This is a genomic window from Streptococcus equinus ATCC 9812 (genome assembly GCF_000187265.1).
Taxonomy (GTDB): Bacteria; Bacillota; Bacilli; order Lactobacillales; family Streptococcaceae; genus Streptococcus; species Streptococcus equinus.
Window position 1 is genome coordinate 1107532 of sequence record NZ_GL698429.1, and the last position, 57671, is coordinate 1165202.

Genomic DNA, 57671 nt, shown 5'->3' on the forward strand with positions numbered 1-57671 from the left:
CGCTTTTTAAATCGTTGTTTTTTACAAATAAAAACTCAACCATATCAGACTGAGTTAAATTATTTCCATGGTCTTACGTCTCTTATTGCGGGTAATTCTACTGCCATAGCGAAATATCAAAAAAGAGCACTCCTTCTAGCTTACTTACCGTAAGCTGGTTTCATGTGGATTGTTTTGACAAAATACTTCTTGTAGGTTACTTTAACTGTCATAAGCTTTACCTCTCATTTATTTAGTAAAGTCATTATAAAAAGGCAAGCTTAAGCTTGCCTTGCAAAAAACTTTCAATAACCTTAATCGAAATTTCCTTTATCTTTGAGATTTTGGCTAATGACTTGCCACAGTGGATTGCTTTTCCAATCTTTTTCTGAAACAATCTGACTTGCAACGCGCCTTGCCTCTTCAAGAATATTATAATCTTCAACGATATCAGCCACTTGGAATTCTGGAATTCCTGATTGGCGTGTTCCGAAGATTTCACCTGAACCACGCATTTTAAGGTCAGCTTCTGCCAAGACAAAACCATCTGTGGTTTCTGTCATGATTTTCATGCGTTCCTTACCTGTCTGAGTCTTAGGATTTGCGACTAAAATAGCATACGATTGTTTTTGCCCACGTCCGACACGTCCGCGCAGCTGATGTAGCTGACTAAGCCCAAAACGATCAGCATCCATGATAATCATGATAGTTGCATTTGGCACATTGACACCAACTTCAATAACTGTCGTTGATACCAGAACCTGACTTTTTTGCGCCTTAAAATCTTGCATGATGGCTTCTTTCTCGTCATTTTTCATGCGACCATGCATCAAAGAAACTTCAGCTGTTCGATCAAAATAAGCAGAAAGTTCTTCATGCAAAGCAATAGCATTCTTCAAGTCAAGCGATTCTGATTCTTCAATCAAGGGTGAAATCACATAAGCCTGAGCTCCTTTTTGGAGCTCTTTTTTCACCCAATCAAGTACAACCTCCAATTGCTCATGTTTCACCCAACGTGTAATAATTGGTTTCCGACCTGCTGGCAATTCGTCAATGATTGAAACATCCATCTCACCAAAGGCAGTAATGGCGAGCGTACGAGGGATAGGTGTCGCAGTCATCATGAGCACATCAGGATTTTCCCCTTTTTCACGGAAAATACGACGCTGATTAACTCCAAAGCGATGCTGCTCATCCGTAATGACAAGTCCCAGACGATGGTAGCTCACCGCATCTTGAATAAGCGCATGCGTTCCTACAATCATGTCCACAGAACCATCAGCAATCGCCGTAAGAGCTGCCTTTTTAGCCGCCGATTTCATTCCCGATGTCAAAATGGCAATGGATAAATCAGGAAAGAGTTGCGTCAGACTCTCAAAATGTTGCTCTGCTAAAATTTCTGTTGGCACCATCAAAGCAGACTGAAAACCAGCCGTATACGCAGCATACATGGCAAGACTAGCAACAACAGTTTTACCCGAACCAACATCCCCTTGCAAAAGACGATTCATGTGCCCACCAGAGCGCATATCAGACAAAATGTCACTTAGACTTCGTTTCTGACCACCCGTTAGAACAAATGGCAGAGCTGCAATCTTTTCAGCCATTTTCTTCTCGTCAAAAGCAATCGCAAGGCCATTTGCTTCAGATTTGTTATCAGCCTTCAAGGCTTGCAGATTCATTTGGAAATAAAAGAGTTCTTCAAACTTGATACGTCGAAGAGCTTGCTTGTATTCAGCTAAATCTTTTGGAAAATGCATAGCAGCTGTTGCTTTCGCTCGACTCAGCAAACGGTATTTCTCCAAAAGCACCTGCGGTAAATTCTCAGGCAACCAGTTTTGAGCACCAATTTCAAAAGCTGACTTAATAGCCTTAACTAGCGCTACCTGTGAGATGCCTTGTGCTACTCGGTAAACAGGTTGCATATCGTCTTCCACCTGCGCTAAAATCTTCATTCCTGTCACTGCAGATTTTAGGGCATCCCATTTTCCAAAAATCGCCACATCACTGCCAAGCTCTACCTTGTCAGAAAGATAAGGTTGGTTGAAAAATGATACCGTAATAACAGCCTCGCCTTGTCGAATTTTAAAGGACAGACGGTTACGCTTATAACCATAATATTGTACATTAGCTGGTGTGACGACTGTACCAGTGATGACAGCCTTTTCACCATCAACTAAATCTAAAGCACTTTTACTCTTAAAATCTTCATATCGAAAAGGATAGTAAAGCAGCAAATCTTCAATCGTATAAATATCTAACTTATGAAACTTCTCTGCTGACTTCGGTCCTATTCCTTTTAATTCCACAATTGATGATTGTAAATTCATAAAACCTCACTTTTCTATTATTATAACAAAAATAGATTCTAAATCGCTGTAAGACTTCTCACAACGATTGTAGAATCTGCTTTTATCTTTTATTTTGAATAGAAACGTGGAATTCGGTCACTCAATAGACATAGAACTTCATAGTTGATTGTGCCACGTTTTTTAGCCAAATCAGTCGCTGAAATGACTTTGTCACCTTCTTGACCAATCAAAGTTACTTTTGTACCGATTGGGAATTTTTCAGGCAAGCGAATCGTAATTTGGTCCATTGACACGCGCCCAACGATTTCACAAACTTGACCATTCACAAGAACTGAGAAACCTTGCAAATCACGTGTCCAACCATCGGCGTAACCGATTGGCACTGTCGCAATGTATTCTTCTTTTTGAGCTGTGTAAGTAGCACCGTAGCCAACCGTTGCGCCAGCTGGAATTGTCTTCACGTGAACAAGTGATGATTCCAAGCTAAGAGCTGGTTTAATCGGATAAGGAAGCTCAATATCAGTTCCACTTGGATTCAATCCATACATGACAATACCAAGACGAACAATGTTAAAAATAGTTTCACTGTGCCAAATACTTGTTGCTGAGTTACTAGCATGAACAAGTGCTGGTTTATCACTCAAATTGTCAACAATATTTGTGAAGAATTCAAGTTGTTCATTAAATTTAGTATCATCAGCTTCATCAGCAGTCGCAAAATGAGTGAAGATTCCTTCGACACTAGCGCCAGCTTTTTTCAAATTAGCAATCAAGTTTTCAGCTTCATCAAGACTACGCACACCGATACGTCCCATACCAGAGTCAACTTTCAAGTGAACCTTAACACCTTTAAGACTAATATCTTGCTCAATCGCTAAATCGAGCCATTCTTGGCTGGCAACTGTAAGCGTAATATCATAATCACGCGCTAAAGCAACTTCATTAGGCATAATAACACCTAAAATCAAGATAGTTTCTTCAATGCCTGCTTCACGAAGTTCAAGAGCTTCATCAACGTTAGAAACACAGAAACCATCCACTAAGTGATGCACAGCTTGTGCGACTTTTTTGGCACCATGTCCGTAAGCATTAGCTTTTACAACTGCAAAAGCTTTTTTCCCTTCTGGAATATTAGCCTTAACCGCCTCAATATTTTGACAAATAGCCCCCAAATCAATTAAGGCTCTTGTTGGTCGGTGTAAACTTGAAATCATTTTTTCTCCTCCAAAGCTAGTAAAAATTTATCGACTCATCCAACTTTTCATTTTTCAAACATTCAACAAACAATTATTTCTCTAAAATAACACTTGCTTGTACAAGGTTACCAGTGTGAGAAAGCGACACAAAGCAATTTCCCTCAAAAGGTGACTTGGTAATCACTGGCGCCCCAAGATCGTTACTGAGAATCTCAATATCCTTAAAACCAACTGCACCAATACCAGTACCCAGTGCTTTTGAAAATGCTTCTTTTGCTGCCCAGCGGCCTGCTAAAAATTCCATCTGACGCTTCTCAGCTTTAAATGCTGAAAAAATCTGAAATTCTTTGTCAGTCAAAATCCGCCTAGCAAATCTTTCATTTTTTTCATAAGCTCGCTTGATTGCAGCTATTTCCTGCAAATCAATGCCATGACCAATAATCATACGTCTCCTTTGTGAAAAATGATTTAAACCAATTCAAAATCCTTATTAGCTTAACTCTTAACGATTTCCAAAACTAAGGAGCTGAGAAAATTCCCCAGCCCCATATGTTATTCAATTATTAGAATAGCAATTCTTCATAAGAATCATGACTTAAGGTTACATGGATTTCACGAATCAATTTTTCAGTTTTATCCCATCCTAGACATGGGTCTGTGATCGATTTTCCAAATACCTCTGGTGTATCTTGGCGACCATCTTCCAAGTAAGATTCAATCATGAATCCACGTACATACTTGTTAATTTTATCACTCCAGTCGCGATTAATCAATGTTTGACGTACAATACGGATTTGTTCAAGATATTTTTTACCAGAATTGTCATGATTTGTATCCACAACGATGAATGGATTTTTAAGTCCCATTTCTTCGTAGCGGTCAATTGCTTTCAACAAGTCATCATAATAGTAATTTGGCACATTCTCACCGTATTCATTATTTGAACCACGAAGAATGGCGTGTGCCAATGGATTACCATCTGTTTCAACCTCTGCACTACGGTAAATAAAGTTTTGTTTATTTTGTGCAGCGTAGATACCGTTAAACATAACGTTTAAATTACCAGATGTTGGATTTTTCATACCTGCTGGCGCATCAATTCCTGAAGCAACAAAACGATGTTCTTGGTCTTCTACAGAACGAGCACCAACCGCATGATATGATACCAAATCATCTACCAATGGCAGATTATCAGGATAAAGCATCTCATCTGCTGTTGTCAAACCAGTCTCTGTAATGACACGGTAATGCAAATGACGAACAGCAGCGATACCATTAATCAAGTCAGGCAATTTTGATGTGTCTGGCTGATGCATCAATCCTTTATAGCCATCACCATTTGTACGAGGTTTTGCTGTATAGACACGCATCACGATAAAAATCTTGTCTTTTACTTCTTCTTGAAGTTTTGCTAGACGATGAGCGTACTCTAACACAGCATCTTCATTATCAGATGAGCAAGGACCGATAACCAAAAGAATACGGTCATCCTCACCCTTGATGATTTTCGCTAATTCAACATCACGTGCTTTTTTCTTAGCAAGAAAATCACCTTCTAATTTTGAAAGTTCTTTAACTTGTGCAATATCGATTCTTGCACTTTTTTGATGTATTCCCATAATTATTTACCTAGAGTTTCGTAGATTTCGTGTACAAGTTTCTCAGTATTATCCCAACCAAGACATGGGTCTGTGATTGATTTACCAAATACCTCAGGTTTATCTTGACGACCATCTTCTAAGTAAGATTCAATCATAAAGCCACGAACGTATTTGTTAATTTTTTCATTCCAATCACGGTTAATCAATGTTTGGCGGACAATACGTACTTGCTCTAAATATTGTTTTCCTGAATTATCATGGTTCGTATCGATAACGATGAATGGATTTTCAAGACCCATTTTTTCGTACTGATCGATCGTATCAATAACATTATCATAATAATAATTTGGAATATTTTTCCCATATTCATTAAGCGCACCACGTAAAATAACGTGCGTCAATGGGTTACCAGATGTTTCTACTTCTTCACCATTAAACAAGAATGATTGTTTATTTTGTGCGGCATAAATACCGTTAAACATGACATTCAAGTTTCCAGAAGTAGGGTTCTTCATACCAGTTGGAACACTGATACCTGAAGCAACAAAGCGGTGCTGTTGGTCCTCAACCGAACGCGCACCGACAGCGATGTAAGATACCAAATCATCTACCAAAGGTAAGTTCTCTGGATAAAGCATTTCATCAGCCGTTGTCAAACCAGTCTCTGAAATGACACGATAGTGAAGGTGACGAACAGCCTTGATACCGTTAATCAAGCTTGGTGCCTCAGATGTATTTGGTTGGTGCACCAAACCTTTATAACCATCACCATTCGTACGAGGTTTTGCTGTATAGACACGCATCACCATAAAGACACGATCTTTAACTTCTTCTTGAAGTTTTGCAAGACGATGAGCGTACTCTAACACAGCATCTTCATTATCAGATGAACAAGGACCAATGACTAAAAGGACTCGGTTGTCTTCACCCTTAATGATAGCTTCTAATTCGCGATCACGTGCCTCTTTTTTAGCTAAAACATCACCAGTTAATTTTGATTCCTCTTTGAGAGCATCGAAATTAATCTTCTTACTTGTTGCTGTAAATGACATATATTTCCTCTCCTGAATTAGTTAAGATTTCATCTATTATACCATTTTCAAGAGCTTTTTCAATAAATTGTCAGAATTTTCTGTTGGTTTTTTAAAAATGTCTGCGACCGTGGCAATTTTTGAATTTTTTACCAGATCCACAAGGGCACAATTCGTTACGTTTGACGTTAGAATAATCAATGTCGGATTGTACTTGTACATCTTGAGCAGCGATATTCTTTTCAGCCATTGTCGTAGCACGTTCAGTAGTACGTTCACGTTCTTGTTGGTGAATTTGTGCTTTCATCATTGTACGAGTCACATCAAATTCAATCGCACCAATCATAGCTTGGAACATACGGAAACCTTCTGATTGGTATTCAACAACTGGATTGTTTTGTGCATAACCACGCAAACCAACTGATTGACGTAGTTGATCAAGAGCATCAATGTGATCTGTCCACTTGTTATCCACAACCATCAAAATCAATACTTTTTGGAATTCTTTAACAGCATCTTCATTTTGAAGCTTAGCGATTTGAGCATCGTAAACTTTCAATGCACGATTGTAAAGATCTTCTTTGATTTCTTCGAAATCTAATCCTTCAAGGTCAGATAGTTTGATAGAATCTTCAGCAACCAAGTTTGATTTAGCAAAGTTCAAGATAGCTTTGATACCTTCTTCGCGGTCCGCGCGGCTGTGGGCATCAACAGCACGATTAATCGTACGTTTAATCATTGCTTTGATTTCAGGAGCCAAATCACGGTCTGCAGTGATAACATCATGACGTTCAGCATAGATGATTTCGCGTTGTTCACGCATAACATCATCATATTGAAGGACTTGTTTACGAGTATCGTAGTTGTTACCTTCAACGCGTTTTTGAGCTGATTCTACTTGACGTGTCAACATTTTAGATTTGATGACTGCTTCTTCTTCATCAAGATTCATGCGATCAAGGAATACTTTAATACGATCTGAACCAAAACGACGCATCAAATCATCTTCAAGTGAAAGATAAAATTGTGATTCACCTGGGTCACCTTGACGACCAGCACGACCACGAAGCTGATTATCAATACGACGACTTTCGTGACGTTCTGTACCGATGACACAAAGTCCACCAAGTTCACGTACACCTTCACCAAGTTTGATATCTGTACCACGACCAGCCATGTTAGTTGCAATGGTAACAGCACCACGTTGACCAGCGTTCATGATAATTTGCGCTTCTTTAAAGTGGTTTTTCGCATTCAAAACTTCGTGCGGAATACCAGCTTCAACCAATTTCTTAGAAATAAGGTCTGATGTTTCAACGGCAACAGTACCAACCAAAACCGGTTGACCTTTAGCATGACGACGTTTAACATCTTCAACAACCGCTCTAAATTTAGAAGCAAGTGTTGGGTACAACAAATCTGGGTGGTCAATACGTGCTACAGGTTTGTTAGTTGGAATCGGAATGATGCGCATGTTGTAAACTTCGCGGAATTCCTCTTCTTCAGTTTTGGCTGTACCAGTCATACCTGCCAATTTTTTGTACATGCGGAACATGTTTTGGTAAGTAATCGACGCACTTGTCTTAGATTCTTCTTGGATACGTACACCTTCTTTAGCTTCGATAGCTTGGTGCAAACCATCAGAGAAACGACGACCTTCCATTGTACGACCAGTAAATTGGTCAACAATCAAGATTTCACCGTTTTCACTAACCACATAATCAATATCCAAAATCATAATGTAGTTAGCACGAAGAGCATTATCGATATAGTGTGTTAAGGCAACATTTTCCAAATCATAAAGATTTTCCAAGTGGAAATATTCTTCAGCTTTATCGATACCACTATCAGTTAGACCGATTGTTTTTGTTGGTACATCAATGACATAATCAACACTTTCAAGTGTTTTAACGAATTTATCTGCACGAATGTAAAGTTGACTTGTTTCTGAAGTAACTTGACCAGAGACAATCAAAGGTGTTCTTGCTTCATCAATCAAGACAGAGTCAACTTCATCGACCAAGGCAAAGTTCAATGGACGTTGAACCATATCTTCTTGGCGAACAACCATGTTATCACGAAGGTAGTCAAAACCGATTTCTGAGTTTGTTGAATAAGTGATATCACAGTTATAAGCTTCACGTTTTTCGTATGGTGATTTAGCAGAAAGGTTGATACCTACTGAAAGCCCCAACCAACTGTAAACTTCACCCATTTCAGTCGCGTCACGTGTTGCAAGGTATTCATTAACAGTGATAACGTGAACACCTTCACCTGCAAGTGCGTTAAGGTAAACTGGCATAGTCGCTGTCAATGTTTTACCTTCACCAGTACGCATTTCTGGCACGTCACCATTGTGCATAACGATACCACCCATGATTTGAACACGGTATGGATAAAGCCCAAGAACACGTTTTGCAGCTTCACGAACAACCGCAAAAGCTTCTGGCAATAACTGATCTAGCGTTTCACCATTTTGATAACGTTGTTTGAATTCTGGTGTTTTTGCTTTTAATTCTTCATCAGACAAAGCAGCCATCGCATCAGCGTATGACTCAACTTTCTTTGCAATTTTTTCTAATTTTATTAGTTCGCCTTTATCGTTTTCGATAACAGTTCGTAGAATATTTGCCATCCCAATTCCTTTCGATAAACTTATCATCACATTTTATCATAAAAAGCGCTCCTATACAAGAATACGCTATCATGACAACTAAGCCATAAACTAGATAACACGGTATGATTTTTTAGTATTTATTAATAACATTCTAAGTATTTTCTGAGCATTCACCTGTTTCGATTATACTCTTTTTTCACCTTAACAACAAGAAAGCACTGTATTTCAAAGGAATTATCAGTGTAAAAAAAGATTGAAGAGCAGCCCTGCAGGACTTTTCCTCAATCTCACTTACATCTTGTTAATCAAAATAAATTAACGTTCTGAAACTTTCTTAGCTAAGGCAAAGTTTCCAAGTGTTGCAGAACCATTTTCAGCAACTCCTGGTGTTACGATATATTCAGTAACATCTGGAACTGGTACATAATCATTTAACAAAGCTTTAAATTTATCGCGAACACGTTTTAACATGTGTTCTTGTGCCATAACACCACCACCAAATACGATGACTTCTGGACGGTAAAGAAGTGTTGCTTGAATAGCTGCTTGGGCGATGTAGTAAGCTTGAACATCCCACACGTCTGAGTTAAGTTCAATCAATTCACCACGAATACCTGTACGTGCTTCAAGTGACGGACCAGCTGCCATACCTTCAAGACATCCTTTGTGGAATGGGCAAACGCCGCTAAAGTTATTAGCAACATCATGTGGGTGTGGAGCAACATAGACGTGACCTGCTTCTGTGTGACCAAGACCACCGATGAATTGACCATTTTGAATAGCGCCAGCACCGATACCAGTACCGATTGTGTAATAAACAAGGCTCTTAACACCTTTACGGACAATTGTTTCACCGTAAGCTGAGCTATTAACGTCAGTTGTGAAATAGAATGGGACTTTGAAGTGTTTTGAAATCAAGCCAACCAAATCAACATTAGCCCAATGTGGTTTTGGAGTTGATGTGATATAACCATAAGTTTCTGAATTTTGGTCGATATCAATCGGACCAAAAGAACCAATGGCAATACCAGCCAAATCTTTTTCAAAACGTTTGAAGAAAGCTACTGTTTTATCAATTGTTTCGTAAGGTGTTGTTGTTGGAAACTGAACTTTTTCAACAACTTGGAAATTTTCGTCACCAACAGCACAAACAAATTTTGTTCCACCTGCTTCGACACTACCGTATAATTTAGTCATGTTATCTCCCTTTTAAATGCTATTTTATACACAATATTATACAAAATTCCAAAAGATATATCAAGCATAAAAACGCTTAAATTGCTTTATTTACAAGGTTTTGACTCCATTTAAAAAGAGGTGCCAAAACACCTCTTAAAATATACATATATACTTATTTAAGTTCAAGTAACGCAGCACCTTCAGAAACTTTTCCTTGAGCAACTGGAGTTACTTCAGAGTAATTTGCAGTATTTGTAACAATAATCATTGTTGTATCATCAAGACCTGATTGTGCGATAGCTGAGCTATCAAATGTCCCAAGAACGTCACCTTTTTTAACTTTTTGGTTAGCAGCAACTTTTTGTTCGAAACCTTTACCTGCCATTGATACAGTATCAATACCGATGTGGATAAGGATTTCTGCACCGTTGTCAGATTTCAAACCATAAGCATGACCAGTTTCAAATGCAAGTTGAACAGTACCATCAACTGGTGAGTAAATTGTGTTACCTTCAGGCTTTACAGCGATACCTTTACCCATAGCTCCTGATGAAAAGACTGGGTCATTTACTGATGAAAGTTCTACAACTTGACCTGCAAGTGGGCTAACAACAGTTTCTTCAGAAACACCTGCTTGTGAAAGAGCTGATACTTCTTTAGCAACTTCTTTGCCATCTTTAACAGCGTGTTCGTCTGATTCGACTTGAGCTTTAACAGCATCTGCTGCTTCAGCCGCAAAGACACCTGCTGCTTTTGTTTTTCCGTAGCAGTATGTAAGTGCAAATGCAACAGCGAAGCTAATTAATTCACATACAACGTAGAATGGGATTGAAGAAGCGTTGATTGAAAGGAATCCAAGGAAACCTGCTGAACCAAGTGAAACAGAAACTACTTTAACCAAACCTGCAACTGCTGCTGCAACTCCTGAACCAATCAAAGCACAGAAGAATGGGAAACGGTATTTCAAGTTAACACCGAACAAAGCTGGTTCTGTAATACCAAGAAGTGCTGATACACCTGCTGAAGATGTAAGACTCTTAGTTTTAGAGCTTTTAGTCAAGAACCAAATTGCAAATGTTGCTGCACCTTGTGCAACGTTAGCCATTGAAGCAACTACGAAGATGAAGTCACCATAACCAACACCTTTTGTCCATGCTGACAACAATTGTGTTTCAATAGCTGGGAATGATTGGTGAAGACCAGTCATAACGATTAGTGAATAAGTACCACCAAAGATACCCATTCCGATAAAGCCTGTTGTGTTATACAACCAAACAATAATATCAGTAATAGCGTTAGAAACGACCATCATTGCTGGACCAATGACTGTAAATGTCAAGAATCCTGTAATCATTACTGACAACAATGGTGTGAATGTAAAGTCAACTGATGATGGAAGTTTTTTGTGGAAGAATTTTTCCAATACAGATAGCAACCAAACAGCAGCCAATACTGGGATAACTTGGTAAGCGTAGTTTGTTTGTGCAACATGGTAACCAAAGATATTCCAGAATTCAGAAGCACCACCAAGATCTGGTGTTGTCATAATCATACCAATAGCAGCACCCAAGAATTGGTTAGCTCCGAAACGTTTAGCAGCTGAGATACCTACTAAAATTGGCAAGAACATGAATGGTGCAGCTGACATCAATTGAATCATTGCAGAAATACCATCAATAGCTGGGTACATTTCTTCAATTGATTTAGGGCCGAATAATCCTTCAGCTGTCAAGAAGTTACGTAATGCCATCAAAAGACCACCTGCAACAAGCGCAGGAATAATTGGTACGAAGATATCTGATAGCAATTTAATCAACGCCATGATTGGGTTGAATTTTTTACCACTACTTGCAATTTGTTTCAAGTCATCAGTGGAAACTTCTGAAAGTCCAGTTTCTTTGATTAATTCATCATAAACAAAGTTAACATCACCTGCACCGATGATTACTTGATATTGACCATCAATTTTAAAAGTACCTTTTACATCTGGATTGTTATCCAAAGCTGCTTGGTCAACTTTTGTATCATCCTTAAGTACGAGACGAAGACGTGTCGCACAGTGTGCTGCTGCAACAAGATTGTCTTTTCCGACTGCCTTAACGACGTCAGATGCTACCTTACCATAATCCATTACAGTAACTCCTTTATAAAAAAATTTGTGAACCATTTTTGTAAGCGTTTCACTTAACTACATTTACATTTTATCATAAAAACGTTTTATGTCAAGCGTTTATCATATTTTTTTCTTTTTGGACGAAAACGATTGATTTTTAGGGCGAAAACGTTTACTATATTACTATAGATAGTATTTACAAAGGAGAAAAAATATGGATTTACCAAAAGAAGTGCGTTACCGTCCTTATGAGAATTGGAGCACCGAAGAATTGGCAAAAATTAACAACAATGTCAAAAAATCTCCTTGGCATGTTAGTTACCACATCGAACCAAAATCAGGGCTTTTAAATGACCCTAACGGTTTTTCATTCTTTAATGGAAAATACACATTGTTCTACCAAAACTGGCCATTTGCTGCTGCTCATGGACTGAAACAATGGGTTCACACTGAATCTGAAGACTTAGTTCACTTCCATGAAACAAACGTAGAACTTCGTCCAGATACTAAAAACGATAGCCACGGTGCTTATTCTGGTTCAGCATACGAAATCGACGGCAAACTCTTCCTATTCTATACAGGAAATGTCCGCGATGAAAATTGGGTACGTGACCCACTTCAAATCGGCGCATGGATGGACAAAGACCGTAATATTACTAAGATTGAGAACGTTCTTATACACCAACCCAAAGACGTTACAGAACACTTCCGTGACCCACAAATCTTCAACTACAAAGGTCAATTCTACGCAATCGTAGGCGCTCAAAACCTTGACGAATCAGGCTTCGTGAAACTTTACAAAGCTGTTAACAACAACGTCGAAAATTGGGAAGAAGTTGGAAATCTTGACTTTGATAACAGTGGTTCAGAGTACATGATTGAGTGTCCAAACCTTGTTTTTGTTGATGATAAACCAGTTCTTATCTACTGCCCACAAGGACTTGATAAAGCTGAACTTGATTATTGCAACATTTACCCAAATACCTACAAAGTATGTCAATCGTTTGACACAGAAAATGCAAAACTAGTCGGAGCTTCTGACATTCAAAATCTTGATTACGGTTTTGAAGCCTATGCGACTCAAGCATTCAACGCTCCTGACGGACGTGCGCTTGCTGTTAGCTGGATTGGACTTCCTGACATCGACTATCCAACTGACCAATACGATTACCAAGGTGCCCTTAGTCTTGTTAAAGAACTTTCTATTAAAGATGGTAAACTTTATCAATACCCAGTTGAAGCAATCACTTCTCTTCGTGATTCTTCTGAAACTTTCACTGACAAAGCACAAACAAACAATACTTATGAGTTAGAGTTAACTTTCCCTATAAATCAAAAATCAGAACTTCTGCTTTTTGCTGACGACAAAGGAAATGGACTCAGCTTGACTGTAGATACTAAAGACGGTAAAATTATCCTTGACCGCAGTAAAGCCGGTGTTCAATACGCTACAAAATTTGGTACTACTCGAGAATGTACAATCGATACAAAAGAGACAACAGCCAATATTTTTGTAGATAATTCGATCATTGAAATCTTTATCAATAAAGGAGAAAAAGTATTTACTAGCCGTATCTTCCCAGAAGCTGGTCAAAATGGAATTACACTTAAATCTGGAGACGTCACTGGTACATACTTTGATTTAAAATACTAATATGGTAGCAAAATTAACTGACGTTGCTGAACTTGCTGGGGTAAGCCCAACAACCGTTTCACGCGTTATCAACAACAAAGGTTATTTGTCAGAGAAGACAAAACAAAAAGTCCAAGAGGCCATGAGAACTTTGGGATATAAACCAAACAACCTCGCCCGTGGACTCCAAGGAAAATCAGCCCAACTTATCGGCTTAATCTTCCCTAATATTAGCAATATCTTTTATTCTGAGTTAATTGAATATCTTGAAATCGAGTTATTCAAACATGGTTATAAAACGATTATCTGCAACAGCGAAAATGACCCAGCCAAAGAACGTGAATACATTGAAATGCTTGAAGCTAACCAAGTTGACGGCATCATTTCATCTAGTCACAACCTTGGTATCGATGATTACGAGCGCGTCAGTGCACCAATTATTGCTTTCGATAGGAACCTAGCTCCAAACGTCCCTATCGTTGCTTCAGACAACTTTGAAGGTGGAAAACTGGCTGCTCGCACGCTTCAAAAAAATGGTTGCGAAAACATCATCATGATTACAGGGCACGATAATACTGACTCACCAACCGAATTACGTGCACTTGGATTTTCATTCCAAATTCCTCACGGAGAAATCTTTAAAGTTCCTAACAACTTATCCACAATTCGACGTGAAATGGAAATTAAATCAATCCTCGCAAGCAATCGTCCAGACGGGATATTTGTTTCAGATGATTTAACAGCCATTTTGACAATGAAAATCGCTAAACAGCTAGATATGAACATCCCTGATGATTTGAAAATCATTGGTTATGATGGCACATCATTCATTGAAAGTTACTTCCCATATCTGACTACTATCCGTCAACCAATCGATGAAATCGCAAGTCTACTTGTCGATATTCTCCTAAAACGCATCAAAGGTGAAAAAACAAATAAAGACTACATTTTACCTATCTCATTGATTCCTGGGGGAAGCATTTAAAAAGAACAGGCTAAGCCTGTTCTTTTATATTACACTTTTTACTTATCCACACAACAAAAAAGAGATGTATATAGCATCTCTTTTTTATTATTCAATAACAAACTGACTCAATAAACCATTAACGAATTTTGCTGATGTTTCGTCTGAATATTTCTTAGCGATTTCAATGATTTCATTGACCGCAACACGACCTGGTGTTTCTTCGAAATATCTTACTTCGTAAAGACCTAAACGAAGTAAAGATTTATCAGTCAACGTTAAACGTTCTAGTGACCATCCTGCTTTTAAGTGAGCTTCAATTTGTTGGTCAAGTTCTGCTTGCATGTCGCAAACACCCTTAACAAGATTAAGAAGAAAGACTGGAACTTGAACATCTTCATCTTCTTCGATTGTCTTATCGTAAGTATATGCAAATTCAGCAGCCGCTAAGTATTCTCTATCAAATTCTAGGCTAAAGAGCGCTTGGAATGCACGCTCACGTAGGTCACGTCTTGAATTTGTAAAATTATTAGTCATCCAAGAAATCCTCGTCAAACAATGCTTTCAAATCAGGTTTTGGCGTTTTCTCAGGAACGATTCCTTCAACGTGGATATTTACAGATGAAATAGTCACTTCTGCCATATCGTAAACCGCAGCTTTAACAGCTTGTTGAATTGCGATTGAAACAGCAGGAACGTTGACACCGTATTGAAGATAAACATAGATATCAGCGTTAACTGTTCCGTCTTCTTCAGTGTGAAGATATACACCTTTACCTAAAACTGTTTTGCTGAAGCTGTCTGCCATGGCTTTGTTACGAAGTGAATGAACACCATCGACTTTCGCTGCAGCGATACCTGTGATAACTTCTAGCACTCGTGGTGAAATAACAATATCACCGATATTTTCAGTTGTCATAAGCATTCCCTTTCTAATTAATTTTAAGGATTAAAAGTAAAGAGAGCGGTGCCCTCTCTACCCCCTCTAATGGCAAGCTTAGGCACGTGATACGTAAGTACCTTCTTGCGTATTGATTACCAATTTTTGACCGATTTCGATGAAGTCTGGTACGTTAACAACAAGACCTGTTTCAAGAGTTGCAGGTTTACCAGAACCAGTAACTGTAGCACCTTTGATTGATGGTTGAGTGTCAGTAACTGTCAATTCAACTGTTGTTGGAACAGTAACACCGATAACTTCAGTTCCGTAGAATTGGATTTTAACTTCTGAGTTTTCAAGGATATAAAGCAATTCTTGTTCTACGTTAGCAACTGGGATTTCGTATTGTTCGTAGCTTTCAGTGTCCATGAAGTATGCTGTGTCATCCATTTTGTAAAGGTATTGTGCAGCACGTGTTTCAATGATAGCTTGTTCGAATTTTTCTTCTGGACGGTAAGTTGTATCAAAAGTTGAACCAGAACGTACGTCACGGAGTTTCATACGCATAACTGTGTTACCTTTACCTGGTTTGTGGTGGCTTGCTTCGAGAACTTTGATGAGTTTTCCATCATCTGTTACGAAAGTCATACCTGCTCTAAGCTTACTTGCTTCAATCATTTATTCATTACCTCTTATAAATTATTTATCACTTCATTCTACCATAAAATACGCTATGGCTCAAATCTTTTTGGGTTTCAAAAGAATAACCCTCTCCTACTATTTTAGACTTCATTCTTAAAAAAATCCAATTTTGATACAATAAAACTCTAGAAATTTATTAAAAAGGGAGATTTACTGAATATGAAAGTGAAACTTGGTTTCAGCTGGACAACGCTATTCTTTTATTGCTTTGTGCCACTTTTTTCGTAAAGATTGGAAATGGCTTGACATTATGCTTGGAGCAATGATTTTAGGGGAATGCTCTCACTAAGTCTTAATGTTGATACTGGCATCGGCCTTGGCTTAAACATTGCTTTTGCTATTTTATACAACAACTTTTACATCAATGATTTGTTAAAAAAAGGTTGGACGCCAGCTTCCGAAATTGACGAAAAAATTCTAAAAGATAAATTGAACTAAAAAGACTAAAAGAGCACTTCTTTTGAGTGCTCTTTTTATTAGTCATCAAAATCATCCATGCCAAGTCTCACTTCTGGGACATCGTGTTGAACGCATTCGACACCTTTTTGTTTCATCAATTCGATAGCAAATGGATGCATGCGATAAGCTGTTTTGTAAGTAATCTTCTTAATCCCTGCCTGAAGAAGCGCTTTGGTACAGTTGATACACGGAAAATGTGTCACGTAAATCTCTGTGCCTTTGGTTGAAATGCCTTCCTTAGCACACTGGATAAGGGCATTCATTTCTGCGTGAACGGTACGGATACAATGACCATCTTCCATTTTATGTCCTGCTTCGCTACAGTTATCAGTTTCAGAAACACCACCATTGTAACCAGTGGCGATGATACGATTATCTTTAACCAAAACAGCTCCGACAAAGGCACGATTACAAGTTGAGCGTTTTGAAATCAACTCCGCATTTGCCATAAAATAATCTTCCCAAGAAAGTCTATCAGTCATTGATTTTCTCCTTTTCTACACGATTTTTAAGATAAATTATAATCAGCCCAAGCAGAGCAATTGCCATGCTGAAATACGAAGCAATTTTGTATATGCCACCTGTTGCTTCAATAAAAAATGTTAACCCAACAAGTCCAAGCGCAACATAATGAACAATGCCATTAATGCCAAACTGACGTGATTGACTTAAGGCTGACAAGAAAAGAGCAAGAATGAATTCCAAAATGAAATAATTCTTACTGCTTCCCTGCATTAAATCAATAACAAGCGTAAAAGAGAGCATCGCAGATAAAATCATCGCAAGGATAACTTGTAATTTATCTTTAATAGTCAGTGATTTCATAACATTTCTCCTACAAAACAATCAATTCTTTGGGTGTTACGGTTAAGACTTCACAACCATTTTCAGTGACGACAAGGTCGTCTTCAATACGAACACCGTATTTGTTATCAAGGTAAATTCCTGGTTCATCCGTAATAGTCATGCCAACTTCAACCAACTCATCTGAATTGCCAAAGAATGGAATTTCATGAATATCAAGCCCAATACCATGACCAATTCCGTGTGTGAAGTGCTCACCATAACCAGCTTTTTCAATCACATCACGCGCCAACTTATCGTAATCACGGCGAGTCATTCCTGCCTTAACCGAATCAATAACCGCTTGATTAGCACGCAAAACCACATCATAAATCTCATGCTCCTCATCAGTCGTATCACCAATGTGAATCGTACGCGTCATATCGCTGACGTAGTGATTGTAATAACATCCAAAATCAAGCGTCAAGGTTTCACCAGATTGGATGACTTTCTCACTGGCTACGCCGTGAGGCATGGCAGAGCGGTAACCTGATGCTGCAATAGTCTCAAAAGATACCCCAGATGCACCGTATTCACGCATACGAAAATCAAGAAAATTTGCCACTTGCAATTCTGTTGTCTGACCTGGTTTGATGAAATCAAGCATGTCAGCAAAAGCACGGTCGGAAATCGAGCAAGCCTTACGAATCGTTGCAATCTCAGAAGCATCTTTAATCATGCGCAATTCTTCCATGAAGTTCGTCATAGGTGCCAAGTCATACCCTGCAAATACACCTTGCAGCATTTGATAATAAGCAAAAGATACTTGGCTGTCAAAACCGATTTTACCCAAATTGTCAGATGCAATCACCTTAGCAATCTCAGAAAGAGCTTCTCTACTTTCGATGATATCAAATCCTTGAACCGTTTGCTTAGCAATCAAGGTATAACGAGCATCTGTCACAAACAAACGGCGTGTTTTCGAAATAAAGACAGTCGCTGATGTTCCCCAAAATCCTGTCAAATAATAAACATTATTTTGACCAGTCACCAAAAACGCATCTAATCCTTTTTCATCTAACTTTGCATCAAATCTTTTAAGTCTTGCAAGCATGTCCCTCTCCCTCTCGCTTTTTTAAGATAATTATACCAGAAAATCCTTGATATAATCGCTTTTTTCACGTATTTTCACAAAATATTTAACTGGTAAAATAATTTCATCGCAAAAAAGAACCATCAGGTTCTTTTAAGTTATTGAAGTTACTTTTTTGATAAATAAAATGCTCAAAATGACAAGACTTAAGCCGTAAACAAAATAAAGTGTTTGGTAAGTTTAAAAACCTAAAACTTGAATCACCAATAAAATAGCAATGCTCATGATATTAACTAGAACTGTTAAGCTGACCACCCATTTTTCAGCATGGCCACTTTGTAAAACATTTTTGAACTTTCGTAAAGTGGTGTAGCTGCTATGACTAGCATAGTAAATGCCGTAAGTGCAATGATATTTGTATTGATTTGACTTGATAAGAATTCAGCAAAGATATTAGCACAAAGCGTCACTATCACAGCAAATCCGAAACTCATTAGATAACTATTTCGATAAATCACGCGCATAAATGACTTATTTTCATGCTTTTGACTAGCCTGCAGCAAAAAGACAGAAACCGCACCAGCATACATATAAGCAGGTAAACGAACTATTGAAAATAGCTGACTAATCACTACATAGATAGAGAGAATTTCTAACCCCTGTCTTCCCATCAAAGCATCAAATGCCATGATAAAAAGAACACTCTCAAAAATTTCCTAAATGGTTAAAGGAATCCCAAAAAGAATTAACTCTTTTTTACAAGTTGACTGAGATTTCAAAGCCTCAAAAATCACATCATGAACTAAATAAAAATAATCCAAAACCACTAAAAACAAAGAAGTTATAGCAGAAATCGCTGCGCCCTTCACTCCAAAAATTAGAACCAGATAGTAATTCATCACCACATCAAACAGCGAGCTAACAAGCCCAATCCAAAAAATCGGCTTGGTTTTCTTTCCAACTTTTAAAACATTTGTCAACAAAAATGTTAACAAGGTCAGAAGAATATACGGTGACATAATAACGAGATAAAGTGTTGATAAGTCAAGCAATTCTCCTGAAAATCCATAAAATAAACGTAAAAAAGATTTTCCAAAAGCTACACAGAGGACTAAAAAACCAGCACCTATCACCACATCAAGTAAGAAAGAGGACTTAAACAAATCTTTAAAACACTTCTTGTCATTTTCCGCAAAAACTTGCGCCCCTTTGATATTAAAGGATAAGCTAAAAGCGCCTAAAATCCCACCAAAGGCAAATAAGAAATTTTGAATCACAGATATTCCAGAAAGTGCCACACTTGAGTCATTAACCGCAAAATGCAGTGACAATTGATTAATCAAAAGCTGTGCAATATTGGTCGCAATCAACGGAAAAACATACCGATTAACTTCTTTTGAATAAGACATAAATCCTCCAATAAATCTCGATAGCAGCAAAACAGCGTCGTTCCCCATAAATTGGCTCCATTATGACACAAAAACCAGGCAAGATAACTTACCTGGGCTTTTTTACTTCAATTTATCTTTCAAATATTGTCCTGTGAAGGATTCTTTGACTTTGGCGACTTCTTCTGGTGTGCCTGTAGCAACGATTTGTCCGCCCCCGACACCGCCTTCTGGTCCAAGGTCAATAATATAGTCAGCTGTCTTAATCACATCAAGATTGTGTTCAATAACAAGCACGGTATTTCCATCATCCACGAAGCGTTGAAGGACTTTAAGTAGACGAGCAATATCATCTGTATGAAGACCTGTCGTTGGTTCATCAAGGATATAAAGGCTCTTACCAGTTGAGCGTTTGTGAAGTTCACTAGCCAATTTCATACGCTGTGCTTCACCACCAGAAAGGGTTGTTGCAGGTTGTCCAAGTGTGACATAACCAAGTCCAACATCTTTGATAGTTTGCAATTTGCGTGCGATTTTAGGGATTGGTGCAAAGAATTCAACCGCATCGTTGACTGTCATATCAAGGATTTCAGCGATATTTTTGTCTTTGTAATGAACTTCAAGCGTTTCACTGTTATAACGTGTACCGTGGCAAACCTCGCAAGGTACGTAAACATCTGGCAAGAAGTGCATTTCAATCTTGATAATACCATCACCAGAACAAGCCTCACAACGTCCACCTTTGACGTTAAATGAGAAGCGCCCTTTCTTGTAACCACGAATTTTAGCTTCATTGGTCTTAGCAAAAAGGTCACGAATATCATCAAAGACACCTGTATAAGTTGCTGGATTTGAACGCGGTGTACGACCGATTGGACTTTGGTCAATGTCAATCAAGCGTTCGATGTTTTCCACACCTTCAAGTGCTTTGTGTTTACCAGGTTTGGCAGAATTTCGGTTTAATTTTTGAGCGACAGCTTTTTTCAAAATACTATTGACCAAGGTTGATTTTCCAGAACCTGAAACACCTGTGACTGCGATAAATTTACCAAGTGGGAAAGTCACGTCGATATTTTGCAAGTTATTTTCGCAAGCGCCAAGCACTCGAAGGAAACGTCCATTACCTTTACGACGTTCAAGCGGAACTGGAATTTCTTTAGCACCAGACAAATATTGTCCAGTGATTGATTTTTTGTTTTTAGCCACTTCTTCTGGTGTTCCAGAGGCAACGATTTGCCCACCAAATTCACCTGCACCTGGTCCAACATCAATCAACCAGTCAGCTTGACGCATGGTGTCTTCATCGTGTTCAACGACAATCAAGGTATTACCAAGATCACGCATTTTCTTCAAACTATCAATCAAACGGTCATTATCACGTTGGTGAAGTCCGATTGACGGTTCATCAAGAATATAAAGCACACCAGACAAGTTTGAACCAATTTGTGTTGCCAAACGAATACGTTGGCTCTCACCACCAGACAAAGTCCCCGCAGAACGTGATAAAGTCAAATAATTCAAGCCGACGTTATTTAAGAAAGTCAAGCGGTCTTTGATTTCTTTGACAATCGGTGTAGCAATTGTTTTTTCATTTTCAGAGAGTTCTAGGTGATTTAGAAGTTCCAAATGGTCAGCCACTGACAAATCAGAAACTTGTCCAATGTTCATGCCATTTTCACCGCCCACGCGCACACAAAGCGCTTGATTATTCAAACGATAACCGTGACATGTTGGACATGGCAACTCATTCATGTAACCGCGCATGACGTTACGAGTGAAGTCGCTGTTTGTCTCGTGGTAACGACGATTGATATTGTTGACAACACCTTCAAATGGTAGGTCAATGTTGCGTTCGCCACCAAAATCATTGACATAGTGGAAGTGGAATTCACGCTCACCTGAACCGTAAAGCACAAGATTTTGCTCTTCTTCGCTCAAGTCTTCAAAAGGTGTATCCATATCAACACCAAAAGCTTCCATAGCTTGCTCAAGCATAGCAGGATAATAGTTTGATGAGATTGGATTCCATGGTGCTAACGCACCTTCACGAAGAGTCTTACTACGATCAGGAATCACCAAATCCAAGTCAACTTCTAGTTTATTTCCTAAACCATCACAAGTTGGACATGAACCAAATGGCGCATTAAATGAAAATAAACGCGGTTCCAATTCGGGAACAGTAAAGCCACAGACTGGGCAAGAATAGTGTTCAGAGAAAAGCAATTCATTGCCATCCATAGTGTCGATAATGACATAACCATCAGCCAAACGAAGCGCAGCTTCCACAGAATCAAAGAGACGTGAACGAATGCCGTCTTTATTAATCAAGCGATCAACAACGATTTCGATATTGTGCATTTTACTCTTAGAAAGCTCTGGCACCTCTGAAATATCATAAATCTCACCATCCACGCGCACACGTACATAACCGTCTTTTTGAATGCGGTCAAAAATCGTTTTGTGTTGTCCTTTTTTACGACGAACCACAGGCGCCAAAATCTGCATACGGGTACGTTCTGGCAATTCCAAAACTTGGTCAACAATCTGTTCAACAGATGATGCCGTAATAGCACCGTGCCCATTAATACAGTAAGGCGTCCCCACACGAGCGTACAAAAGGCGCAGATAATCATTGATTTCTGTCGTTGTTCCTACAGTAGAGCGCGGGTTTTTACTAGTTGTTTTTTGGTCAATGGAAATCGCTGGGCTAAGCCCCTCAATCGAATCCACATCAGGTTTTTCCATATTTCCAAGAAACATACGGGCATAAGCTGACAAGCTTTCAACATAGCGACGTTGCCCTTCTGCGTAAATCGTATCAAATGCCAAACTTGATTTTCCTGAACCAGACAAACCAGTCACAACGACCAACTTATCCCGAGGAATTTCAACATTGATATTTTTCAAATTGTGGGCTCGAGCCCCACGAATAATTAATTTATCTTGCATTTTTATGTCACGAACTTAGCTGATAGTTGCCCAAAACTAAGTTCTATTCCTTTCTTAACATGTACAAAGTTCTACTTATTTTATTATAGCAAATTTTTCTACTTTTCCCTGCCCCAAAAAACTGCTAATTGTAGTATAATAGAGTAGTATGTAAAATTTTGTCGAACTTTCATTTTACTTACTAAAAAAATTGAACAAGAACTAGATACGGCACTATCGCTGGTGAACCTAACTATTCATAGTTTTATAGTTCTTGTATCTCATCGAAAAAGGAGGGGTTGTTTTTATGGAACAAATGTTTCTATCAACAGCGTTAGAGTTTAAAGAAATCAATACATTCGAGCCAGGAGCTTGGATTAATTTGGTTAACCCCTCCCAGGAAGAGTCTGTGAGTTTAGCCGAACAATTTAATATCGATATCACAGACCTTCGTGCGCCACTCGACCTTGAAGAAACATCACGTATCTCTGTCGAAGACGATTACACTTTGATTATCGTCGACGTCCCAACCTACGAAGAACGTAATAACAAAAGCTATTATGTGACAATTCCACTAGGTATCATCGTAACTGACAACGCTGTTATCACAACGTGTTTGCAAGAATTAACCCTATTTGATAACTTCTTCAATCATCGTGTGAAAAACTTCTATACCTTCATGAAGACACGTTTTGTTTTCCAACTGCTTTATCGTAACGCGGAGCTATTCCTAACAGCCCTTCGTTCTATCGACCGTCAAAGTGACCGAATCGAAGCTGAATTGGAAAATGCAACTCGTAACGAACAACTCATCGACATGATGGAGCTTGAAAAATCTATCGTCTACTTGAAAGCCTCATTGAAATTCAATGAACGTATCGTTAAAAAACTTTCAAGTAGTACCAGCTCTTTGAAAAAATATATCGAAGACGAAGATTTGCTTGAAGATACTTTGATTGAAACACAACAAGCGATTGAGATGGCTGGCATTTATGAAAATGTCTTGAATGCCATGACCGAAACAACTGCTTCAATCATCAACAACAACCAGAATACAATCATGAAAACCTTGGCACTCATGACCATGGCACTTGATATTCCGACCGTTGTCTTCTCAGCTTACGGGATGAACTTCCAAAATAACTGGTTGCCATTAAATGGTCTACCACATGCCTTTTGGTACATCGTCTTTATCGCAGCCGCTCTGAGCTTATCAGTCGTTATTTACTTCTTCAGGAAGAAATGGTTTTAACAGAGTATGTTTTAAGGTAGCTAAAGCTACTCTTAAAACAATGGGTAGTCTTATATGACTTCCCTAACTCTCTTACTAGTTCGAAAAGTGATTAATATCGAATCACTTTTCTCTCGTCGTAACTTTGCGGAGACAACCTAAAACACTCACTGATTCGAGAGTTAATTATTTTCGAATTAACTTTCTAAGGTTGTTTCTTCAACGCAGGCAACATAAGCTAGAAACTTTTTATATTATTGAAATTTATGGGCATTTACTAGTTAGAAAAAGCAAGTGGGCTTATTTTCTCTAACTAATAACTGGCTTTTATAGGAGAATATAATATGGATTTGACAAATCTTACTAAAAAGAACCAAGAATTTATCCACATCGCTACTAATCAATTGATTAAAGATGGTAAAACTGATGCAGAAGTCCAAGCGATTTTAGATGAAGTTATGCCAACAATCCTTGAAAATCAGAAAAAAGGTGTAACAGCTCGTACACTTCTTGGCGCACCAACTGTTTGGGCTGCCTCTTTCACTGAAAAAGCATCTGACAAAAACTCAGATCAAGAAAAGAAAAATGATAACCCTTGGTTAATGTGGCTTGATACTTCGCTTCTTTTTGTCGGAGTCGTTGCCATCCTTAACGCTGTAATGGGATTCTTCAATTCTACAACAACAAGTTCTGGACTTATTTCACTTATCGCTCTTGGTTTTGGTGGTGGTGCTGCAATGTACGCTACTTACTACTTTATCTACCGTCACATCGGAAAACAAAAAAGCGAACGTCCTGGTTGGGGCAAAACTATTTTAGTACTTGGTTTAGCAATGCTTGGATGGGTTCTCCTTTACACAGCTACAGCATTCTTACCAGCTGCTCTCAACCCACAATTGCCAGCTATCGTTATGCTTATCATCGGTGCCGCATCACTTGTTGGACGTCACTTCTTAGAGAAAAAATACAACATTCTAAACACAATGACACCACAACAATAAAACATAAAAATACCGCTAATAAAAACTTAGCGGTGTTTTTTTATTCTGAACGCAAGACAAGAACTACATCATCAGACCAAGCTGACTCAGTTTTGAATTTATCAATGTTTTTCACACTCATTTTATAAACTGAAAAATAAGTTTTCTTATGATAGCGAACATTAAAATCATCACAACTATTTTCATCAATAGTTTTCATCTTGGCATCATTTAGATAAAAGTCAGCTTTTAAAGCTTTAGCTAAATTTTTCTTTGAAAACATGACATAAAGTGTTCCTGAAAATTCATCAGGTAAATTAATTTCTTCGCCAATCTCAACTGGCATAGTTGCTTCTATGTCCATTTTAATTACTTCGCTTTGATAAGTTTTGTTTGTCTCAGTTTTAATATCGTAAAACGTTTCTGAAACAGCACTACATCCTGATAATGTCCCAAATAATAAAACAAAAAGTAAAGACTTAATCTTTTTCATCACAATCTCTCCTATATTCTAAAATATCCCCTGGCTGACAATCCAACTCTCTACAAATACTCATGAGCGTGTTAAATCTGACACCTTTAGCCTTACCAGTTTTTAAAATTGATAAATTAGCTTCAGTAATACCTATTTTTTCAGCCAATTCTTTTGATGTCATATCTCTAGACTTGATGATTTTGTCTAAATGAACTTTTATGTCTTCCATATCAAATAATCTCGTCGTAATCTTTTTGTACTTGGTAACCTCGTTTTAAAACAAGAAGCCCAACAGCATTAATTACTATAAAGGCAAAGTTTACCAAATAATCTTTAACTGACAAATCAAATAACCCACTTGTATTTTCAATACTAAAGAAATTAAAAATAATATTGATAAATAATTCAATACCTGTGGATAAAAGTAAATATCGAAAAGTTTTAGAAAGAAATTTTATGTTTTCAGGAATAAAATAAATGTCATTTTGGAAATTTATCAACAACTTATCCAAAACAAGCATCATTTTCGAAACGAAATACAGAATAACTCCTACTAATACAAGAACCATTATCGGAAAAAAGATAGGAACCTGAAGACTATATGTTCCATAATCCAAACTAAAGTTCATTCCATAACGTTGCCCAGCAAAAAATACACAAAAAACTCCTAGTACAATAAAAAAATTTCTAAAAGCGATACATAACGAACAAATTTGAGAACCTTTCTCCCAATTTCTAAAATAATATTCTCTATATGTTACCAAAATTTTTGTTTTACAATAATCTCCTTTCAAAAATTATTATAAAACACTAATTTTATCTTGTAAGCCATAATAAGGAGTTTTCCACAAACAAAAAAACGACTTCAAATGAAGTCGTTTTTTCTGTTCAGCGCAACGAATTAGTCTTCGTTTACGAATGGCATAAGAGCCATAACGCGAGCGCGTTTGATAGCTGTTGTTACTTTACGTTGGTTTTTAGCTGAAGTTCCAGTTACGCGACGTGGAAGAATTTTACCACGTTCTGAAACGAAACGGCTAAGAAGCTCAGTATCTTTGTAATCAACATATTCAATTTTGTTAGCTGCGATGTAATCAACTTTTTTACGGCGTTTGAATCCGCCACGACGTTGTTGAGCCATGTTTTATTCTCCTTTATATTATTGTTGTTTCAAGTTTGTACTTGAGTTGTCCATATCCATTAGAATGGAAGATCGTCATCTGAAATGTCCATTGGGTTTGAGTTACCAAATGGGCTTTCGTCACGACCGAAATTAGGTGTTTGTTGTGAAGGTTGTGATGAGAAACCACCGTTTGAAGATTCACCAAATGATGAATTGTTATTGAATCCACCATTGTAAGAACCACCAGATTGTCCTTCACGTGTAGCACGGCTTTCCAAGATTTGGAAGCTATCTGCAACAATCTCAGTTACGTAAACGCGCTGACCCTGTTGATTTTCATAGTTACGAGTCTGAATACGACCAGTAACAGCAATCAATGTACCTTTTTTAGCCCAGTTAGCTAAGTTTTCAGCTTGCTGACGCCAAATCACACAGTTAATAAAATCAGCTTCACGTTCACCATTTTGGTTCTTGAAGTTACGGTTTACAGCAAGTGTAAATGTCGCAACTGCTTGATTAGATGGTGTGTAACGGAGTTCTGCATCGCGGGTCATACGACCAACAAGTACTACATTATTAATCATAAGACACCTTCTTACGCGTCGATTTTAACGATCATGTGACGAAGAATGTCACCGTTGATTTTTGAAAGACGGTCAAACTCGTTAAGAGCTACAGCATCTTCTGCTTCAACGTTAACAACGTGGTAAAGTCCTTCACGGAAATCTTGGATTTCATATGCAAGACGACGTTTTTCCCAGTCTTTTGATTCAACAACAGTTGCACCGTTGTCAGTCAAGATAGAGTCAAAGCGTGCTACCAAAGCGTTTTTAGCTTCTTCTTCAATGTTTGGACGAATAATGTAAAGAATTTCGTATTTAGCCATTGATATTTTTCCTCCTTTTGGTCTAATGACTCGTGAACCTGATCACGAGTAAGTGAGGTATACTCACAATAAACTATTATACTATACCTTAAATCGATGTGCAAGAGATATGCGGTAAAGAAAGTGTTTTTATTATAAAAAATTTGGCAGATTTCTCATCAGCTTTTTCAAAACAAAAAAGCAGTTTTAAAGTTCTGCTCTTTTGGCTTAAAATTCACCTTTATTAGAAACTACTAAGTTAGTCTCATAAAGTTCGGTCGCAAAGTCTAATTCTTTTCTAAAAGCATTTGCGTCTTCTCGACTGTCAAAAATCTTTTGTGCTTGAACATACTGTTGACCGCTACGCCAATACATTTTTCTAACAACCCACATAATGTTTCCTCGCTTTTTAGCTAGTATAAGGCAGATTATACCATAAATTGTTAAACAATTCATAAAATTAAGTCTTGTTTTCGATTTTTAATATAATCTTAAAATTTATTTAACAAGATATTTGTGAAAACGTAACAAAAAAGAGTGAGTCAATCGACTCACCACTTTTATTTTTTAATCTTTCTTAAAATATTTTTTAAGTTGATTAATTGTGTCTTGGTAATTTTTAGATGACGTTTGTGGTCGTTTAAGTCCTTTTTGACTCAAATATTGACCAACGCGGTCACCATGTCGTTTGAGGTAGGCGCTACTTGTCACTACAAAGATATAAATAACAATAGCAAGACAAATCGGAATACCGATAAACGGGGCAATATAAAGTGCATTTAGCTGCATGGCATCGGAAGTGGTCTTAGCTTCACCATCAACATTTGGAATGCGGTGCCCGCGTACCAGTAGACGTTGGGTATTTATCCCGTAAGGTGTACATGTCACCAAAGTCAGATAATCTTGATTGGGATCAGTCGTCAAATCTGAAAAGTCTGTTGGCTCAACCACGCGAATCTGATCAACTTCATAAGTCAATGTTTCATTCAAAACATGAATAGTAAAAGTATCTCCTTCACGCAATTTATCCAAATCAGAAAACAGTTTAGCCGAAGGCAAGCCACGGTGTCCTGATACGACACAGTGTGTTCCTTTTCCACCAACGGGAAGCGAACTACCTGCTAAATGTCCGATTGAAGTTTGTAAAACCTTATCTGATGTGCCATGATAAATACTTAATTTAATGTTGATTTTTGGGATACTGATGTAACCCATCGCCCCATCATGATTGAAATTCAACTGTGATTCATAATCTTTTTTCTGCTCATCAGTCATATCCCAATTCATGCTGGTCAATCCCTTATTATAATCCTCTGCTTGAGTGAGAATCTTATCATACTCTTTCTCAGACATGTTTGAAACGCTTTTAGCATAGGACATAATCCCTTTTGTCTGGTGAAATGAGTTCCAGTAGTCACTCAAAGACGGGTAAGTTACCAAGCCCAGCCCGATGAGAAAGACAAGGGGCATTATCAAAGATTTCCAATGTTGCTTTAACCACGCCACTGCTTTTTCTCCTTTCTGCTGGCAAATTCTTTCTAAAAAGAATCATCTTCGAAAATAGACTCGTGCTACTTTCGAAGATGTTCTAACGATTAATCATTAAAGATTTTTAACACGACGTTTTGCAATCATGTAAACGAAAGCAACTAGAATAGCTGAAGCACCGACAACATAGAGCATTTTAGTACCAAATGAACCAGTTGATGGCAATTCAGTACCTGCCTTATTGACAACAACAGCTTGAGCACCATCAACAGTAACTTCAACAGAGTGACGAGTAGTTAATTTGTTGTAACCTGCAGGTGCTTTCACTTCTTCTAGATAGTATGTACCTTTATCTAGACCAACAAGGTATGGGGCACCAGCTGGGATAGTATCAACAATAGAAGTACCAGCAGCAATTTCACTTTCAGTTGCTCGACGGTAATAATCTCCTGAAACGTGGACAAATTTGATTTCATTACCACCAGTTGCAGCATCATAAAGTTTGAATTGTGCTCCTGACAAAAGTCCATCACTTTCATTTTGTTTACGAACAGCAATACCTAGCGTATCTACTTCTACTTCATTTGTAGGAATAGAGCCTGAGTTTTCACCATAGTTATAAGTAATCGTAGCTTTGTTGGTTGCTTTACCAAGTAGAGAATCAGAAGAAATTGCTCCTGTTTTTACAACCGCATCATAAGTAACTGTCACTTCTGAAGGAGTTGTATAAAGTGGATTACCACTACCATCAACCCAAGGGATAGAAATAGTTAATTTACTAGTAGTAGGGTCAATAGTTACAGTGGTATTTGTAGTAATATAAGTGTCACCTACTTTGACACGAACAGTACCATCTGTAATAGTTAAATTAGATGGAGTATCGACGACAGTATAGTTGGTAATTTTTTTACCTTCATTACTAATAACAATGTAGTTTGTTGCATTAAATTTAATTGTATAATGAACGGTATCTCCAATTGCGGCTGTTGATTTTGTTACATCTGTTGGATCTGCAGCTGTAATTACTGTTTTACCACCACTACTTGGAGTTGTTGGAGCTGATGTATTTTTATCAACAACGTTAGCAGTTGGATTAGTACTATCAATTGTAATTGTTGCACCGAGTGAAGATTCGATGAAGTAGTAACCAAAAGCTAAGTTATCAAAAGTTACAGTATTGCTAGTTGCAGTCACATCACTTCCAATTTGATGAATACCAAAGCCTTTAGCCCAAGTTTGGAAAGCAGTACTTGAAACATCTAAGCCAGCTTTTGCTGTAACGTTTCCAGCAGAATCAACATCAAAGTAAGTTTCACCTGTAGTATCTAGCGTTTTACCACTAGGTAGTGTGTAAGCAATGGCACCGTTAGAACCTACAGTGGCATCAAAGAGTTTGTAAAGTTTATAAGTTTCTCCCACTTGGGCGTTTTGAATCGTAATTGATCCAGTTGTATCCGCAAAGACTTGACTTCCGGTGAAAAGAAGTGCAAGAGCTGCGAGGAGTAATGTCATCACATTTCTGATTTTTTTCATAGTGAACCCTCTTTCTAATTTTATCCTAAAAGTTTTAAAACGACATCATTTGGCATCACCTCCTAACCACTATCTTTAATAGCTTTTTTCCATCTATTAAAGATAGTAACTAGTACAGCGACAACCATTAATATAACACCTGCAATAATGAATTTCTTCGTTCCGATACCACCGCTACTTGGTAATTCACTACCAGCTTGGTTAACGACTTGAAGACGGTAGTTATAATTTCCAATACCATTCACAATTCGCTTATTATCATCAGCAGAAACAGTGTGACCATCTTCATCACAAAGTTCCATGGTATAAGTAGAATTATCAAATTCATCACGATCTTCAACAACATTGAAGCAAACATATTTATTAATAACTCTATAGCCATCTGGAGCAGAATTTTGAGTGATGCGATAACGTCCTGGAGTTAATCCGCCAATGTTAAATCCACCCGTAGATGTCACATCAAAACTATTAAACTCACTACTAATATCTTCCCATACACCGACGCCACGTTTTTCAAGTTTAAAGTTTCCACCTGAAAGAGCAGGTTCCCAACCACTTCCAGTTACTTGTAAATTAATTGTTGGAGTAACAATCAAGTGACCGTGTGTGATTGAGATATTGTAGTTAACTGGGTTGGTATTAGCCATCAATGTGTAAGTAAAGTAGTTATAACTTGTACCAGGATTTGTTTGACTACCTGTGAAGTTATATGATTGAACTCCTTCACCTAGGACGAATCCATCGGTATCAGTCATTTCGCTTGGTGTGACAGTGTGAGCTGTCAACGGTGTACCGTCGTAAGCTTTTGTGGCTTCTGCTGATGTCAAGACAACATTACGTTTGCAAATCGTTAATGTGGCATTTGACACTTGGAAGTGAACATCAAAGTTAGGATCGGTATTAGTAAAGTGATTATCTAGATCTAATATATATGTTCCAGCATTTTTTTCAGTAAGACTTGAGTCTGAACCATTAAATTGAATCTTATCTTCTGTGTAAAGACTTTTACTAATACCTGTAATGTGATATCCAACTGTTGAATATGTACCGTCATAGACTCTTGCGATAGTATCACCGTCAATCATGACAGATACATAAAGCGGATTAACCGTTAGCGTACCAGGTACGTAAACAATATTGTAATAATCAGTTCGGTCATCACCATCATCGTTAGTGATTGTAATGTCTGATGGTGTTGTGCTACTTGTTCCAACGTTAGTTTGAGAACCAGAATAAGTGATTGAACCAATCTTATCACCACTTTGTAGTGAAAGTCTGTAAGAATCATTTATATCTGCCAAGTCATTGCTCTTAAGAGCTGTACCATCATAATCTTTTTCCTTATCACGCGCTACAATATTGAGGTCTTTCTTATAGTAGAAATTAACATCAATATTTTCACCACCTTGGAAGGTATAGATTTCTTTCACGCTCGTAGGATTATTACTATCTGTTACATCTTTTCCTGAGTGATAAGTATATCCTGGGATATTTAGATGATGGTCGATAGTACCACAAGTACCACCTTCACTAAATGTTTCTTTAACTGGTGCAACACCAGGAATTGGATTACCATCCATATCAAGATATTGGAAAGTAATGTTACCATCTGTTTTCTTACTGTAGTAGAATGTAATAACGTTGTTTGCTGAGCTTGAAGTCAAGGTCAACGTCAAAACGTCATCTAGTGGGTAGTACTCACTACCAACATCAGCTGCAATTTCCTTAACACGAACCGTATCACCATTAACTGTCTTAGTGACTTCTGGTTTAAGGACTTCATTTGTACCTTGCAACAAGTAACGAATAGTATAATTAACGCTAGATTGTTTCCTACTATAGTAGAATGTAATAATATTATTTTCATAATCTAGGGTAATAGATTTTTCATTATTACCTGGACGATAACCAGTGATTGCCAAGGCTTTTTCAGTGACAGTATCACCAAATTGAAGCGCTGGGCTTGTTACCACTTTATCAGGCGATAATTTACTGTTATTATTGTCAGCATCAACATACTGAACAGTGTAAGTCAATGGATTTAATTTCCAATGAGCAGTCAATACAGTATCTGATGTGATTGGCTTAGCCCAGTCAAATCGTTTACCGTTTTGGTCGAACCAACCATCAAACGTGTTGTGTTCTCGAGTAGGGTCAGCTGGCGCTTGCGCACAAACATGTTTTTCAACAGATTGTGTCGCAGGAGTAGCTCCCTCACCACCATTCAAATTAAATGACACATTGTAACGTGGAGGATTCCACTTAGCATACAAAATCACGTTGTGATTTGGCATCGTGCTAAAGTTATAAGGTGTTGTTAACATTGAATCTTCGTACCAGCCACCCCAAGTATAATCACTATCGACACCACTTGGTCGACTTGGAACGTAATTATAAGTTGATGATGAAATATCTGCTTCGTATGGAATGTTAGAAATCGTATTTACTTCATCATTTTCATAGAAGTAATTGATTTTGAAACTATCACGATTATAGTAGAAACGATAAATTCTTTGACTTGTCTTACTACCATAATATTGAACACCATTTGCTACAAAATTTTGGTCAGTGCGGTAAGTATAACCAAAGATTTCCTTAGCAGTAAATGTACCAGAGTTAAAAATGAATGACTGACTATACTTATCAGACTTGACATAAGAACCATCAGGTTGTTGCAACCAATATTCAGCCGTGTAGTTATTACCACGGTTAGTCCAAGAAGCTTTAAACGTTCTTGTTGTTCCTGAATTTGGTAAAAGTTCAGGAGTAACTTCTTGACGTTTAGTTTTATATTCATTTTCCCAAGTGTCAAAGAAACGTTCTGTTGAAACCTGACCAAGATAGTTAAGTGAATATACTTCTCTTGGATTTGATGTTGAACTTGGCCATACGCTTGAAACATCTTGTCCTAAAACAATATTTGTTAATCGATATTCAGTACCTTGATAAGTTTGACCACCTATGTCAATGCGACCTAGTGAATATCCCCAACTACTAAGATTCAAATCAAAAACAAAGGTATAACGAATCAAGCTATAGTAAACATTCAAAACAGATGAACCATCGGCTGCCACAACAATTGATGACGTGCTATTTGGACCACCTGAGGCATTTTCACGTTGATAACCTTTTGAAACACTAGCAAGGTTTGGCGCACTTGATGCATTTATTGTCGTATCAACGGTAGCACTTCGTGTAATTGAACTATCGTAAACGTAGTGGGTCGTGTGAGTCGTGTTATCATAAACTTCTTTGAAGTAAGCTATTGTATAACCAACTGTATCAGCTTTCCACTTAGCATACAATGTTTTATTACCCTCTAGTGTAACGTTACCAGTAATCTTACTACCTGTCAGTTGTGGGTTATCATACCACCCATCAAAAGAGTAACCCCTTTTCTGTGGCACTTCGCTTGTTAAAGGAACTGATTCTCCATATTTACCAACTGTTGGTTCAATATAATAACCACCGTTTGTATTATATGAAAGTTCGAAATCTTTACGTGTGTAATAAACATACAAATCTTGCCCTTGAGCTTGAGTAAGTGTTACCGAGTTTGTTCGTTCAAAATCAGCATACTCATAAGTCAAGATTTGTGGTCTGATTGTTGATCCAATAACACCATGAGCTTGTGTTGATTCAATTTCAGTGTAACCACTACCGGTTAAATCTTTCAACATGTAGTGGATGTTGTAGGTTGCATCCGCAGCAACATATGGCACCCTAATCGTAAATTTCTTATCGACAGTTCCATCGGCTGCATCCTTAGCAGCTAAATCATTAGCATCAGCTAATTCAACAATTGATTGGCTTGGATAATAAATTTCACCATCAGTTACTGTAGCATCATTTTCTGGTTTTACAGAAGGTGGTGGTGTCACACGATAAGGTGTATCTTTAACTTCAACGTGGTGAATATCATTACCAAAGACAGTATCTGTATCTGTAGTATTGTTATGGTAATAATATTGAATTGTGACGTTGTAAATTGTAATTTCAGAATACTCAGCAATAACGTCCATATCACCAGTAATTGTAGTGTCTTCTGTAACCGTTGAACCATCAGCTGCATTCACCCATCTACTGAAACGATAACCTTCACGATAAACTGGCGTTGGGAAGACTGTAATTGTTCCTCCATCGACAATTTGTGCAGTTGTCATTTCATGTTCAACACCTGCATTATCAGTGTACTTGAACGTCACATTATGAGTAGTTGTTGATTTCGGACCACCAACTTTATTAAGATTGGCTTTTGACTCAGAAGGATTGCTTGATGTTACCAAAGCATAAGCTGAAAATTGACTATTATCAAAAGAAACTGATGTGATTTTATGATCGATTTCTTTAACATCTTTTTGTGAAATATTTTCTTGCGAACCATCATCAGGGAAATGCAAAACATCAAAGTTATCTTTTGCATCCATAGCTTCTTTTGGTGTGATTGTCACCTTAACGTCAGCTTTAGGTTCCACTTTTTCACCTTTTGATTCAAAAGTAATGTCATAGAAAAGGACATTATCAATCGTCTTTCCTGTTAAATAATTTTGAACTTTTTCATAATTTGATTGATAAGCTTCATCATCGGTTTTGATTTCTTTAACAGTCAAGCTTGTATCTTTAGGCAATTGCGCATCCGCATTAACATCAGCTGTAATCGTGTAATCTTGATTAGTAGCTGTTAATGTTGTTGCCTGTGTGATTAAGTTATCCTCAGTAGATTCTGTCTGAGAAGTATCTGCTTCTTGTGAGCTTTCAGTTGCAGAACTTAGATTGCTATCAGAATCTCCCATAGCTGGAAGGCTTGGTGGCGATTGACTACTTTGTTCTACTTCAACGCCAGGTTCTTCTCTAGCTCTTTCGATATCTAATGTGATAGCTGGAAAGATTAGAAGGTATGTCGTTACCAGAGCGACCATTATAGCAAGGAAAGTTACAAGCTTTTTATGTCTTTTGATTAAATTACTTTTTCTAAAAAAATTTCCCATCGGATTTCACTCTCCTCACATCCTAAAACACAGTGAATAAGCTTCGATAATACTTTTAATTTAGAGTTCCAATTTCTGATAAAGGCCAGATTCTGAAAATTAGTTTACCAACTAATTGTTCATCCGAAACCACACCGATAGAAGTATTTCGCGAGTCAATAGAGACTTTACGGTTATCTCCTAAAACAAAGATACGATTTTCTGGAACTTGGTAAGGAAACTTGATGTTTGTCTCACCATAAGCCTTATTCTCGATATAAGGTTCATTTATTTTCTTGTTATTGACGTAAACTGTACCATCTTTTGTGATGTTAACCCAGTCACCAGATTCGGCAATGACACGTTTAACTAAGATATTGTTGTTGTAATAAAATGCAACGATGTCTCCCGTCTTAAAGCGATTACTCTTAACAGCTAATACGATATTCCCGCCTTCTAGCGTTCCCTTCATGGATTTTCCATAAATTCTGAGGGTTGGAAGATAAAGCATGGCTACCAAAATCGCAAAGGCTGCAACAACGATTAACATAAAAACCGTACTTCTAATCTTTTCAGAAAATAGTTTACGGTATTTTGCTTTCTTATAGAGCTCCTCAATCTCACTCGTTGTCAGGAGAGTGATATTTTCATTCTTTTTCATGTTTCGCTTCTCCATTCATTAATTTGACATTTTTAAGATATAAATCCGCTGCTTTTTGACTTTCTTCAAAAACCTTTGTCAAACTAAGAGAAGCTTCTGCGATAGATCCAGCGTTAGCTAGGCGAATTTCTTGGTTTTCCAATTTTTCATTAGCCTTTGCCAACTCATCTCGTAATCTATCAATCTCTTTGCTTTGCGCTAACATAATCTCATAAAGTTCGATTCGTTTTAATTTTCGAAGACTTCCTTTTCCCACCTAAATCTCCTCGTTTCTTTTTATTATAAAGCGTTTTCAATTGATTGTATTATAATAAATTTAAAGTATTTTTTCAATTATTTCTGTAGATTTTCTAAAAATTCTTCAGAATTTTTGTACATTTTAATCATTTTTGTCATTTTATACCAAAAAAAGACGAGATTTTCATCTCGTCTCTAAAAATTTTTTCGTATGTTATCCAACATACCATTCTCATAAGGAGTTAGGCTGTTAGATCATTATCTCCGTTTTTATAGCGATTTAAATTCATTTTCAGCATTGTACATATACCTCCATGACATTTTTATCTACTACAACTTACATTGGTATCACTCCTTTAGCTATTTTCTGCGACTAGCTAAAGTATCACCATTTTTATATCTTGCTACATTCATAAGATACCTCCATTTAACTGAAAATACTCACTGAGCAATGATAATAATCATCCGATTGTTTGGTTTTTTCTCATGTAGCGATTTACTCGTCGCCACATGTGTTTTGAGTCTCCGCTTTTGTAACGACTTACATTGATTGCTTTCATATCTATTACAACTTTCATTAAAAGCTTTTGAACATGGAAGCAATATGATTAGAAGCCCATTCGATTACTACTGTTACTAGCAACAAAATCAACCGGTAATATTTTTTGCGCTAGCTATTTCTAATCGCTCACTTCCAATTATAATTTTCATCTAAAATGTGACATCACTCCTTTATTGACTTAAATCCAACTAGTTGTTAGTCTCCATTTTTGTAACGACCTACATTTACCATCAACATAAGACGTTCCTCCGATGTGTTAAATTTTCAATGTTACAATATTATGAGATTTTTGAGGTATAAATCTTTATGGCTAAACAAAGTACCTAATCACCATTTTTATAGCGACCTAAGTTTAATGTTAACATAAGCGCCACCTCCATTACGTAAAGTTAACTGTGCCTACCCAACTCCGACTAGAGACTTTATCACCATTCTTATACCGGGAGACATGTGGTTTCATCATAAGAACTGTTACCTCCTTACTTCGTTTCTTTTGTCATCCTTCTTTACACTTTTATTGTAATGTAACCGCTTACCTTTTGTCAAGAGATATGAGCTTTTTTATCAAATTTTTTTTCTAAGAACTTTTATTACCTTTAAAAATCAATCTTTGCTACAATGGAAACATGACTAATTTGAAAGACTACGGTATCGACATGTGGGATGCTGAAAAAATTGCTTCTTTTCGACGCACCCTGCTTAATTGGTACGATAATAAAAAACGTGATTTGCCTTGGCGCAGGACAAAAAATCCTTACCATATTTGGATATCTGAAATTATGCTGCAGCAAACTCAAGTAGTTACTGTTATTCCTTACTATGAGCGCTTTTTAGACTGTTTTCCAACCATCGAGTCACTGGCTAATGCTCCTGAAGAAAAAATACTCAAAGCTTGGGAAGGGCTTGGCTACTACTCTCGCGTGCGCAACATGCAAAAAGCTGCACAAGAAATCATGGAAAATTTTGGCGGGGTATTTCCTGACAATCACAAGGACATTCTTTCTCTGAAAGGTATCGGCCCTTATACGGCTGGCGCGATTGCTAGTATCGCTTTTGGGCTTCCTGAACCTGCTGTTGATGGCAATGTCATGCGTGTTATGGCTAGACTTTTCGAGGTCAATTACGATATTGGTGACCCTAAAAATCGAAAAATTTTCCAAGCTATTATGGAAGTGCTCATTGACCCAGAGCGTCCTGGTGATTTTAACCAAGCACTGATGGACCTTGGAACGGATATCGAATCAGCTAAGAACCCTCGTCCAGATGAATCACCGATTCGATTTTTCAGCGCAGCTTATCTACACGGAACTTACGACAAATATCCTATAAAACTTCCTAAGAAAAAACCAAAACCGATCCAAATTCAAGCCTTTGTCATTCGTAACAGTGATGGCGATTTCTTAATGGAAAAAAATCTTGATGGACGATTACTTGGAGGTTTCTGGTCATTTCCAATCATGGAAACTGATGTTATCGGACAGCAACTTGACTTATTTGAAAAAAATAATGCTGCACTTCAGACCATTTCACAAAAGGCAAGATTCAAAGAGGATTATCATCTCAAGCCAAATTGGACAAGTAAGACATTTCCAGCTGTCAAACACACCTTCAGCCACCAAAAATGGACCATTGAGCTCATCGAAGGAAACGTAACAACAACTGACTTCACGGCCACCAAAGAACTCCGCTGGATTCCACAAGACCAACTCTCACAATACCCCATGGCAACCCCGCAGAAGAAAATGCTGAAGGTTTATTTGGAGGGGAAATAGTTTAAATGCCTGATTTTCATCGGGCTTTTTCTTCTATTTTGTGTTCATTTGAAAATTAATTTTCTACCTTTATACCAAAAACGTTTTCAATTATTCTTAAAAAAGAGTATGATGAAAGTAACAATTTGTAAAAAGGGAGTAAATTATATGAAATTAGTTGCTATTGTCGGAACGAATTCTGAGCGTTCTACCAACCGTAAGTTGTTAAAATTTATGGCAAAGCATTTTTCAGATAAGGCTGACATTGAACTTCTTGAAATCAAAGATTTACCAGCTTTCAACGAACCTGAAGACAAGCTAGCTCCTACTAGTGTCGAAGGATTTTCTAAGAAAATTGCTAGCGCAGATGGTGTTATCATTGCAACGCCTGAGTATGACCATACTATCCCAGCGCCTTTGTCTTCTGCTCTCGAATGGATTGCCTACACTAGTCGCGCTCTTATCAATAAACCAACTATGATTGTAGGTGCTTCTCTTGGTGCTCTTGGAACTTCACGCGCACAAGCACACCTCCGCCAAATCTTAGATGCCCCTGAGTTGAAAGCACGTATCATGCCTGGAATCGAGTTTCTTCTCGGTCACTCCGAACAAGTTTTAGACGATGAAAATAATCTTAATAATCCTGAAAAGGTAGCTGAGCTTGAGGAGAATTTTAAAGAATTCCAAGCTTTCGTTGAGATTACCAATCAAGTTGTCAGCAAGGCTGATACTGACCGTAAAAAAGCTTTCGCTTGGGAAGTCAACTAGGAGGTGCATTTATGAAATTAGTTGCTATCGTCGGAACCAATGCTAAAAAATCATATAATCGACTTTTACTCCAATATATGGCAAGACATTTTGCTAAACAAGCAGATATTGAGCTTTTAGAAATCACTGATGTCCCAATGTTTAACGAAACAGATGACCAAACAGAATCTGCTGTTATCCAAAATTTTAACACCAAAATCACTGAAGCTGACGGTGTGATTATTGCTACACCTGAACATAATCACACTATCCCATCAAGCTTAAACAGTCTGATTGAGTGGCTATCATTTAACATTCATCCATTGACTGGTAAGCCTGTCATGATTGTTGGAGCCTCTTATGGTATCCAAGGGTCTTCACGCGCACAGCTCCATCTTCGCCAAATTCTAGATGCTCCTGGTGTTAATGCTGTTGTCATGCCAGGTAGTGAATTTTTACTCGGTCTTGCTCATCAAGCTTTTGATGAAAATGGCGACCTCAAAGGCCAAGGCACAATTGATTTCTTAGAATCTTGCTTCTTCCGCTTTGTTCGCTTTGCAACTATTGCTAATCAGCTCAACGAACCTGAAGACGTACGCTTTGAACCAGGTACTTACCAAGTCACAACTGTCGGACATAACGGTGAACTTCCAATGTCAGTAACCCTTTCAGAAGAACGCATCGAAGCCATCGATATTGATTCATCTGGTGAAACAGGAGGAATTGCTGATGTGGTATTCACCCGCATTCCAAATGAAATCATCGAAGGTCAAACCCTTAATGTCGATGCCATTTCTGGTGCTTCAGTTACTTCAAGAGGTGTCCTAAATGGGGTCGCGCGTGCGGTGCGCCAAGCTGGTGCTAATCCTGATGCCCTTCGTTCACGTCCAAAAGCTCCTTCAGCTCTTGATAAAGAAGATAAAACTTACGACACAGAACTTGTCATTGTCGGTGGGGGTGGTGCTGGTTTGACAGCAGCTGCTCGTGCCCTTCAAGCTGGTAAAAAAGTCATCCTCGTTGAAAAATTCCCAGCGGTCGGTGGAAACACTGTCCGCGCTGGTGGTCCAATGAATGCCCCTGACCCTGCTTGGCAAAATACATTTGCTGCTAACCCAGGTGAAGCCCACAATCTGCAAGAATTGCATGATATTGATGAGGCAACTATCGACCCAGAATTCTTACCAGATTTCCGTGCCCTCAAATCTGAAATTGAAGAGTATCTCAAAGACCCAACTTATCTTTTTGACTCAAAACTTCTCTACCGTATCCAAACTTATCTTGGCGGTAAACGTAAAGACCTCAAAGGGCATGAGATCCACGGCAATTATGAACTTATTCGTGTTCTAACAGAACATGCTCTTGAATCTGTTCGCTGGTTGGAAAATATCGGTGTCAAATTTCTACGTGATGAGGTAACTATGCCAGTTGGTGCTATTTGGCGTCGTGGTCATAAACCAAAAGTTCCAATGGGAGTTGCCTACATCGCTGTTTTGAAAAATTTCGTTTTGAAAAACGGAGGAATCATTCTAACAGATACCCAAGTTAAAGAACTTATTGTTACAGACGGTGTTGTTACAGGTGTTAAAGGAAGCGGACGTAACGGTCAAACCATTACAGTCAACGGTAAAGCAGTCATTTTGACAACAGGTGGTTTTGCTGCCAATACTAAAATGCTTCAACAATACAACACTTATTGGTCAGAAATCGATGATGACATTGCGACATCAAATACACCTGCTGCTACTGGTGACGGTATCCTACTTGGTCAATCTGTTGGTGCAGACCTTGTCGGTATGGGATTCAGCCAAATGATGCCCGTATCAGACCCAGTTACTGGTGCTCTCTTCACAGGTTTGCAAGTTCCGCCAGCAAACTTTATCATGGTCAATACCAAAGGTAAACGATTCGTCGATGAATATGGTAGCCGTGACCAATTATCTCAAGCAGCTATTGATAACGGTGGTCTCTTCTATCTTATCGCAGATGAAAACATCAAAGAAACAGCCTACAACACTAGCCAAGAAAAAATTGATGCCCAAGTTGAAGCAGGTACCCTCTTTAAGGCTGATACCTTGGAAGAATTGGCTGAGCAAATCAACATTGACCCAGCTACTTTGGTAGAAACAATTACCAATTACAATTCATACGTTGATGCTGGTCATGACCCTGAATTTGACAAAGGTGCCTTCGACCTCAAAGTCGAAAAAGCACCATTCTACGCAACACCACGTAAACCAGCCACACACCACACGATGGGTGGTCTAAAAATCGATACTCACGCCCATGTCATCAACGAAGATGGCAAAATTATCAAAGGTCTCTTTGCTGCTGGTGAAGTTGCAGGTGGACTCCACGCAGGTAACCGACTCGGTGGTAACTCACTAACAGACATCTTCACATTTGGACGTATCGCAACTGATACCGCAATCAAAGAATATCTTGATTAAGATTGAAGCATGCTTCTTTGACAATAAAAGTTACTTCATGCTAACAACAACTAAGATTTGTGTAAATCTAACATAAGAAAAACACCCTGCTTGCCAAAGCTAGGGTGAAAAAACCTTCCGAAAAATTTCGGGAGGCTATGTTAACAGCTTAAGCGTTAGGTTAGTCCATGACAATCATTGATTTGATTGCTTTGCGGTCTTGCATGTCTTTGTAGGCTTGGTTGATGTCGTCCAAGTGATAAGTATTTGTAAAGACGCGACCTGGGTTGATGTCACCGTCAAGGACTGCTTTAAGAAGGAGTTGTTTGTCGTAGGTAGTGACAGAAGCTGAACCGCCTCCGACAGTAATGTTTTGTGCAAATGTTGAACCTAGCGGACGATTATTGTAATGAGGGACACCAACAAATCCAACACGTCCGCCATTGTGGATAACACCGAGAGCTTGCTCGATAGCGGCTTCTGTACCGACACATTCAAGAGCAGCGTCAGCTCCTCCGCCGAGAATTTGACGAACCTTAGCAATGCCTTCTTCACCGCGTTCAGCAACGACAGCGGTAGCTCCTGAAGCAAGCGCCATTTGTTGACGGTCTTCGTGTCGGCTCATCAAGACAATCTGAGAAGCTCCGCGCATTTTCGCCGCAATAACGGCACATTGTCCAACCGCTCCATCACCGATAACAACGACTTTGTCACCGCGTTTGACGTCAGCAACACGCGCAGCATGATAACCTGTTGGCATAACATCAGCCAAAGTAAGGAGTGATTTCATCATACCTTCTGAATAATCAGATGGTTGTCCAGGGATTTTAATCAAAGCCCAGTTAGCATAGTGGAAGCGAACATATTCTGCTTGGAAACCAGAAGACCAGTTGCTATAACCTGGGTGGTTATCACACGTTCCGTCAAAACCAGCACGGCAAGCATCACATTCCCCACAACCGTGAGTAAATGGTACGATGACAAAATCACCAGGTTGTACGGTCGTAATGGCAGAACCAACTTCTTCAACAATACCAAGAGCTTCGTGACCTGAGTTTTCAGAATGTGCAGCTTTTTCATCACCATTAGCATAAGACCAAAGGTCAGAACCGCAGACACATGCTCGAACAACCTTGATAATAACATCATCGTCAGCTTGTAAAGTTGGCTTAGCCACTTCTTCAACAGTCATCAGACCAGCTTTTTCAAAAATAGCAGATTTCATAAATAAGATACCGAGCCCGTATACGACAAAGTAAAAATAGGAAATCGACCGATGATGCTTGCATATAGGAAGATTTATCTTTTTTACACAGTCGGTAGGGCAAGTTCAATTATCATCAAACATGATGAACTGAACCTCTCCTTTCTACTTTTTTAGCAAATGATAAGATAATAAATGTTAGAGTTCCATCTCTTAACACACTCATTATATTCCTTGAAGTCTACTCCAAGTCAAGGACAAAATTACTTTATCAAAAAAGTCAGGGTTACCCCTGACCTTAATTGATTAACTCAATTCAGCAACGATTGCTTTGATTTGGTCTTTAGTGTGAACACCAGCAACTTGTTTCACAACTTCACCATCTTTTTTGAAAAGCAATGTTGGAATTGACATGATACCAAATTTTTGAGCTGTTTCTGGATTTTCGTCAACATCGATTTTAACGATTTTAAGTTCGTCTTCGTCCATTTCTTCTGACAATTGTTCCAAGATTGGAGCTTGCATCATACATGGACCACACCATGTTGCCCAAAAGTCAACAAGGACAAGGCCTTCATTAGTTTCTGCTTCAAATGTAGCATCAGTAACATTAAGTGCCATTATAATTACCTAGAACTTCTAAATGGGCTGACTTGTTTTTTCAATAAAAAACGGATACGAATCAGCCAAGCATCCCAAAGTTCTTTTTCCTTTTCTATTAGTTTATGAGCCTATTTTACGGGAAATTTACCATTTTGACAACTAATTGCTACGGAATTTTCTTTTTTTGGAAAAATTCTCATTTTCCCCCTATTCTAGCTCATGTGCTATAATAAAATTATCATTACTCAGAGGAATCCTATGAAAAATTATGCTGATTTTTATGCCAAAATAACTGACCCAATCCGAAAAAATCCACGCACTGTCCACAGTTTGAGACTTATCAACAGACTATTAACAGCAGTCATGTATCTGGTCTATCCGCTACTGCTTGTTTACCTTTTTTTCAAACGGCAAAGCCAACTTATCCCAGCTATCTTTATCCCTGGAGTATCGTTTATCCTTGTATCCTTGATGCGAAAAATGATTAATACACCACGTCCTTACGAAGCTTGGCAGATTAATCCCCTCATCAAAAAAGACACCAAAGGTCAATCCATGCCAAGTCGCCACGTCTTTTCAGCAACGATTATCAGCATGGCTATTTGGCGACTAAATCCGATTTTAGGAATTCTTTTCCTTGTTTTATCGCTAGTCATCGCTATTTGCCGTGTCATTGGTGGAGTTCACTACCCGCATGATGTTGCGGCTGGTTATCTTATTGGCATTATCTTTGGACTATTATTTTTCCTTTTTTAGTTATCAACATCAAATCCCCAACTCAATTGAGCTGGGGATTTTTTTATCATTTCTTCAAAAGATTTTCCACTTAATTTTCAACAGGATGCAAATTTTTAAGCGATAAATCCAGAATATTCGCTGAATGCGCAATCGCTCCGCTTGACACGTATTGAACTGCCAAACCTGTGTAAGAAGCAAGATTTTCTCGAGTGACATTTCCTGAAATTTCGATTTCAGCTCTGCCATCAATCAAAGCTACCGCTTCTTTCATAACATCGTATTCCATATTATCAAGCATAATGATATCAGCTCCAGCTTCAACCGTTTCTTTAACCATATCAAGTGTTTCCACTTCGATTTCGATTTTACGGACAGATGGTGCATAAGCTTTAGCAGCAAGAACTGCCTCTTTAACACCACCAGCAGCATCGATGTGATTATCTTTTAGCAAAACACCGTCTGATAAGTTGTAACGGTGTTTTTTACCGCCACCAACTTTAATAGCATATTTTTCAAAAATACGGTTATTTGGCGTTGTTTTACGTGAATCAAGCAACGTAATCGGGCTATCTTTTAAAAGGTCTGTCATTTCATGCGTGTAAGTCGCAATCCCGCTCATGCGTTGAAGATAGTTGAGTGCAGTGCGTTCTCCTGAAAGAAGGACACGAATATCACCACGAACAGACTCAGAAATCAAAAATGAACGTTCTTTCGGATTTTCTTGGTAGAGTGTTGTTGGGTAAATTTGCACGTAAGACATATCCTTAAGTTCGATACCGTGTTTTAGTGAAATCGCTAGCGCATCACCAGTTAAATGTTTGAAGTTTGTACTGTTTGTATACAAACCACCAACACCACCACTGGCAAGAACTGTCACATCAGCTGTAATCTTTTTAAGTTCACCATTTGAAAGGCGCACAATACCACCGTAACAACGATTATCTTCTTCTAAGATATCAAGCAGACAAGTATCTTCCATTAAAGTTACATTTCAGTATACCAAAAAATCTTGCTTGTGAACGTCAATGTCGTAAACGGTTAAAATTCAGTCGCTAACCGCTATTTTTTTATAGGAAGAAGTTGAAAATTATGGTTGCTCACAACTAAAAATAACTCAAAAAAGCCTAGGACAGTCCTAGACTTTTTACATTTAACCAAGATTTGCGATGGTACAGCCACTGCCACCTGCATTTTGTGGGGCGTAGCCGAATGATTTGACATGTTTGTTGCGGCGAAGGTATTTTGTGACCCCTTCACGAATAACACCTGTTCCGATACCGTGAATGATATCAACTTGAGCCATGTTATTAAGCAAGGCTTGGTCGATAAATTCATCCAATTCTTGCATAGCTTCTTCATAACGTTTACCACGAAGGTCAAGTCGAGCACGTGGTCCAGCTGATTTCTTGCTTTTCTTAACAACATGAACTTGTTTTTTCTTAGGTTTTTGCACTTCTTCTTGAACTTTGACAAGGCTAAATTCGTCTTCTTTAAGCGTCATCTTAATGAGACCAACTTGCGCTTCCCATTTACCGTTTTTCGTTTGGTTGATCAAGGTTCCGCGTTGACCATAAGCTGTGACGATAATATCATCACCCACGCGCGGTGCACGCAATTTCTTAGCTTTCTTAAGAACTTTATTTTTCGATAAATCAACTTCAGGTGCCAATTTTTTCAACTGACTTTTAGCTTCAATGACTTCGTGTGGTTTAAGACTTGCTTTGTGGTGAAGATTTTTAAGGATTTCTTCACTTTCAGCCATGGCTTTATCCACAATTTCTTGTGCCTTAGCAGAAGCTTTTTCAAGTTCTTTGTCTTTTGCATGTGAGAATTCATTGTAAAGTTTCTTGACTGCACGATTGAATTTAAGGTTATCTTGTTCAACTTCTTTGATATGGTCAAGACGTTTGCGACTTTCATGCGTTTGTTCTTCCAAACGTTCGATGATGCGGTTAACATCCGTATCAGAATCCGTCAAACGCTCTGCTTCGTTGACAATCACTTCTGCAAGACCTAAACGACGAGCGATTTCAAAGGCATTTGAGCGTCCTGGCACACCTTGCATGAAATGATAAGTCGGGCTCAAAGTCTCTGTGTCAAATTCCATGCTGGCATTTTCAACAAACTCTGTCTCGATACCGTAAGCTTTTAGTTCAGGATAGTGAGTTGTTGCCATGGTTTTCACTTGTGTCAAACGCAAATGCTCCAAGATTGAAATGGCAAGACTTGCCCCTTCTTGTGGGTCAGTTCCTGCCCCCAATTCATCCACAAGGACCAAGCTATCTTTATCAGCAGCTGCCAAGATATCCACAATATTTGTCATATGGCTTGAGAATGTTGACAGGCTTTGCTCGATAGATTGTTCATCACCGATGTCAGCAAAAATCTCATTGAAAACAGCAACTTTACTACCTTTGTCAGCTAGGATTGGAAGTCCTGATTGTGCCATAAGCTGCGCTAATCCCAAAGTTTTCAACATGACGGTTTTACCACCGGTATTTGGACCAGTGATAACGATCACTGTCAATTCATCAAGGAAATGAAGGTCATTTGCGATAGGATTTGTCAACAGCGGGTGACGAGCTTGTAAGAGCTGAACGGTCTTATCTGTGGATAATTGTGGAACGACTGCTTTGTTTTCCTGCATGAAAAGAAATTTTGCACGTACAAAATCCAAGTGTCCTAAAACCCAAGCATTGTTGCGAATAATATTAGTATGCGGACGAAGCATATTTGACAACTCACGCAAAATACGTGCCATTTCATGACGTTCATCTGCGCGCAATTGTGTGATTTCTTCGTTTAATTGGACAACGGCGCGTGGTTCAATATAAACAGTGCTTCCTGATGCTGAAATATCATGCACAACCCCTGAAATACGATTGCGGTAGCTATTTTTCACAGGTAAAACTGCACGACCATTACGGCTTGCAATCAAAGTCTCTGTCAAATGGTCAGCTTGCTTTTTCAAAATATCTTGCAAAACTTGACGCACGCGGCTTTCATCATGATTGATTTGACGACGAATACGGTCAAGTTCATGACTTGCAAAATTTTCAATAAAACCGCCATCGTTGATCGCTTGAAGACTACCCTGCAGACTTGGTAGAAGTTCGATTTTTTCAAAAAGATTATTGAGCGCATGCAGCTCGACATTTTCTAAATCATTGTAAAAATGTTTAACTTCTGCAGAAACTTGCAAGATTTTTTTGATGTCGATAATCTCTGAAACGTTAACATCAGCATCCAATTCTAAGCGACGCATACTTTCAGAAATATCACGCAAACTGCCAAGACCAAATCCGTGTTGCTCAATGAAAATCTGCTCCATATCAGACATTTCATCAAATGAACGTGAGATACGATCTGGTTCAGTCATTGGAGAAAGTTTACGTAATTCCTCCTGCCCTTGCTCAGTTTGTAAATAGCCAGCAAAAAGTTGCTTGACCTTATCAAATTCTAACTGTTCTAAAATTCTGTTATTCATATCACTATTATACCAAAACTCATCTCATCAAGCGCCATTTGGCACTTGTGTTTTCCTTTAAATATAAACTGAATAAGTCTGAGATAAACTACCCCAGACTCTTTTACATTATCCTAAAATTGCTGTCACCCATAGTGACTTAATGATTCCCGCTAGTGGCTGAAAATCATTAATAATTAGACGTGCTAACCAACTACTTGATAGCAAATTCTGCACCATTGACATAGGAACAGTTGCAAGTAATGTCAACAAGAGATTGCAAGATATCAGTGTTACTAAAATCGCCAAAACGCCACTGACACAATTAACCTTGACATTATCAAAATGATGAAGCGGCAATAAATGCACAATAATCCCTAGTAAACGAAAAAGTGCATAGACAACCATATAAATAGCTGTAAAAGCTACCCCTGCATAAAAAACTTTATCTAAATCAAAAATATTAACATCGGTGAAAAAATTTACCACGGCTCCTTGATTCGGATTTGAATAAGGAATCCACAAAGTCAAATTTTCCGACAACGCTTGGTAAAAACGACTAGCTACAACTAATGACACAATACTCGCTACAAGATAATAAGCTTGCAAAATAATGCCACGTGAATAGCCAATATAAAAATGCCAAGCTAAAATCAGCAAAATAAAAACTGATAACATATATATTATTCCTCTTCAGAATCAGCCTTGCTGGCTTTCTCCTTAATATCGTCAATTGTCTCAGAACGAAGCGCCATCAATTCTTTTTCCATTTTTTCAACTTCAATCTCACGACTAAGCTGAGTAGAAAGGGAATTGATAGCCATTAAAATAGCCACAGTTTCATTGTCAGCTTGTGGCAATTTTTCTTTGATTGTATTGTATTTTTCTTTGGCTACACGCTCAACTTCTTCCATAAAGAGGTTATCTTTATCTGTTGTTAATGTGAGCGACTTCTCTCCAAAGACGAATTTATAACGATTTTTGCTTTCCATATAGTCACCTCTTTGACATTATACCTTAAAATGGGCATTTCGTAAAATGTAAGCGTGAAAATAGCAGTTTTCAACGGCTATTTTACCACTTTGTCTACCTTTTTATGTTACAATTAAAGCATGAATACAATTGTTATAAAACTAGGGAAAAATGACTTGCAAAACTTAGTCAAAACACTTGCTAGTAAGCAAATCACAAACAACAACCCTTACGTCACTTTCGCCGCAAAAATCAATGGCGTCACAGTTCTTGCCTACACCTCTGGTAAGGTTGTCTTTCAAGGCAGTTCTGCTGAAGAGGTTGCTAGCCAATTTGGTTATAAAGCTTCTGAGCCAGCTGAGAAAAGCAGCCAAGCTGGGCAAAACATGCCACTTATCGGTTCAGACGAAGTTGGAAACGGGTCTTATTTTGGTGGTTTAGCTGTTGTTGCTAGTTTTGTAACACCTGATGACCATGCTCTGCTTAAAAAACTCGGTGTTGATGATTCCAAAAATCTAACCGATAGTAAGATTCGACAAATCGCTCCAATCTTAGAAAAAAACATCAAGCACAAAGCTCTGCTATTGTCCCCGAAAAAGTATAATCAAGTTGTCGGGAAAGGCAAAATGCATAATGCCGTATCCGTTAAGGTGGCTCTCCACAATCAAGCTATCTTTCTACTTCTGCAAGATGGTGTAAAACCTGAAAAAATCGTTATCGATGCTTTTACAAGCCGTCAAAATTATGAAAAATACCTAAAAAATGAAGTCAATCATTTTAACAATCCGCTCACGCTTGAAGAAAAAGCTGAAGGCAAATACCTTGCTGTCGCAGTCAGCTCAATCATCGCTCGCAATCTCTTCTTGGAAAACTTGGATAAACTCAGTCAAGAAGTCCAATATAAATTACCAAGTGGTGCCGGTAGCCAGTCCGATAAAGTTGCTAGCCAAATCCTAGCAGCATATGGTATGCCTGGTCTAGAGCACACCGCGAAACTTCACTTTGCAAACACTCAAAAAGCACAAAAATTATTAAAATAAAGTCGAGGAAGATTTATGAAACATTTTATCAAAGAATGGGGACTCTTCATCCTCTTTGTCCTACTACTTGCTGTCCTTCGTATTTTTGTCATCGAACCTGTCAGAGTTGATGGACATTCTATGGACCCGACACTTGCTGACGGTGAACGCTTAATCGTTTTAAAAACGTCATCGATTGACCGATTTGATATTGTAGTCGCAAAAGAAAAAGAAGGCAAAAAGACAAAAGAAATCGTAAAACGTGTTATCGGACTTCCAGGTGATACTATTACTTACAAAGACGATGTTCTTTATGTCAATGGCAAGAAAACAAGTGAACCTTACTTAGTCAAATACAAAAAAGCTTTTGACAATGGTGACTTGGAAGATATTTACTCTTACAACACTTTATTCCAACAGTTAGTTGATAATTCAGATGCCTTTACGACTGATAAAGATGGTAACACTGAATTTACAGTTAAAGTTCCAAAAGGTCGCTATTTCTTGCTAGGTGATGACCGTATCGTCTCAAAAGATAGCCGCGAAGTTGGTACCTTTAAAAAATCAGCTCTCGTTGGTGAAGTCAAATTCCGCTTCTGGCCACTTTCAAAAATTGGAGGCGTCAACTAAAAATCATTGAAGGCTTAGCTCACTTGAGTTAAGTCTTTTTTATGCAGTGTTTGTCTATCAGATTTCCGAATGTTATAATAAAGCCACTATAGTAATCAAGTAAGGACAAGTTATGGAATACTTCTTTTCTGGCATTGTTGAGCGTATTATTTTTGAAAATGCCAGTAACTTTTTTAAAATCGTACTACTCGAAATCGAAGATACTGACTCTGATTTCGATGATTTTGAAATCATTGTCACAGGGACAATGGCTGAAATCATTGAAGGAGAAAATTATACTTTCTGGGGTGAATTGACCCAGCATCCAAAATACGGTGATCAGCTTAAACTCACGCGCTACGAGCGTTCAAAGCCAAGCTCATCTGGATTGATTAAATATTTTTCAAGCGAGCACTTTAAAGGAATTGGGAAAAAAACTGCTGAAAAAATCGTGCAGCTCTACGGCGAAGACACCATCGATAAAATTCTAGAAGACCCAAGTAAACTCGACAGTATTTCAGGACTTTCTAAGGAAAATCGTGATAATTTTGTTGCCAAATTAAAACTCAATTATGGTACGGAGCAAATCCTTGCCAAACTTGCTGAGTATGGGTTGACTAACCGTGTGGCTTTTGAGATTTTTAACCAGTACAAAGAAGAAAGTCTTGACATTATCCAAGAAAATCCTTATCAACTCGTTGAAGACATCCAAGGGATTGGGTTTAAAATAGCTGACCAACTGGCTGAGCAGTTAGGCATCGAAGCAGATTCTCCACAACGTTTTCGTGCGGCACTTGTCCACACATTATTCGAACTTTCTGTGGAAAACGGCGATACTTATGTCGAGGCGCGTGATTTATTAGAAAATGCCATCACTATTCTTGAAGAAGCACGACAAATCGAACTTGACCCCGCAGCTGTCGCTAAAGAGTTATCCACACTTATTGCTGAAGACAAGGTGCAGAATATCGGTACTAAGATTTTTGACAACACGCTCTTTTATGCTGAAGCAGGTATCAAAAAACATTTGACGCGTATCCTTGATACCCCACTGTCTAAGCAATTTTCAGCCGAAGAACTGGAAGAAGAAATCGCTGAAGTCGAAGAAAATTTTGGGATTTCTTATGACCAAGTGCAAAAAGATGCTATCAAAAATGCCCTGCAAAGCAAAGTCTTTATTCTAACTGGTGGACCGGGAACAGGAAAAACGACCGTTATCAACGGTTTAATCGAGACCTATGCTGCTCTTCACCGCATTGACCTTGAGAAAAAAGATATCCCAATCATTCTAGCAGCACCGACTGGTCGTGCAGCCCGTCGTATGAACGAATTGACTGGCTTACCAAGTGCCACGATTCACCGCCACCTCGGCTTAAATGGCGATAATGACTATCAAGCTATGGATGATTATCTTGATTGTGACTTGATTATCATCGATGAGTTTTCAATGGTCGATACATGGCTTGCTAACCAACTGTTTAGCTCTATTTCATCAAATACTCAAGTTATCATCGTCGGAGATAGCGACCAATTGCCTTCGGTAGGACCTGGACAAGTTTTGGCAGATTTATTGAAAATCAAAGAATTACCGCAGTTAGCACTGACAAAAATCTTTAGACAGTCCGAAGATTCAACTATCGTTACTTTAGCCAATCAAATGAGACAAGGCATCTTGCCAGCTGATTTCACACAGAAAAAAGCTGACCGCTCTTATTTTGAAGCTAGCGCCCAATACATTCCTGAGATGATTCCAAAGATTGTCAGCGCAGCTATTAAAAGTGGTATCAGCCCACAAGAAATTCAAATTCTTGCCCCCATGTACCGCGGAGCAGCTGGGATTAATCGCCTTAATACGATTATCCAAGATTTGTTAAACCCACTCGGTGACCAATTGTCATTTGCCTTTGGTGAGATGAATTTTCGTAAGGGAGACAAAGTTCTCCACCTCATCAACGATGCCGAACTCAATGTCTTTAACGGTGATATCGGCTATATTACTGACCTTATTCCTGCCAAATACACCGAGTCTAAGCAAGACGAGCTGTTTATGTCTTTTGATGGTACTGAAGTGAGCTATCCTCGTAACGAATGGCATAAAATCACACTGGCTTACGCCATGTCTATCCACAAATCTCAAGGTAGCGAATTTCAGGTTGTTATTCTGCCAATCACACGTCAGAGTCACCGACTCTTGCAGCGTAACCTTATCTATACTGCCATTACACGCTCAAAAAGTAAGCTAGTCATGCTGGGAGAAATTGCTGCCTTTGACTACGCGATTAAAAGCGAAGGTGCTAAACGCAACACTTACCTCGTCGAACGTTTCACAGGAGACGAAGAACTCCCTGAAATAGATTCTTCTGAGGGCATCACTGATTCTGGAATTCAAAAACACGAAACAGCTAAAAACACTCCTTCAAATTTCGAAGAAGAAAATTCTTCTAAAAAAGCTGAACAACTCAGCTTGGATATTGAGGAAGAACTTGAAACTGAAGAGCCAAAAATTTATCGCCTAACAGAAGAAAATATGGCATTTATCGATCCGTTGATCGGTATTACCCAAGAAGATATCGAACAATTTTTTAAACGTTCATAACTCAAAATAGGATTTTAAACCATTGAAATCCTATTTTTTTATCACTTAAAAAGTAAAATGGAATCTTCCAAATTTTGATTTCACAGCTAAAATATTTAGAAGTATAAAACGATTTAACCCTTGAAACTAAAGGTTTTCACAAGCTTACATCTTCTGATATAAAAGTGTTTACATAAAAAAATATTATGATATAATAGCCGTACTATCATATTAGTTAACCATTATTTTAGGAGGTTTAAAATGGTTCCATATGAAAAAATTCGTCAATCTTTGCGTTCTTGGACGCTCTTCATCGCTTGGGTAAATGTTCTCGGCGCTGGTGCTAAAGTAGTTTCTATTATTAGTCACTTTATTTTAGTCAACAACCTTGATCAATTAAAAGCACAATTAGATGCTGAAAGCTATCAAGCTATCGAAATCTCAGCACATTTTGGGAATGTTATTCTTTATGTTGCTGCACTTATCGTAAATATTCTTGTAGCTGTTTTAGCATTTAAAAACTTAGCAAAAATCAAAGACGATGCACCAAGTTTGTCACCTTACCGCATTGCCTTGATTTATACTGTTGTTTGCAACCTTGTATCTTTTGCTTTTACAATTTACCTTGGTGCGACACTTTCACCATTTAGTATTGTTCTACCACTTGTCTTCTTAGCACTTTATGGCTATGTATACAATAAGGCTGCACAACTTTTAGACAAAGACGATGCTGATGATTCTGAAAGTAATAAATAACTAGGTCTTTTAGAAACAATACCGTCTCAGCACTTACTAAGACGGTATTTTAATTTTTGAAAAGATTTAAAGGACGAATATTATCTTCTAATCCCATGATAGTAACCCCCAGAAGACGCACACCAACTTTGGATTCTTCCAAGCTGTCAAAAATCTCATAAGCAGCTTGTTCAATGATATCAAAATCATTAGTGGCATCATCTAATGTTTTACGCTTGGTCAATGTTGAAAAGTCAGCATAACGAACTTTCAAAACAACTATTCGACCAATTTTATTATTACGTGCCAAGCTATTAACAACACGACGTGCATTTTTAGAAATCTCTGATTTAATATCCGCGTCATCGTATAATAGCTTGCCATATGTTCGCTCACTTCCAATTGATTTTCGAATACGATTGGGTTTGACAGGAGAATTAGAAATACCACGCGCTTTACGGTACAAATCATAGCCAAAACGCCCAAAATGATCAATCAAGGTCATCTCAGGAATTTCTAACAAATCTGCTCCTGTATAAACACCAAGTTGGTGTAGTTTTTCAACAGATTTCTTACCCACGCCATGAAATTTTTCAACCGGTAATTCTTTCAAGAAATCTTCGGCATCTTCTGGCATTACCAATGTCAAACCTTTTGGTTTATCAAAATCTGAAGCTAATTTTGCTAAGAATTTGTTATAAGAGACACCTGCTGAACAAGTCAGGTGAACTTCTTGCCAAATATCATATTGAATCATTTTAGCGATTTTAATAGCAGATTTAATGCCTAATTTATTCTCAGTGACATCCAAGTAAGCTTCATCAATGGACATGGGTTCAACCAAGTCTGTGTAACGCTTGAAAATCTCACGAATTTGCATTCCAATCTCTCGGTATTTTTGGTAGTTACCAGAAATGAAAATGGCCTGTGGACATCGCTCATAAGCTTCCATCGATGACATGGCAGAATGCACGCCAAATTTTCTCGCCTCATAGTTACAAGTTGACACGACACCGCGTCCACCAGTCTTACGTGGGTCAGAACCGATAATAACAGGCTTTCCTTTGAGTTCTGGATTATCCCTTTCTTCCACTGACGCAAAAAAGGCATCCATATCAATATGAATAATTTTTCGAGAAGTATCATTAATTAATGGAAAAATAAGCATCATCCAATCCTTTCTGATTCTATTATAACAATTTTCATTACTTTCAAGCAAAATTTACAAATTTCTAGTACAGTTGGCCAACTTTCTGAAACTGTTCTAGAAAAGTTTCTAGTTTTTTCCAATTTTTTCGATTGGGAAAACGCTTCCTTTATGATAGACTTATAATTGTAAATGTAACAGATGACTTGTTACAGCTACTAGAATTTAAGGAGAAATCTCATTATGGCGACTGTTAAAACAAATGCAGATGTTTTTGAAAAAGCCTGGGAGGGCTTTAAAGGTACTGACTGGAAAGAAAAAGCCAGCGTTTCTCGTTTCGTACAAGCTAACTACACACCTTATGATGATGATGAAAGCTTCTTAGCTCCAGCTACTGAACGCTCTCTTAAAATCAAAAAAATCATTGAAGATACAAAAGCTAAATACGAAGCAACTCGTTTCCCAATGGACACTCGTCCAACATCAATCGCAGATATTCCTGCCGGCTATATTTCAAAAGACGATGAATTAATCTACGGTATTCAAAATGATGAGTTGTTCAAATTGAATTTCATGCCAAAAGGTGGTATCCGTATGGCAGAAACAGCACTTAAAGAACATGGTTATGAACCAGATCCTGCTGTTCATGAAATTTTCACAAAATATACTACTACAGTAAATGACGGAATTTTCCGCGCTTATACATCTAATATCCGCCGTGCGCGTCACGCACACACTGTAACTGGTCTTCCGGATGCTTACTCTCGTGGACGTATCATCGGTGTTTACGCACGTCTGGCTCTTTATGGTGCTGACTACTTGATGCAAGAAAAAGTTAACGACTGGAACGCCATCACTGAAATCGACGAAGAGTCAATCCGTCTTCGTGAAGAAGTAAACATGCAATACCAAGCTCTTGGTGAAGTTGTTAAACTTGGTGACCTTTACGGACTTGATGTTCGTAAACCAGCCATGAACGTTAAAGAAGCTATCCAATGGGTTAACATTGCTTTCATGGCGGTGTGTCGTGTTATCAATGGTGCCGCTACTTCTCTAGGACGTGTTCCAATTGTTCTCGACATCTTTGCAGAACGTGACCTTGCTCGTGGTACATTTACAGAATCAGAAATTCAAGAATTTGTTGATGACTTTGTCTTGAAACTTCGTACTGTTAAATTCGCACGTACAAAAGCTTATGATGAACTTTACTCAGGTGACCCAACATTCATCACTACTTCTATGGCTGGTATGGGTGCTGACGGTCGTCACCGTGTAACTAAAATGGACTACCGTTTCTTGCACACACTCGATAACATCGGTAACGCTCCAGAACCAAACTTGACAGTTCTTTGGACTGATAAATTGCCATACTCATTTCGTCATTATTGCATGAAGATGTCACACAAACACTCTTCAATCCAATATGAAGGTGTGACAACAATGGCTAAAGATGGTTACGGTGAAATGTCATGTATCTCATGCTGTGTATCACCACTTGACCCAGAAAACGAAGAACAACGTCACAACATCCAATACTTCGGTGCTCGTGTAAACGTCCTTAAAGCTCTTCTTACTGGTTTAAACGGTGGTTACGATGATGTTCACAAAGACTACAAAGTATTTGACATCGAACCAGTACGTGACGAAATCCTTGATTTCGAAACAGTTAAAGCTAACTTCGAAAAATCACTTGATTGGTTGACTTCAACTTATGTAGATGCCCTTAACATCATTCACTACATGACTGATAAATACAACTACGAAGCTGTTCAAATGGCATTCTTACCAACTAAACAACGTGCTAACATGGGATTTGGTATCTGTGGATTTGCAAACACTGTTGATACATTGTCAGCAATCAAATACGCTACTGTAAAACCAATCCGCGACGAAAATGGTTACATCTATGACTACGAAACTACTGGTGACTACCCACGTTGGGGTGAAGATGACCCACGTTCTAACGAACTTGCAGAATGGTTGATTGAAGCTTACACTACTCGCCTTCGTCGTCATAAACTTTACAAGAACGCTGAAGCAACTGTATCACTTCTTACAATCACTTCAAACGTTGCTTACTCTAAACAAACTGGTAACTCTCCAGTTCACAAAGGGGTTTACCTCAACGAAGATGGTACTGTAAACCTTTCTAAACTTGAATTCTTCTCACCGGGTGCCAACCCATCTAACAAAGCTCGTGGTGGTTGGTTACAAAACTTGAACTCTCTTGCTAGCCTTGACTTCTCATATGCTGCAGATGGTATCTCACTTACAACTCAAGTTTCTCCACGCGCTCTTGGTAAGACATTCGATGAACAAGTTGATAACTTGGTAACTATCCTTGATGGTTACTTCGAAAACGGTGGACAACACGTTAACTTGAACGTCATGGACCTTAAAGATGTTTATGATAAAATTATGAATGGTGAAGATGTTATCGTTCGTATCTCAGGTTATTGTGTCAACACTAAATACCTTACAAAAGAACAAAAGACAGAATTGACTCAACGTGTCTTCCACGAAGTTCTTTCAATGGATGACGCTGCTGAAACCGTTGCTGCCAAATAATAAATATCAAAAAAGACTTTGTCAGTTGACAGAGTCTTTTTTTGTCCTTAAAATAGAGCTATGAAAATCAAACAAACACGAAATACACTCTCAGATACATACCTTGATGCCATGAAAATTCGTCAAGAAGT

Annotated in this window: 49 protein-coding genes and 1 pseudogene (1 of these 50 running past the window's edge); 15 read left to right on the plus strand and 35 right to left on the minus strand. The window is 38.2% G+C overall.

What is annotated here, in order from left to right:
- Nucleotides 1-293: 293 nt before the first annotated feature.
- The 8 genes from recG to HMPREF0819_RS05365 all read right to left on the minus strand — a co-directional run bounded on the left by recG (nt 294) and on the right by HMPREF0819_RS05365 (nt 12046).
- Nucleotides 294-2309, minus strand: a complete 2016-nt coding sequence (gene recG / locus HMPREF0819_RS05330; RefSeq protein WP_004233163.1) for an ATP-dependent DNA helicase RecG — start codon at nt 2307-2309, stop codon at nt 294-296.
- Between the two features lie 89 nt (nt 2310-2398).
- Nucleotides 2399-3505 (minus strand): alanine racemase, encoded by a 1107-nt coding sequence (alr, locus tag HMPREF0819_RS05335; protein ID WP_004233165.1) that lies wholly within the window; start codon nt 3503-3505, stop codon nt 2399-2401.
- A 73-nt stretch (nt 3506-3578) separates the two neighbouring features.
- Complete coding sequence (acpS, locus tag HMPREF0819_RS05340; RefSeq protein ID WP_004233166.1) at nt 3579-3932, minus strand: holo-ACP synthase; 354 nt, start codon at nt 3930-3932, stop codon at nt 3579-3581.
- 118 nt (nt 3933-4050) lie between these two features.
- Nucleotides 4051-5106: a 3-deoxy-7-phosphoheptulonate synthase gene (locus HMPREF0819_RS05345; protein WP_004233167.1), complete on the minus strand. Its 1056-nt coding sequence runs from the start codon at nt 5104-5106 to the stop codon at nt 4051-4053.
- Nucleotides 5107-5108: 2 nt separating this feature from the next.
- Nucleotides 5109-6140 carry a 3-deoxy-7-phosphoheptulonate synthase gene (locus HMPREF0819_RS05350; RefSeq protein WP_004233168.1) on the minus strand — a complete coding sequence of 344 codons (1032 nt, stop codon included), beginning with the start codon at nt 6138-6140 and terminating at the stop codon, nt 5109-5111.
- Between the two features lie 91 nt (nt 6141-6231).
- Complete coding sequence (secA, locus tag HMPREF0819_RS05355) at nt 6232-8754, minus strand: preprotein translocase subunit SecA (protein ID WP_044023357.1); 2523 nt, start codon at nt 8752-8754, stop codon at nt 6232-6234.
- A gap of 297 nt (nt 8755-9051) precedes the next feature.
- On the minus strand, nt 9052-9933 hold the full coding sequence (gene scrK, locus HMPREF0819_RS05360) for a fructokinase ScrK (RefSeq protein WP_004233170.1): 882 nt from the start codon (nt 9931-9933) through the stop codon (nt 9052-9054).
- A 154-nt stretch (nt 9934-10087) separates the two neighbouring features.
- Nucleotides 10088-12046, minus strand: coding sequence for a sucrose-specific PTS transporter subunit IIBC (locus tag HMPREF0819_RS05365; protein ID WP_044023358.1), 1959 nt, complete (start codon nt 12044-12046; stop codon nt 10088-10090).
- A gap of 196 nt (nt 12047-12242) precedes the next feature.
- Between HMPREF0819_RS05365 and HMPREF0819_RS05370 the strand changes: the two genes are divergently transcribed.
- Entirely contained in the window at nt 12243-13682 is a 1440-nt protein-coding gene (locus HMPREF0819_RS05370) for a sucrose-6-phosphate hydrolase (protein ID WP_004233173.1), read from the plus strand.
- 1 nt (nt 13683) lies between these two features.
- Entirely contained in the window at nt 13684-14646 is a 963-nt protein-coding gene (locus HMPREF0819_RS05375) for a LacI family DNA-binding transcriptional regulator (RefSeq protein ID WP_004233175.1), read from the plus strand.
- Between the two features lie 87 nt (nt 14647-14733).
- Here the strand turns inward: HMPREF0819_RS05375 and nusB are convergent, their stop codons facing one another.
- The 3 genes from nusB to efp all read right to left on the minus strand — a co-directional run bounded on the left by nusB (nt 14734) and on the right by efp (nt 16183).
- Entirely contained in the window at nt 14734-15162 is a 429-nt protein-coding gene (gene nusB / locus HMPREF0819_RS05380) for a transcription antitermination factor NusB (RefSeq protein WP_004233177.1), read from the minus strand.
- Nucleotides 15155-15544, minus strand: coding sequence for an Asp23/Gls24 family envelope stress response protein (locus tag HMPREF0819_RS05385; protein ID WP_044023360.1), 390 nt, complete (start codon nt 15542-15544; stop codon nt 15155-15157). The genes nusB and HMPREF0819_RS05385 overlap by 8 nt, the downstream gene beginning before the upstream one ends.
- Nucleotides 15545-15622: 78 nt before the next feature.
- Nucleotides 15623-16183, minus strand: a complete 561-nt coding sequence (gene efp, locus HMPREF0819_RS05390) for an elongation factor P (protein ID WP_004233181.1) — start codon at nt 16181-16183, stop codon at nt 15623-15625.
- Nucleotides 16184-16483: 300 nt separating this feature from the next.
- Here efp and HMPREF0819_RS09390 point away from each other — a divergent pair, with 300 nt between their 5' ends.
- Entirely contained in the window at nt 16484-16645 is a 162-nt protein-coding gene (locus HMPREF0819_RS09390) for a hypothetical protein (RefSeq protein WP_004233186.1), read from the plus strand.
- A 38-nt stretch (nt 16646-16683) separates the two neighbouring features.
- Here the strand turns inward: HMPREF0819_RS09390 and HMPREF0819_RS05400 are convergent, their stop codons facing one another.
- The 5 genes and pseudogenes from HMPREF0819_RS05400 to uvrA all read right to left on the minus strand — a co-directional run bounded on the left by HMPREF0819_RS05400 (nt 16684) and on the right by uvrA (nt 22879).
- A complete protein-coding gene (locus HMPREF0819_RS05400) occupies nt 16684-17148 on the minus strand; it encodes a deoxycytidylate deaminase (RefSeq protein ID WP_004233188.1) in 465 nt (154 codons plus the stop codon).
- Complete coding sequence (locus tag HMPREF0819_RS05405; RefSeq protein WP_004233189.1) at nt 17141-17491, minus strand: hypothetical protein; 351 nt, start codon at nt 17489-17491, stop codon at nt 17141-17143. Before HMPREF0819_RS05405 ends, HMPREF0819_RS05400 begins: the two co-directional genes overlap by 8 nt.
- A gap of 10 nt (nt 17492-17501) precedes the next feature.
- Entirely contained in the window at nt 17502-18563 is a 1062-nt protein-coding gene (locus HMPREF0819_RS05410; protein WP_004233190.1) for a M24 family metallopeptidase, read from the minus strand.
- Nucleotides 18564-18695: 132 nt separating this feature from the next.
- A pseudogene (locus HMPREF0819_RS09500) lies at nt 18696-19951 on the minus strand (MATE family efflux transporter).
- A gap of 102 nt (nt 19952-20053) precedes the next feature.
- Complete coding sequence (uvrA, locus tag HMPREF0819_RS05420; protein ID WP_004233193.1) at nt 20054-22879, minus strand: excinuclease ABC subunit UvrA; 2826 nt, start codon at nt 22877-22879, stop codon at nt 20054-20056.
- Between the two features lie 286 nt (nt 22880-23165).
- Between uvrA and HMPREF0819_RS05425 the strand changes: the two genes are divergently transcribed.
- Nucleotides 23166-24110 (plus strand): magnesium transporter CorA family protein, encoded by a 945-nt coding sequence (locus HMPREF0819_RS05425; RefSeq protein ID WP_044023362.1) that lies wholly within the window; start codon nt 23166-23168, stop codon nt 24108-24110.
- Nucleotides 24111-24433: 323 nt separating this feature from the next.
- Nucleotides 24434-25090 carry a DUF1129 domain-containing protein gene (locus HMPREF0819_RS05430; RefSeq protein ID WP_004233195.1) on the plus strand — a complete coding sequence of 219 codons (657 nt, stop codon included), beginning with the start codon at nt 24434-24436 and terminating at the stop codon, nt 25088-25090.
- Between the two features lie 40 nt (nt 25091-25130).
- Here the strand turns inward: HMPREF0819_RS05430 and HMPREF0819_RS05435 are convergent, their stop codons facing one another.
- From HMPREF0819_RS05435 to HMPREF0819_RS09070, 12 genes are all read right to left on the minus strand, one after another.
- Nucleotides 25131-25562, minus strand: coding sequence for a hypothetical protein (locus HMPREF0819_RS05435; protein WP_004233196.1), 432 nt, complete (start codon nt 25560-25562; stop codon nt 25131-25133).
- Entirely contained in the window at nt 25549-25773 is a 225-nt protein-coding gene (locus HMPREF0819_RS05440) for a helix-turn-helix domain-containing protein (protein WP_004233197.1), read from the minus strand. Before HMPREF0819_RS05440 ends, HMPREF0819_RS05435 begins: the two co-directional genes overlap by 14 nt.
- Nucleotide 25774: 1 nt before the next feature.
- The gene (locus tag HMPREF0819_RS05445; RefSeq protein WP_004233199.1) at nt 25775-26338 is read right to left on the minus strand and encodes a hypothetical protein; all 564 of its coding nucleotides are present in this window, start codon (nt 26336-26338) and stop codon (nt 25775-25777) included.
- Between the two features lie 107 nt (nt 26339-26445).
- Entirely contained in the window at nt 26446-26685 is a 240-nt protein-coding gene (rpsR, locus tag HMPREF0819_RS05450) for a 30S ribosomal protein S18 (protein ID WP_000068664.1), read from the minus strand.
- 59 nt (nt 26686-26744) lie between these two features.
- A complete protein-coding gene (locus tag HMPREF0819_RS05455) occupies nt 26745-27251 on the minus strand; it encodes a single-stranded DNA-binding protein (protein ID WP_004233200.1) in 507 nt (168 codons plus the stop codon).
- Between the two features lie 11 nt (nt 27252-27262).
- A complete protein-coding gene (rpsF, locus tag HMPREF0819_RS05460) occupies nt 27263-27553 on the minus strand; it encodes a 30S ribosomal protein S6 (protein ID WP_004233201.1) in 291 nt (96 codons plus the stop codon).
- A gap of 207 nt (nt 27554-27760) precedes the next feature.
- Nucleotides 27761-27925 (minus strand): hypothetical protein, encoded by a 165-nt coding sequence (locus HMPREF0819_RS05465; RefSeq protein ID WP_021143095.1) that lies wholly within the window; start codon nt 27923-27925, stop codon nt 27761-27763.
- 174 nt (nt 27926-28099) lie between these two features.
- Nucleotides 28100-29038, minus strand: a complete 939-nt coding sequence (locus HMPREF0819_RS05470; RefSeq protein ID WP_004233204.1) for a class C sortase — start codon at nt 29036-29038, stop codon at nt 28100-28102.
- 96 nt (nt 29039-29134) lie between these two features.
- On the minus strand, nt 29135-30553 hold the full coding sequence (locus tag HMPREF0819_RS05475; RefSeq protein ID WP_004233206.1) for a SpaA isopeptide-forming pilin-related protein: 1419 nt from the start codon (nt 30551-30553) through the stop codon (nt 29135-29137).
- Nucleotides 30554-30615: 62 nt separating this feature from the next.
- A complete protein-coding gene (locus tag HMPREF0819_RS05480) occupies nt 30616-35541 on the minus strand; it encodes an InlB B-repeat-containing protein (RefSeq protein WP_004233207.1) in 4926 nt (1641 codons plus the stop codon).
- 55 nt (nt 35542-35596) lie between these two features.
- Nucleotides 35597-36181: a signal peptidase I gene (gene lepB, locus HMPREF0819_RS05485; protein WP_004233208.1), complete on the minus strand. Its 585-nt coding sequence runs from the start codon at nt 36179-36181 to the stop codon at nt 35597-35599.
- Complete coding sequence (locus HMPREF0819_RS09070) at nt 36168-36437, minus strand: hypothetical protein (RefSeq protein WP_004233209.1); 270 nt, start codon at nt 36435-36437, stop codon at nt 36168-36170. Before HMPREF0819_RS09070 ends, lepB (HMPREF0819_RS05485) begins: the two co-directional genes overlap by 14 nt.
- 1169 nt (nt 36438-37606) lie before the next feature.
- Between HMPREF0819_RS09070 and mutY the strand changes: the two genes are divergently transcribed.
- The 3 genes from mutY to HMPREF0819_RS05505 all read left to right on the plus strand — a co-directional run bounded on the left by mutY (nt 37607) and on the right by HMPREF0819_RS05505 (nt 41925).
- A complete protein-coding gene (gene mutY, locus HMPREF0819_RS05495) occupies nt 37607-38752 on the plus strand; it encodes an A/G-specific adenine glycosylase (RefSeq protein ID WP_004233210.1) in 1146 nt (381 codons plus the stop codon).
- Between the two features lie 147 nt (nt 38753-38899).
- The gene (locus HMPREF0819_RS05500) at nt 38900-39499 is read left to right on the plus strand and encodes an NADPH-dependent FMN reductase (RefSeq protein WP_044023363.1); all 600 of its coding nucleotides are present in this window, start codon (nt 38900-38902) and stop codon (nt 39497-39499) included.
- 11 nt (nt 39500-39510) lie between these two features.
- On the plus strand, nt 39511-41925 hold the full coding sequence (locus HMPREF0819_RS05505) for a flavocytochrome c (protein WP_044023365.1): 2415 nt from the start codon (nt 39511-39513) through the stop codon (nt 41923-41925).
- 160 nt (nt 41926-42085) lie between these two features.
- On the opposite strand, the gene HMPREF0819_RS05510 is transcribed toward HMPREF0819_RS05505, so the two are convergent.
- Both HMPREF0819_RS05510 and trxA read right to left on the minus strand, forming a co-directional pair.
- The gene (locus tag HMPREF0819_RS05510) at nt 42086-43129 is read right to left on the minus strand and encodes an alcohol dehydrogenase catalytic domain-containing protein (RefSeq protein ID WP_004233216.1); all 1044 of its coding nucleotides are present in this window, start codon (nt 43127-43129) and stop codon (nt 42086-42088) included.
- A 285-nt stretch (nt 43130-43414) separates the two neighbouring features.
- The gene (gene trxA / locus HMPREF0819_RS05515; protein ID WP_004233217.1) at nt 43415-43729 is read right to left on the minus strand and encodes a thioredoxin; all 315 of its coding nucleotides are present in this window, start codon (nt 43727-43729) and stop codon (nt 43415-43417) included.
- 240 nt (nt 43730-43969) lie between these two features.
- On the opposite strand from trxA, the gene HMPREF0819_RS05520 reads away from it, so the two are divergent.
- Complete coding sequence (locus HMPREF0819_RS05520) at nt 43970-44467, plus strand: phosphatase PAP2 family protein (RefSeq protein ID WP_044023366.1); 498 nt, start codon at nt 43970-43972, stop codon at nt 44465-44467.
- A 70-nt stretch (nt 44468-44537) separates the two neighbouring features.
- Here the strand turns inward: HMPREF0819_RS05520 and nadC are convergent, their stop codons facing one another.
- The 4 genes from nadC to HMPREF0819_RS05540 form a co-directional block, all read right to left on the minus strand.
- Nucleotides 44538-45428 (minus strand): carboxylating nicotinate-nucleotide diphosphorylase, encoded by an 891-nt coding sequence (gene nadC, locus HMPREF0819_RS05525; RefSeq protein ID WP_004233221.1) that lies wholly within the window; start codon nt 45426-45428, stop codon nt 44538-44540.
- 171 nt (nt 45429-45599) lie between these two features.
- On the minus strand, nt 45600-47936 hold the full coding sequence (locus HMPREF0819_RS05530) for an endonuclease MutS2 (protein WP_004233223.1): 2337 nt from the start codon (nt 47934-47936) through the stop codon (nt 45600-45602).
- 108 nt (nt 47937-48044) lie between these two features.
- Nucleotides 48045-48593, minus strand: a complete 549-nt coding sequence (locus HMPREF0819_RS05535) for a CvpA family protein (RefSeq protein ID WP_004233225.1) — start codon at nt 48591-48593, stop codon at nt 48045-48047.
- Nucleotides 48594-48598: 5 nt separating this feature from the next.
- Nucleotides 48599-48907 (minus strand): hypothetical protein, encoded by a 309-nt coding sequence (locus tag HMPREF0819_RS05540; protein WP_004233227.1) that lies wholly within the window; start codon nt 48905-48907, stop codon nt 48599-48601.
- Nucleotides 48908-49027: 120 nt separating this feature from the next.
- On the opposite strand from HMPREF0819_RS05540, the gene rnhC reads away from it, so the two are divergent.
- The 4 genes from rnhC to HMPREF0819_RS05560 all read left to right on the plus strand — a co-directional run bounded on the left by rnhC (nt 49028) and on the right by HMPREF0819_RS05560 (nt 53846).
- Complete coding sequence (gene rnhC / locus HMPREF0819_RS05545) at nt 49028-49927, plus strand: ribonuclease HIII (protein ID WP_004233229.1); 900 nt, start codon at nt 49028-49030, stop codon at nt 49925-49927.
- A gap of 15 nt (nt 49928-49942) precedes the next feature.
- Entirely contained in the window at nt 49943-50536 is a 594-nt protein-coding gene (gene lepB, locus HMPREF0819_RS05550; RefSeq protein WP_004233232.1) for a signal peptidase I, read from the plus strand.
- A gap of 112 nt (nt 50537-50648) precedes the next feature.
- Nucleotides 50649-53111: an SF1B family DNA helicase RecD2 gene (recD2, locus tag HMPREF0819_RS05555; protein WP_004233236.1), complete on the plus strand. Its 2463-nt coding sequence runs from the start codon at nt 50649-50651 to the stop codon at nt 53109-53111.
- A gap of 240 nt (nt 53112-53351) precedes the next feature.
- Entirely contained in the window at nt 53352-53846 is a 495-nt protein-coding gene (locus tag HMPREF0819_RS05560) for a hypothetical protein (protein ID WP_004233239.1), read from the plus strand.
- A gap of 49 nt (nt 53847-53895) precedes the next feature.
- Here the strand turns inward: HMPREF0819_RS05560 and dinB are convergent, their stop codons facing one another.
- Entirely contained in the window at nt 53896-54993 is a 1098-nt protein-coding gene (dinB, locus tag HMPREF0819_RS05565; RefSeq protein WP_044023367.1) for a DNA polymerase IV, read from the minus strand.
- Nucleotides 54994-55215: 222 nt separating this feature from the next.
- Between dinB and pflB the strand changes: the two genes are divergently transcribed.
- Both pflB and HMPREF0819_RS05575 read left to right on the plus strand, forming a co-directional pair.
- Nucleotides 55216-57540 (plus strand): formate C-acetyltransferase, encoded by a 2325-nt coding sequence (gene pflB / locus HMPREF0819_RS05570; RefSeq protein WP_004233244.1) that lies wholly within the window; start codon nt 55216-55218, stop codon nt 57538-57540.
- A 60-nt stretch (nt 57541-57600) separates the two neighbouring features.
- On the plus strand, nt 57601-57671 hold the 5' portion of the coding sequence (locus HMPREF0819_RS05575) for a GNAT family N-acetyltransferase (protein ID WP_004233247.1). Its footprint extends 367 nt past the window's final position; 71 of the gene's 438 nt are visible here — the first part of the coding sequence; its start codon is at nt 57601-57603; the stop codon falls past the right edge of the window.

Excerpts from the sequence above, each read along its gene's own strand:
- recG (WP_004233163.1), bottom strand. The coding sequence starts at position 2,309 with ATGAATTTACAATCATCAATTGTGGAATTAAAAGGAATAGGACCGAAG.
- alr (WP_004233165.1), bottom strand. The coding sequence starts at position 3,505 with ATGATTTCAAGTTTACACCGACCAACAAGAGCCTTAATTGATTTGGGG.
- acpS (WP_004233166.1), bottom strand. The coding sequence starts at position 3,932 with ATGATTATTGGTCATGGCATTGATTTGCAGGAAATAGCTGCAATCAAG.
- HMPREF0819_RS05345 (WP_004233167.1), bottom strand. The coding sequence starts at position 5,106 with ATGGGAATACATCAAAAAAGTGCAAGAATCGATATTGCACAAGTTAAA.
- HMPREF0819_RS05350 (WP_004233168.1), bottom strand. The coding sequence starts at position 6,140 with ATGTCATTTACAGCAACAAGTAAGAAGATTAATTTCGATGCTCTCAAA.
- secA (WP_044023357.1), bottom strand. The coding sequence starts at position 8,754 with ATGGCAAATATTCTACGAACTGTTATCGAAAACGATAAAGGCGAACTA.
- scrK (WP_004233170.1), bottom strand. The coding sequence starts at position 9,933 with ATGACTAAATTATACGGTAGTGTCGAAGCAGGTGGAACAAAATTTGTT.
- HMPREF0819_RS05365 (WP_044023358.1), bottom strand. The coding sequence starts at position 12,046 with ATGGATTATGGTAAGGTAGCATCTGACGTCGTTAAGGCAGTCGGAAAA.
- HMPREF0819_RS05370 (WP_004233173.1), top strand. The coding sequence starts at position 12,243 with ATGGATTTACCAAAAGAAGTGCGTTACCGTCCTTATGAGAATTGGAGC.
- HMPREF0819_RS05375 (WP_004233175.1), top strand. The coding sequence starts at position 13,684 with ATGGTAGCAAAATTAACTGACGTTGCTGAACTTGCTGGGGTAAGCCCA.
- nusB (WP_004233177.1), bottom strand. The coding sequence starts at position 15,162 with ATGACTAATAATTTTACAAATTCAAGACGTGACCTACGTGAGCGTGCA.
- HMPREF0819_RS05385 (WP_044023360.1), bottom strand. The coding sequence starts at position 15,544 with ATGACAACTGAAAATATCGGTGATATTGTTATTTCACCACGAGTGCTA.
- efp (WP_004233181.1), bottom strand. The coding sequence starts at position 16,183 with ATGATTGAAGCAAGTAAGCTTAGAGCAGGTATGACTTTCGTAACAGAT.
- HMPREF0819_RS09390 (WP_004233186.1), top strand. The coding sequence starts at position 16,484 with ATGCTCTCACTAAGTCTTAATGTTGATACTGGCATCGGCCTTGGCTTA.
- HMPREF0819_RS05400 (WP_004233188.1), bottom strand. The coding sequence starts at position 17,148 with ATGACTGATAGACTTTCTTGGGAAGATTATTTTATGGCAAATGCGGAG.
- HMPREF0819_RS05405 (WP_004233189.1), bottom strand. The coding sequence starts at position 17,491 with ATGAAATCACTGACTATTAAAGATAAATTACAAGTTATCCTTGCGATG.
- HMPREF0819_RS05410 (WP_004233190.1), bottom strand. The coding sequence starts at position 18,563 with ATGCTTGCAAGACTTAAAAGATTTGATGCAAAGTTAGATGAAAAAGGA.
- uvrA (WP_004233193.1), bottom strand. The coding sequence starts at position 22,879 with ATGCAAGATAAATTAATTATTCGTGGGGCTCGAGCCCACAATTTGAAA.
- HMPREF0819_RS05425 (WP_044023362.1), top strand. The coding sequence starts at position 23,166 with ATGGAACAAATGTTTCTATCAACAGCGTTAGAGTTTAAAGAAATCAAT.
- HMPREF0819_RS05430 (WP_004233195.1), top strand. The coding sequence starts at position 24,434 with ATGGATTTGACAAATCTTACTAAAAAGAACCAAGAATTTATCCACATC.
- HMPREF0819_RS05435 (WP_004233196.1), bottom strand. The coding sequence starts at position 25,562 with ATGAAAAAGATTAAGTCTTTACTTTTTGTTTTATTATTTGGGACATTA.
- HMPREF0819_RS05440 (WP_004233197.1), bottom strand. The coding sequence starts at position 25,773 with ATGGAAGACATAAAAGTTCATTTAGACAAAATCATCAAGTCTAGAGAT.
- rpsR (WP_000068664.1), bottom strand. The coding sequence starts at position 26,685 with ATGGCTCAACAACGTCGTGGCGGATTCAAACGCCGTAAAAAAGTTGAT.
- HMPREF0819_RS05455 (WP_004233200.1), bottom strand. The coding sequence starts at position 27,251 with ATGATTAATAATGTAGTACTTGTTGGTCGTATGACCCGCGATGCAGAA.
- rpsF (WP_004233201.1), bottom strand. The coding sequence starts at position 27,553 with ATGGCTAAATACGAAATTCTTTACATTATTCGTCCAAACATTGAAGAA.
- HMPREF0819_RS05465 (WP_021143095.1), bottom strand. The coding sequence starts at position 27,925 with ATGTGGGTTGTTAGAAAAATGTATTGGCGTAGCGGTCAACAGTATGTT.
- HMPREF0819_RS05475 (WP_004233206.1), bottom strand. The coding sequence starts at position 30,553 with ATGAAAAAAATCAGAAATGTGATGACATTACTCCTCGCAGCTCTTGCA.
- HMPREF0819_RS05480 (WP_004233207.1), bottom strand. The coding sequence starts at position 35,541 with ATGGGAAATTTTTTTAGAAAAAGTAATTTAATCAAAAGACATAAAAAG.
- lepB (WP_004233208.1), bottom strand. The coding sequence starts at position 36,181 with ATGAAAAAGAATGAAAATATCACTCTCCTGACAACGAGTGAGATTGAG.
- mutY (WP_004233210.1), top strand. The coding sequence starts at position 37,607 with ATGACTAATTTGAAAGACTACGGTATCGACATGTGGGATGCTGAAAAA.
- HMPREF0819_RS05500 (WP_044023363.1), top strand. The coding sequence starts at position 38,900 with ATGAAATTAGTTGCTATTGTCGGAACGAATTCTGAGCGTTCTACCAAC.
- HMPREF0819_RS05505 (WP_044023365.1), top strand. The coding sequence starts at position 39,511 with ATGAAATTAGTTGCTATCGTCGGAACCAATGCTAAAAAATCATATAAT.
- HMPREF0819_RS05510 (WP_004233216.1), bottom strand. The coding sequence starts at position 43,129 with ATGAAATCTGCTATTTTTGAAAAAGCTGGTCTGATGACTGTTGAAGAA.
- trxA (WP_004233217.1), bottom strand. The coding sequence starts at position 43,729 with ATGGCACTTAATGTTACTGATGCTACATTTGAAGCAGAAACTAATGAA.
- HMPREF0819_RS05520 (WP_044023366.1), top strand. The coding sequence starts at position 43,970 with ATGAAAAATTATGCTGATTTTTATGCCAAAATAACTGACCCAATCCGA.
- nadC (WP_004233221.1), bottom strand. The coding sequence starts at position 45,428 with ATGGAAGATACTTGTCTGCTTGATATCTTAGAAGAAGATAATCGTTGT.
- HMPREF0819_RS05530 (WP_004233223.1), bottom strand. The coding sequence starts at position 47,936 with ATGAATAACAGAATTTTAGAACAGTTAGAATTTGATAAGGTCAAGCAA.
- HMPREF0819_RS05535 (WP_004233225.1), bottom strand. The coding sequence starts at position 48,593 with ATGTTATCAGTTTTTATTTTGCTGATTTTAGCTTGGCATTTTTATATT.
- HMPREF0819_RS05540 (WP_004233227.1), bottom strand. The coding sequence starts at position 48,907 with ATGGAAAGCAAAAATCGTTATAAATTCGTCTTTGGAGAGAAGTCGCTC.
- rnhC (WP_004233229.1), top strand. The coding sequence starts at position 49,028 with ATGAATACAATTGTTATAAAACTAGGGAAAAATGACTTGCAAAACTTA.
- lepB (WP_004233232.1), top strand. The coding sequence starts at position 49,943 with ATGAAACATTTTATCAAAGAATGGGGACTCTTCATCCTCTTTGTCCTA.
- recD2 (WP_004233236.1), top strand. The coding sequence starts at position 50,649 with ATGGAATACTTCTTTTCTGGCATTGTTGAGCGTATTATTTTTGAAAAT.
- HMPREF0819_RS05560 (WP_004233239.1), top strand. The coding sequence starts at position 53,352 with ATGGTTCCATATGAAAAAATTCGTCAATCTTTGCGTTCTTGGACGCTC.
- dinB (WP_044023367.1), bottom strand. The coding sequence starts at position 54,993 with ATGCTTATTTTTCCATTAATTAATGATACTTCTCGAAAAATTATTCAT.
- pflB (WP_004233244.1), top strand. The coding sequence starts at position 55,216 with ATGGCGACTGTTAAAACAAATGCAGATGTTTTTGAAAAAGCCTGGGAG.